At 44.4% G+C, this 51,124-nt stretch carries 45 protein-coding genes, 2 tRNA genes and 1 pseudogene (1 of these 48 running past the window's edge); 36 read left to right on the top strand and 12 right to left on the bottom strand.

Annotated features, from left to right (window positions below; genetic code table 11):
• Positions 1-20 precede the first annotated feature (20 nt).
• The 4 genes and pseudogenes from F0232_RS17720 (at position 21) to F0232_RS17705 (ending at position 1,903) form a co-directional block, all read left to right on the top strand.
• A tRNA-Asp gene (locus F0232_RS17720) sits at positions 21-97 on the top strand.
• A gap of 35 nt (positions 98-132) precedes the next feature.
• Positions 133-209, top strand: a tRNA-Trp gene (locus F0232_RS17715).
• A gap of 302 nt (positions 210-511) precedes the next feature.
• A pseudogene (mepA, locus tag F0232_RS17710) lies at positions 512-1,350 on the top strand (penicillin-insensitive murein endopeptidase).
• 244 nt (positions 1,351-1,594) lie between these two features.
• Positions 1,595-1,903 carry a hypothetical protein gene (locus F0232_RS17705; RefSeq protein ID WP_004740369.1) on the top strand — a complete coding sequence of 103 codons (309 nt, stop codon included), beginning with the start codon at positions 1,595-1,597 and terminating at the stop codon, positions 1,901-1,903.
• A 42-nt stretch (positions 1,904-1,945) separates the two neighbouring features.
• Here the strand turns inward: F0232_RS17705 and F0232_RS17700 are convergent, their stop codons facing one another.
• The 3 genes from F0232_RS17700 to rdgC all read right to left on the bottom strand — a co-directional run bounded on the left by F0232_RS17700 (position 1,946) and on the right by rdgC (position 4,751).
• Positions 1,946-2,200, bottom strand: coding sequence for a YfhL family 4Fe-4S dicluster ferredoxin (locus tag F0232_RS17700; protein ID WP_004740368.1), 255 nt, complete (start codon positions 2,198-2,200; stop codon positions 1,946-1,948).
• Between the two features lie 28 nt (positions 2,201-2,228).
• Entirely contained in the window at positions 2,229-3,632 is a 1,404-nt protein-coding gene (gene yegQ, locus F0232_RS17695; RefSeq protein WP_061033314.1) for a tRNA 5-hydroxyuridine modification protein YegQ, read from the bottom strand.
• Positions 3,633-3,836: 204 nt separating this feature from the next.
• Positions 3,837-4,751 (bottom strand): recombination-associated protein RdgC, encoded by a 915-nt coding sequence (rdgC, locus tag F0232_RS17690; protein ID WP_008223904.1) that lies wholly within the window; start codon positions 4,749-4,751, stop codon positions 3,837-3,839.
• Positions 4,752-4,945: 194 nt separating this feature from the next.
• Here rdgC and phoB point away from each other — a divergent pair, with 194 nt between their 5' ends.
• From phoB to F0232_RS17675, 3 genes are read left to right on the top strand one after another with little or no spacing between them, the layout of a single operon-like run.
• Positions 4,946-5,635 carry a phosphate regulon transcriptional regulator PhoB gene (gene phoB, locus F0232_RS17685; RefSeq protein WP_004735064.1) on the top strand — a complete coding sequence of 230 codons (690 nt, stop codon included), beginning with the start codon at positions 4,946-4,948 and terminating at the stop codon, positions 5,633-5,635.
• A gap of 33 nt (positions 5,636-5,668) precedes the next feature.
• The gene (gene phoR, locus F0232_RS17680; protein WP_004740365.1) at positions 5,669-6,967 is read left to right on the top strand and encodes a phosphate regulon sensor histidine kinase PhoR; all 1,299 of its coding nucleotides are present in this window, start codon (positions 5,669-5,671) and stop codon (positions 6,965-6,967) included.
• A 17-nt stretch (positions 6,968-6,984) separates the two neighbouring features.
• On the top strand, positions 6,985-7,941 hold the full coding sequence (locus F0232_RS17675; RefSeq protein ID WP_061033312.1) for a PstS family phosphate ABC transporter substrate-binding protein: 957 nt from the start codon (positions 6,985-6,987) through the stop codon (positions 7,939-7,941).
• 46 nt (positions 7,942-7,987) lie between these two features.
• On the opposite strand, the gene ppx is transcribed toward F0232_RS17675, so the two are convergent.
• Entirely contained in the window at positions 7,988-9,499 is a 1,512-nt protein-coding gene (gene ppx / locus F0232_RS17670) for an exopolyphosphatase (RefSeq protein ID WP_171731946.1), read from the bottom strand.
• Positions 9,490-11,586: a polyphosphate kinase 1 gene (gene ppk1 / locus F0232_RS17665; RefSeq protein WP_171750949.1), complete on the bottom strand. Its 2,097-nt coding sequence runs from the start codon at positions 11,584-11,586 to the stop codon at positions 9,490-9,492. Before ppk1 ends, ppx begins: the two co-directional genes overlap by 10 nt.
• Before the next feature lie 200 nt (positions 11,587-11,786).
• On the opposite strand from ppk1, the gene F0232_RS17660 reads away from it, so the two are divergent.
• The 4 genes from F0232_RS17660 to phoU all read left to right on the top strand — a co-directional run bounded on the left by F0232_RS17660 (position 11,787) and on the right by phoU (position 17,407).
• Positions 11,787-14,003: an ABC transporter permease subunit gene (locus tag F0232_RS17660; RefSeq protein WP_171750948.1), complete on the top strand. Its 2,217-nt coding sequence runs from the start codon at positions 11,787-11,789 to the stop codon at positions 14,001-14,003.
• Between the two features lie 101 nt (positions 14,004-14,104).
• Positions 14,105-15,814 (top strand): phosphate ABC transporter permease PstA, encoded by a 1,710-nt coding sequence (pstA, locus tag F0232_RS17655; RefSeq protein ID WP_171750950.1) that lies wholly within the window; start codon positions 14,105-14,107, stop codon positions 15,812-15,814.
• A 1-nt stretch (position 15,815) separates the two neighbouring features.
• The gene (pstB, locus tag F0232_RS17650) at positions 15,816-16,634 is read left to right on the top strand and encodes a phosphate ABC transporter ATP-binding protein PstB (RefSeq protein WP_004740359.1); all 819 of its coding nucleotides are present in this window, start codon (positions 15,816-15,818) and stop codon (positions 16,632-16,634) included.
• A gap of 74 nt (positions 16,635-16,708) precedes the next feature.
• Positions 16,709-17,407, top strand: a complete 699-nt coding sequence (gene phoU, locus F0232_RS17645) for a phosphate signaling complex protein PhoU (RefSeq protein WP_004740358.1) — start codon at positions 16,709-16,711, stop codon at positions 17,405-17,407.
• Positions 17,408-17,416: 9 nt separating this feature from the next.
• Here the strand turns inward: phoU and F0232_RS17640 are convergent, their stop codons facing one another.
• From F0232_RS17640 to F0232_RS17620, 5 genes are all read right to left on the bottom strand, one after another.
• Positions 17,417-17,908: a hypothetical protein gene (locus F0232_RS17640; protein WP_061033307.1), complete on the bottom strand. Its 492-nt coding sequence runs from the start codon at positions 17,906-17,908 to the stop codon at positions 17,417-17,419.
• Between the two features lie 148 nt (positions 17,909-18,056).
• Positions 18,057-18,608, bottom strand: a complete 552-nt coding sequence (locus tag F0232_RS17635; RefSeq protein ID WP_061033306.1) for a porin family protein — start codon at positions 18,606-18,608, stop codon at positions 18,057-18,059.
• A gap of 128 nt (positions 18,609-18,736) precedes the next feature.
• Positions 18,737-19,666: a LysR family transcriptional regulator gene (locus F0232_RS17630; protein WP_105059074.1), complete on the bottom strand. Its 930-nt coding sequence runs from the start codon at positions 19,664-19,666 to the stop codon at positions 18,737-18,739.
• A gap of 99 nt (positions 19,667-19,765) precedes the next feature.
• A complete protein-coding gene (locus F0232_RS17625) occupies positions 19,766-20,509 on the bottom strand; it encodes a copper homeostasis protein CutC (RefSeq protein WP_061033304.1) in 744 nt (247 codons plus the stop codon).
• A gap of 315 nt (positions 20,510-20,824) precedes the next feature.
• On the bottom strand, positions 20,825-21,433 hold the full coding sequence (locus F0232_RS17620) for a peroxiredoxin C (protein ID WP_004740353.1): 609 nt from the start codon (positions 21,431-21,433) through the stop codon (positions 20,825-20,827).
• Positions 21,434-21,643: 210 nt separating this feature from the next.
• On the opposite strand from F0232_RS17620, the gene F0232_RS17615 reads away from it, so the two are divergent.
• Positions 21,644-22,549 (top strand): hydrogen peroxide-inducible genes activator, encoded by a 906-nt coding sequence (locus tag F0232_RS17615; protein WP_017632986.1) that lies wholly within the window; start codon positions 21,644-21,646, stop codon positions 22,547-22,549.
• 346 nt (positions 22,550-22,895) lie between these two features.
• Positions 22,896-25,871, top strand: a complete 2,976-nt coding sequence (locus F0232_RS17610) for a hypothetical protein (protein WP_105059075.1) — start codon at positions 22,896-22,898, stop codon at positions 25,869-25,871.
• A gap of 67 nt (positions 25,872-25,938) precedes the next feature.
• Here F0232_RS17610 and F0232_RS17605 read toward each other — a convergent pair whose 3' ends face one another.
• The gene (locus F0232_RS17605) at positions 25,939-26,385 is read right to left on the bottom strand and encodes a CBS domain-containing protein (RefSeq protein WP_004740350.1); all 447 of its coding nucleotides are present in this window, start codon (positions 26,383-26,385) and stop codon (positions 25,939-25,941) included.
• A 258-nt stretch (positions 26,386-26,643) separates the two neighbouring features.
• On the opposite strand from F0232_RS17605, the gene queA reads away from it, so the two are divergent.
• From queA to secF, 5 genes are all read left to right on the top strand, one after another.
• Entirely contained in the window at positions 26,644-27,696 is a 1,053-nt protein-coding gene (queA, locus tag F0232_RS17600) for a tRNA preQ1(34) S-adenosylmethionine ribosyltransferase-isomerase QueA (protein ID WP_105059076.1), read from the top strand.
• A 181-nt stretch (positions 27,697-27,877) separates the two neighbouring features.
• Complete coding sequence (tgt, locus tag F0232_RS17595; RefSeq protein WP_004740348.1) at positions 27,878-29,014, top strand: tRNA guanosine(34) transglycosylase Tgt; 1,137 nt, start codon at positions 27,878-27,880, stop codon at positions 29,012-29,014.
• A gap of 111 nt (positions 29,015-29,125) precedes the next feature.
• Positions 29,126-29,455: a preprotein translocase subunit YajC gene (gene yajC / locus F0232_RS17590; RefSeq protein WP_008224112.1), complete on the top strand. Its 330-nt coding sequence runs from the start codon at positions 29,126-29,128 to the stop codon at positions 29,453-29,455.
• A 20-nt stretch (positions 29,456-29,475) separates the two neighbouring features.
• A complete protein-coding gene (gene secD / locus F0232_RS17585) occupies positions 29,476-31,332 on the top strand; it encodes a protein translocase subunit SecD (RefSeq protein WP_004740346.1) in 1,857 nt (618 codons plus the stop codon).
• Positions 31,333-31,346: 14 nt separating this feature from the next.
• On the top strand, positions 31,347-32,294 hold the full coding sequence (gene secF, locus F0232_RS17580) for a protein translocase subunit SecF (RefSeq protein WP_008222741.1): 948 nt from the start codon (positions 31,347-31,349) through the stop codon (positions 32,292-32,294).
• Positions 32,295-32,629: 335 nt separating this feature from the next.
• On the opposite strand, the gene suhB is transcribed toward secF, so the two are convergent.
• Positions 32,630-33,433, bottom strand: coding sequence for an inositol-1-monophosphatase (gene suhB / locus F0232_RS17575; RefSeq protein ID WP_008222742.1), 804 nt, complete (start codon positions 33,431-33,433; stop codon positions 32,630-32,632).
• A gap of 181 nt (positions 33,434-33,614) precedes the next feature.
• Between suhB and trmJ the strand changes: the two genes are divergently transcribed.
• The 18 genes from trmJ to der form a co-directional block, all read left to right on the top strand.
• Positions 33,615-34,343 (top strand): tRNA (cytosine(32)/uridine(32)-2'-O)-methyltransferase TrmJ, encoded by a 729-nt coding sequence (gene trmJ, locus F0232_RS17570; RefSeq protein WP_061033301.1) that lies wholly within the window; start codon positions 33,615-33,617, stop codon positions 34,341-34,343.
• A 117-nt stretch (positions 34,344-34,460) separates the two neighbouring features.
• Positions 34,461-34,982: a Fe-S cluster assembly transcriptional regulator IscR gene (iscR, locus tag F0232_RS17565; protein WP_032498688.1), complete on the top strand. Its 522-nt coding sequence runs from the start codon at positions 34,461-34,463 to the stop codon at positions 34,980-34,982.
• A gap of 27 nt (positions 34,983-35,009) precedes the next feature.
• Positions 35,010-36,224: an IscS subfamily cysteine desulfurase gene (locus tag F0232_RS17560; protein WP_008222744.1), complete on the top strand. Its 1,215-nt coding sequence runs from the start codon at positions 35,010-35,012 to the stop codon at positions 36,222-36,224.
• Between the two features lie 33 nt (positions 36,225-36,257).
• Positions 36,258-36,635, top strand: a complete 378-nt coding sequence (iscU, locus tag F0232_RS17555) for a Fe-S cluster assembly scaffold IscU (protein ID WP_004740340.1) — start codon at positions 36,258-36,260, stop codon at positions 36,633-36,635.
• 98 nt (positions 36,636-36,733) lie between these two features.
• Positions 36,734-37,057 carry an iron-sulfur cluster assembly protein IscA gene (gene iscA / locus F0232_RS17550; protein ID WP_105059077.1) on the top strand — a complete coding sequence of 108 codons (324 nt, stop codon included), beginning with the start codon at positions 36,734-36,736 and terminating at the stop codon, positions 37,055-37,057.
• Positions 37,058-37,140: 83 nt separating this feature from the next.
• Positions 37,141-37,656 (top strand): co-chaperone HscB, encoded by a 516-nt coding sequence (gene hscB / locus F0232_RS17545; RefSeq protein ID WP_008222752.1) that lies wholly within the window; start codon positions 37,141-37,143, stop codon positions 37,654-37,656.
• A 22-nt stretch (positions 37,657-37,678) separates the two neighbouring features.
• A complete protein-coding gene (hscA, locus tag F0232_RS17540) occupies positions 37,679-39,529 on the top strand; it encodes a Fe-S protein assembly chaperone HscA (RefSeq protein WP_105059078.1) in 1,851 nt (616 codons plus the stop codon).
• Positions 39,530-39,549: 20 nt separating this feature from the next.
• Positions 39,550-39,888, top strand: a complete 339-nt coding sequence (gene fdx / locus F0232_RS17535) for an ISC system 2Fe-2S type ferredoxin (RefSeq protein WP_004740336.1) — start codon at positions 39,550-39,552, stop codon at positions 39,886-39,888.
• 118 nt (positions 39,889-40,006) lie between these two features.
• The gene (iscX, locus tag F0232_RS17530; RefSeq protein ID WP_004740335.1) at positions 40,007-40,207 is read left to right on the top strand and encodes a Fe-S cluster assembly protein IscX; all 201 of its coding nucleotides are present in this window, start codon (positions 40,007-40,009) and stop codon (positions 40,205-40,207) included.
• 205 nt (positions 40,208-40,412) lie between these two features.
• Positions 40,413-41,708: an aminopeptidase PepB gene (gene pepB, locus F0232_RS17525; protein ID WP_061033298.1), complete on the top strand. Its 1,296-nt coding sequence runs from the start codon at positions 40,413-40,415 to the stop codon at positions 41,706-41,708.
• Positions 41,709-41,811: 103 nt separating this feature from the next.
• Positions 41,812-42,246 carry a nucleoside-diphosphate kinase gene (gene ndk, locus F0232_RS17520; RefSeq protein ID WP_008222758.1) on the top strand — a complete coding sequence of 145 codons (435 nt, stop codon included), beginning with the start codon at positions 41,812-41,814 and terminating at the stop codon, positions 42,244-42,246.
• Between the two features lie 440 nt (positions 42,247-42,686).
• Positions 42,687-43,829, top strand: coding sequence for a bifunctional tRNA (adenosine(37)-C2)-methyltransferase TrmG/ribosomal RNA large subunit methyltransferase RlmN (locus F0232_RS17515; protein WP_008222760.1), 1,143 nt, complete (start codon positions 42,687-42,689; stop codon positions 43,827-43,829).
• Positions 43,830-44,268: 439 nt separating this feature from the next.
• Positions 44,269-45,222: a cytoskeleton protein RodZ gene (gene rodZ / locus F0232_RS17510; protein ID WP_019822115.1), complete on the top strand. Its 954-nt coding sequence runs from the start codon at positions 44,269-44,271 to the stop codon at positions 45,220-45,222.
• Positions 45,223-45,229: 7 nt separating this feature from the next.
• Positions 45,230-46,351 carry a flavodoxin-dependent (E)-4-hydroxy-3-methylbut-2-enyl-diphosphate synthase gene (gene ispG / locus F0232_RS17505; RefSeq protein ID WP_004740329.1) on the top strand — a complete coding sequence of 374 codons (1,122 nt, stop codon included), beginning with the start codon at positions 45,230-45,232 and terminating at the stop codon, positions 46,349-46,351.
• A gap of 69 nt (positions 46,352-46,420) precedes the next feature.
• Entirely contained in the window at positions 46,421-47,689 is a 1,269-nt protein-coding gene (hisS, locus tag F0232_RS17500; protein WP_061033297.1) for a histidine--tRNA ligase, read from the top strand.
• A gap of 79 nt (positions 47,690-47,768) precedes the next feature.
• Positions 47,769-48,383, top strand: coding sequence for a YfgM family protein (locus tag F0232_RS17495; RefSeq protein WP_008222763.1), 615 nt, complete (start codon positions 47,769-47,771; stop codon positions 48,381-48,383).
• A 10-nt stretch (positions 48,384-48,393) separates the two neighbouring features.
• The gene (gene bamB / locus F0232_RS17490) at positions 48,394-49,554 is read left to right on the top strand and encodes an outer membrane protein assembly factor BamB (protein ID WP_061033296.1); all 1,161 of its coding nucleotides are present in this window, start codon (positions 48,394-48,396) and stop codon (positions 49,552-49,554) included.
• A 158-nt stretch (positions 49,555-49,712) separates the two neighbouring features.
• Positions 49,713-51,124, top strand: partial view of a ribosome biogenesis GTPase Der gene (der, locus tag F0232_RS17485; RefSeq protein ID WP_004740325.1) — the 5' portion only. 70 nt of this gene lie beyond the right edge of the window; the window shows 1,412 of its 1,482 coding nt (coding positions 1-1,412); it begins with the start codon at positions 49,713-49,715; its stop codon lies off the right edge, out of view.

The raw sequence follows: 51,124 nt of genomic DNA, 5'->3' as shown, positions 1-51,124 counted from the left end.
GACGACAAGTAGTCCACTGCGGAGTGGTAGTTCAGTTGGTTAGAATACCGGCCTGTCACGCCGGGGGTCGCGGGTTCGAGTCCCGTCCACTCCGCCACTTATTCAGAGTTTCAGCTCTTTAAAACTGAAAATAGGGGTGTAGCTCCAATTGGCAGAGCAGCGGATTCCAAATCCGCGTGTTGGGAGTTCGAATCTCTCCACCCCTGCCATATACGAAGCCTCAGCAGAAATGCTGGGGCTTTTTTACGTCTGTTGCTTCTGCAAAGCAATGTTGGGAGCTGGAGCGCCAGCCCGGTCGAATCTCCGGAGTGTCGGCCCACCCCTACTATATTTAAGGCTCTAGTCGAAAGACTAGAGCCTTTTTGCTTTCTTAAGTTGAAATACTTCATAATCCCCTTTCAGCTTCTTCTATCTCAAATTTCTCTCTGCTCCCAAAAAGTTGCCAATAATCGTAAACTGTTCTCAAATGCCGACTAGTATAAATAATATGCATCACTTACATGGAGCGGTTATGAGGTTATCTTTTGTTTTAGTTGTCCTATTTTATTCATTTTCTTCTTTAGCAACCCCTTGGGAGAAAGAGAAAAGCCCGACGACAAACTCGACCTCATCGATCGGCAGTTACGCTAACGGCTGCTTGGACGGTGCACAGGCTTTACCGATTAATGGTGTTGGCTATCAGATTATTCGTCCCCAAAGGGAGCGTTACTATGGTCACACAGAGGCTATTAAGTTTGTTGAAAGGCTCGGCGTAACAACAAGTGAGCAATTGAATACGAATCTATTGATTGGTGATATCTCACTTCCTCGTGGTGGACGCTTTTCATCTGGGCATTCAAGCCATCAAACTGGGTTGGATATAGACATATGGCTGAGGTTAACGGACAAAAAGCTTTCTGAGAATGAACTCGCGGTTCCTAAGCCAGTCAGTGTCGTCGATCTTACTAACTACAAGCTTCGCCAGTCTAATTGGACTAACGACCACTTCCAAGTTATTCGCCATGCCGCTAAAGATGAAAAAGTGGTGCGGATTTTTGTTCATCCAGTGATTAAGCAGACCCTTTGCGATCAGGAAGTTTCTGATGTTAAAGAAAGGGACTGGTTAGGCAAAATCAGGCCGTGGTGGGGACACTATTCTCACTTTCATGTTCGTTTGAAGTGCCCACAAGGCAGTGCCAATTGTATCCCTCAAGCCAAACCTCCTAAAGGTGATGGCTGTGGCGAAGAGCTCGCGAGTTGGGCGCCAAAGACAATCCCTGTTCCTCCCCCTAAAAAGGTAGCAACTAAAAAGAAAAAAAGAAAATTAAAGTCATGCCTAGTCAGTGTTTAGCCTTGATTTCAAATAAGTAATAGAATTATCAATGGCTTGTTAAGGTGGTAATGCCACTCGTTTTGTCGACTCTAAAAACTGGAGAAATGTCACACTTTTGTCTAGAGTTTATAAATGCGACATTAAGAATATCGTTTGATATTGAGAGCATTAATTTGACTGGGCTAGGTCAGGAGTAAGTGTTTGGGGTGAAAGATGCGGCTTATGTGTAGTATGTGAAATCAGAGTCTGATACCCGTAGATAGATAATTCAAGGATAAGACTATGACTATGATTTGTGCAAAGGAATTTTCAGAATGGTTAAGACATAGGTTCAGCACTGAGAATGCGGGTATTTCTATTTCAAGAGATGACATCAACCAACTAACAGGTAGGCAGCGATTAGATCCTAGCTTTGTCAACGATGTACATTATGAATTGATGCAGTATGGAATGGCATTTGTGACCGATACTGGGCGGGAAAACTTTTATCTAGTACCAGTATCACAGTCGATAAATTGGCGAGAGCGACTCGAATATCAGTTCGAAAAAGAGTTATTCTGCAACATTTATCCCATGGAAAAATCCGGATAAGAAAAAGGTTCAACTTATTGATTAAGTTGAACCTTTTCTCTTTTAGGTCAAGCCTTGAATGATAACAAACTTTTCTAGGAGCTCGTCTTCAGTTTCAATGTGGTTTGGATCAGTGATTATGCACTTGGTTATTGGGCATACCGACTGACACGTTGGCTTCTCATAGTGACCTTTACATTCAGTACATAAATCTGGGTCGATTTCGAAGATGCTGTCACCCATAGTGATTGCGCCATTTGGGCATTCAGGGTCACACATATCGCAGTTTATGCACTTGTCAGTGATTAACAGAGCCATTGCTTACTTCTCGGTTTTCTAAGTAAAGTTACTTACCAGATGCGTTGCGTGTGTCTTGGCCTTCGCTCAAGTTACGCATCAACAAGCCGTACTCTAAGTCTAGATCAGCTGGTACAGGGATGAATACAAAGTGACCGTTGCCTTTTGCGTCTTCAACTGCTTCCGACTTACGGTTTTCCATCATCTCTAGTGTGAAAACAACGTTACCTTTCGGTGTCATCATTTCTAAGCTATCGCCTACTAGGAACTTGTTCTTCACTTCTACTTCCGCTAGATCGCCACGGCGTTTACCTGTGAATTCACCAACAAATTGTTGAGTGTCAGAGATAGAGTAACCGTACTCGTAGTTTTGGTAAGTGTCGTGAGTATGACGACGTAGGAAGCCTTCAGTGTAACCACGGTGCGCTAGGCTCTCTAGTGTACCCATTAGGCTCTCATCGAATGGTTTACCCGCTACAGCGTCATCGATAGCTTTACGGTAAACCTGTGCTGTACGTGCACAGTAGTAGAAAGACTTAGTACGGCCTTCGATTTTCAGAGAGTGAACCCCCATCTTTGTTAGGCGTTCAACATGTTGGATTGCGCGAAGGTCTTTTGAGTTCATGATGTAAGTACCATGCTCATCTTCAAACGCAGCCATTTTCTCTTCAGGCTTGTGTGACTCTGAAAGTAGAACCACTTCATCTGTTGGTTTACCTAGACCTAGTGTGTTGTCTGGACGTTCGTCTTGAACTTCAACATCCTGAATCTCAACACCAGTAGGGTTTGCTTCAACGATCTGACCGTTTTCGTCTTCTTTAGCCGCTTCTGTTTTGTATTCCCAACGACAAGCGTTAGTGCAAGTACCTTGGTTAGGATCGCGCTTGTTCATGTAACCAGAAAGTAGGCAACGACCAGAGTACGCCATGCAAAGTGCACCGTGAACAAAGATCTCTAGTTCTGTTTCTGGGCAGTGTTCGCGGATCTCTTCGATCTCTTCAAGTGATAGCTCACGAGATAGGATGACACGCTCAACGCCTTGTGTAGCCCAGAATTTTACCGTTGCCCAGTTTACAGCGTTAGCCTGAACTGAAAGGTGGATAGGCATTTCAGGGAATGCTTCACGAACCATCATGATAAGACCAGGATCAGACATGATAAGAGCGTCTGGGCCCATATCAACAACTGGCTTAAGGTCGCGAATGAAAGTTTTTAGTTTAGAGTTGTGTGGCTGAATGTTACATACAACATATAACTTTTTGCCTTGAGCATGAGCTTCATCGATACCGATTTGTAGGTTTTCGTGGTTGAACTCATTGTTACGAACGCGAAGGCTGTAACGTGGCTGGCCCGCGTAAACTGCATCAGCGCCGTAGGCGAATGCGTAACGCATGTTTTTAAGGCTTCCTGCCGGTGATAATAGTTCAGGTACAAATGGTTTTTGTGTAGTCATTGCTTCGTTCTCTAATCTGATCTCAAGTCAGGTTGATACCACCAAGTGATATCAAAGGGGCGCAAATTTTACGCTAAAATGAGTCTGGTTGATAGCCCTAAAGATAGCAATGATATTAAGAAGAGAGTGAAGGGATAAATATACAGCGGGAAATGTAGGGAAAATAAGCTCAGGCACGGAGCACCTGAGCTTTGGAGATACCGATTAAGCGTTCGGTTGAGTTAATCCACCTAGTGATTCGAATAGATTCGGAAGGAACACGCTGAACTCACCACATAGCAATGAGAAATCTGCATCAAAGCGTGCTGCTTGGTCCTCACGAGGGATATCGTCGTTCTCATCTTTAAGTTCATCGCTGAACTTCAGGCGTTTGATACTGCCGTCTTCAGCCAGGATGAATTCAATGCGATCTTGCCAGTTGATAAGCAGCTTGGTTACCACTTTATTTGCTTCGATGTGGTTTTTAATCTCGTCTGCTTCTAGCTCTTGTTTCTTAACTCGAACAATACCACCGTCTTCTTGAATCGACTTAAGCTCAGCTTCATCAAGCATTGTAATGCCTTGAGGTGTATCACCTGATTTAACCCACTCGGTTAGAGTCGTTTCAATCGCTTGCTCAGGAATAGCTGGCACGACTGGTAGGCTACCCATTGTTTTACGCAGCAGAGCTAACACGTCTTCTGCTTTTTTGTAGCTGCTTGCATCAACCACAATGAAACCTTCTTTTGGCATGATCAGCGCGTATGTGAAGTTACTGCGGCTGAATGCGCGAGGAAGGAGATCAATGATGATGTCTTCTTTGAGGCTGTCTTTCTCTTTCTTTTTAAGAGGAGTGCCTGACTCAGCTTCAAGTGTTTCGATTTTTGCATTCAGTGACTCTTTAATCACAGATGCTGGTAGCATTTTCTCTTCTTTCTTTGCACAGATGAGAATGCGGTTCTCTGATACGTGCGTCATCATATCGCCATGTTTACCCATTGCGTGCACCCAACCAAATTTCTGTTTGTCTTGGCTACCACAAGGAGTAAAACGGAATTCTTCAAGTTGTTTCTCTAGCTGATCTGCGTTGAAATCAATATCACGGTTGAAGCGATAGACTAGGCAATTTTTAAACCACATATATTTTTCTCATACCTTTTTAGAAGTGCTTCATGATATGAGATCTAATTCGATTTGTCCTTAGCTCTGTATCAAAAGTTATAAAGTGAAACGTTTGAGACAGTTATATGAAAATTTGTTTTCAAAGGTCACAAAAGTGTCATAATTAACTCAGATAATGCAATGCGTTGATTAAATACAAAGGCTATTCAATTATGTCGAGAAGGATTCTGGTCGTTGAAGATGAAGCACCTATTCGTGAGATGCTGTGTTTTGTACTTGAACAAAAAGGCTACCAAGCAGTAGAGGCTGAAGATTACGATACAGCGGTAAACAAGCTATGTGAACCTTTCCCAGATCTAGTATTACTAGATTGGATGCTACCTGGTGGTAGCGGGATAAACTTTATCAAGCACATGAAGCGTGAAGAGTTAACTCGCAACATCCCAGTGGTGATGCTAACAGCTCGTGGTGAAGAAGAAGATAAGGTTCGCGGTTTAGAAGTTGGCGCTGACGACTACATTACCAAACCGTTTTCGCCAAAAGAGCTTGTTGCTCGCCTTAAAGCGGTGATTCGTCGTGTAACACCAACGGCATTGGAAGATGTGATTGATGTACAGGGCCTTAAATTAGACCCAGTATCACACCGCGTGACCGCAAGTGAAGGTCCAGTTGATATGGGACCAACAGAATTCAAAATGCTGCATTTCTTTATGACGCACCAAGAGCGTGTATACAGCCGAGAGCAGCTGCTTAACAACGTTTGGGGTACCAATGTTTACGTTGAAGACCGAACGGTTGATGTACATATTCGACGCCTGCGTAAAGCGCTTGAGTCTGCAGGTCACGATAAGCTAATCCAAACGGTTCGTGGCGCTGGCTACCGTTTTTCTACAAAGGCTTAATGTGGCTTCGCTGCCCAGTTTACGGAGTCCTGAATGGTTGAAAAGTTAACCTGGAAAAAGCTGGCTTGGGAGCTGGCTTTTTTTTACGCACCATGGGTTTTAGTCGGATGGATATTCGGTTACCTACCTTGGTTACTGCTGGCTGCTACGGTATTGCAGCTCGGCTGGCACCTACACAACCAAATGCGTTTGTCCGCATGGCTGTGGGATGAGAAGCGTCTAACTCCACCTTCAGGCTCTGGGAACTGGGAATCTCTGTTTAACGGTATTTATCGTATGCAGCAGAGACAGCGTCGCAAACGCAAAGAACTGACTAACCTTATCCGCCGTTTCCGTAACGGTGCAGAATCGCTTCCCGATGCCGTTGTGGTATTTCGTGGTGAAGGCAATATCGTTTGGTGTAACAAGCTAGCTCAGTATTTGTTGGGCTTCCGTTGGCCAGATGATTCAGGTCAACCGATCTCGAATTTGATTCGTACTCCAGATTTTATTAAGTACCTTAATAAGCAAGATTTCTCTGAGCCATTAGAGATGCCTTCTCCTCTGAATGTGGAGCGTATGCTTGAACTGCGTATTGTGCCGTATACCGAGGGTGAACACCTGATGGTGGTGCGTGATGTCACCCAGCTTAAGCAGCTAGAGGGCATGCGCCGTAACTTCTTCGCTAACGTCTCCCATGAGTTGCGTACACCAATGACCGTCCTTCAAGGTTATCTTGAAATGACCGAAGACCCAGACATGATCGTTGGCCCAATGTGGACCAAGGCGCATGGCGTAATGACTGAGCAATTGAATCGTATGAACAGTTTGGTTAATCAGCTGCTCACGCTTTCGAAAATTGAAGCAGCGCCAATGCATGAGTTGGATGAAGTGGTTAACGTTCCTGCGATGCTGGAAGTTCTTGAGAAAGAAGCAGCCAGCCTTAGCGGTGAGCGAGAACATAAACTTGAATTTGATATCGATAAGAGTCTGCGAGTTCTTGCCGACGAAGACCAATTGAGAAGTGCGATTTCGAATTTGGTTTATAACGCGGTTAAATACACACCCGCAGGTGCGACGGTCAAAGTGCGTTGGTATCAAACCAGCCAAGGTGCGTGTTTAGACGTGTCAGATACTGGTGATGGTATTGAGCCTCAACACTTACATCGTCTCACTGAGCGCTTCTATCGTGTAGATAAAGCCCGCTCTCGTGATACCGGTGGTAGTGGTCTTGGATTAGCGATTGTAAAACATGCGCTTAGCCACCACGATTCACACCTCGAAATTCAAAGTGAAGTGGGCGTCGGCAGTCGTTTCCATTTCACGTTGCCAAACCGGTTGACCGTGTCATGAGTGACTTAATACGCAGGATGCGTTTGCCGATTGGTTCACTGTTAGCGATGGTATTGGCGTGTCCAAGCTTTGCTGAGCAGAGTGTTGAGTCATTGCCTGATTATTCCAAGGTTCCAGGTATCTCTGGAAGCTTGTTGTCGGTCGGGTCTGATACCTTGGCTGGGATGACGACATTGTGGGTAGAGGAGTTTAAATCCTATTATCCGAATGTGAACGCTCAAGTCCAAGCATCGGGCTCTTCTACTGCACCTCCTGCACTGACGGAAGGGACAGCACACCTAGGTCCTATGAGCCGACCAATGCGCCTACGTGAAGTGGAAGCTTTTGAAAGAGAGCATGGCTATAAGCCAACAGCATTGCGAGTCGCTATTGATGCAATCGGGCTGTTTGTCCACCGAGATAATCCTATTGAAGGGCTTAACTTCCGTCAGATTGATGGCATCTTTTCTGAGACATTACGCTGCGGAGCAACGAAGCCCCTCAATAACTGGCAAGATCTCGGAATCGATCAGCCATGGGCGAAACATCGATTCCAATTGTTCGGTCGCAATTCTGTATCGGGGACTTATGGATACTTCAAACAGAATGCACTGTGCGGCGGTGACTTTAAAAATCGTGTGAATGAGCAACCTGGTTCGGCTTCAGTCGTTCAGTCGGTCGCTTCATCCATCAGTGGGATTGGCTACTCGGGCATTGGCTACCGCGTAGCAGGTGTTAAGCTGATTCCTATTGCAGAGCACGGCTCTAATTATGTTGAGCCTACGCGTGAGAATATCTTGAGTGGTGATTACCCTCTATCTCGTTTTCTCTATGTATATGTAAATAAGCACCCGGATAAACCACTTTCTCCGGTTGAGAGAGAGTTCCTTACCTTTGTATTCTCAAAGCAGGGACAAGAGCTTGTGGAAAAAGATGGCTATCTAGCGATACCGTCTGAATTTGCAGAGCAAGAACTCGCAAAAGTTGGGTTATAGCTCGAACTCAATATACAGATAGCCTACTTTCGGTAGGCTATTTCCCTCATTTCAAATCTAAACACCAACCGGCACTTTTCCAGCGCTGCTGTTCTTCTTTTAACTCGTAATCGAGTAGTTGGTTTGTATCTAACCAGTCATTGTTTTCGCCAATCAAACTCCAATGGTCATCCATTTTTATGGTTAGTTTTATATTGGGTACTGGCGCTTGGCTGCGTTGTCGATTGAGTAAAATTGCCAGCCTAAGTATTCGGATCGTCAGCGTCACTTGCTGCAACGAAAACAGTGAGAATGTTGGCAAGTCTTGCAGCTTGATCGCTTTTCTTTGATATCGAACGATAAGGGAAATCAGACGCTGTTGCTCGGTATTAAAACCGGGCATGGTGGTGTGTTTAATCAGATAGGCTGAATGGCGATGATACCCTTGAAATGCCACGCTTTGGCCTACTTCATGCAGCAGTGCAGACCAACCAAGTAGGTCAAACAACTCAGCGTCTATAGTGCCTTTGAGTTGTGGTTTAGCTTGCAGTAATAGGGTGTGAGCTGTCTCTTTGACTTTTTCGGCGTGCGTTAAGTCAACATGATAGCGAGAGAGCAATGTTTCTGCGGTACGAGACCTTATATCAAGGCTCTTGAACTTATCTTCCATGTCATACAGAACGCCTTCCCTCAATGCTCCGTCAGACACATACAACTCATCTATATTTAAGCTATCCATGACAGCGGAAAGAATCGTGACACCTGCAGCAAAAACGGGCTTTCGTTCATCGCTTAAACCCAACAGTTTGATGCTTTCTACAGATGAAAACTCCTTTAGATGGTTTTTTAGATAAGTAAGCCGTTGTGGAGTGATGTACTCATCGATAAAGCCCAACCCTTTGAGTACCTCTTTTATGGATTTTGCTGTGCCAGATGAGCCAAAAGCGATTTCCCAAGAGGTGGATTGGTAATTCTTAATGACTGGTGTTAATAGTTGAATCGCAGCGGTATAAGCAGTAGCAAAATGCTGTGAAGTTAACTGGTTATCACTAAAGAACCGCTGAGTAAAACTGACGCACCCCATCGGCAAGCTATGCATGACGTCGGGTGTGAAGCCCTGTCCGGTCACTATTTCAGTGCTTCCTCCACCAATATCGATAACGAGCTTTGATTTGGAAGCGGTTTGAGTGTGTTCAACCCCGTTGTAAATCAATCGTGCTTCCTCTTGCCCTGAAATGATCTCGATGGGAAAAGGAAAAATGAGTTTGGCTTGTTCGATAAAGGTGTTTGAGTTCTTTGCTTTTCGTAGGGTATGGGTAGCTACGACTCTGACATCGTCTATCTCAAAATCAGTGAGTCGTTCAGCGAATACTTTTAGACACTCTAGCCCGCGATGAATCGCTTGATCTGATAGTTGGTGGTGTTCACCCAACCCATCACCCAACCGTACTTTCTGTTTATGTCGGCTGACGAGTTGTAGGTGTTTGCCAAACACTTGAGCAACCACCATATGAAAGCTGTTCGAACCTAAATCGATAGCTGCAATGCATCTGGATTGTTTGTCGTCACTTAGCGGCATGATTTCTTCTCTTGCTTGTGCTTTTTACGAGCTTGCTTCTCTATATGTTTAATATAGTGGTAAGTAGCGAGTTGTGACGTGGAATGCGTAAGTTGAGTTGTGGTTGAAGGCTTGTACTGATTGGTCATCGTATGATCGATCATCCGCGCCTTATGTTTGTCATCAAAATGAAACTCGGTGATATCAATGATAGTTTGCTTGATCTTAGAATCCAAAATTGGCGTTGCTACTTCAATTCTATGGTCAAAGTTTCGAGTCATCCAATCGGCAGAAGAGATGTAAACCTTGGGCTTTCCGGCATTGTGAAAGATCATCACTCTTGGGTGCTCAAGAAAACGATCGACCACACTGATGATCTCAATATTGTCACTGACGTTTGGTATTCCCGGAACCAGTGAGCACATACCACGAATGATCATTCTTACTTTTACGTTGGCTTGGCTCGCTAGGTAGAGCTTTTTAATGATTTCGCGATCCACCAAGTTATTGATTTTTAAAGTTATGCTCGCAGGCTTACCCTCTGAGGCATTCTGGATCTCTTTATCGATCAGCTGATACAGACGCTTTCTGGTATTTTTAGGTGAGACTATCAGCTGTTTGAACTGCGTTTTTTGATACGGGTTTTCGATGTATTTGAAGACTTGGCGAACTTCATGCGTGAGCTCTGGGTTTGCGGTAAGTAACGATAAATCGGTATAGACACGAGCGGTGATTTCATGAAAATTACCTGTACCGATATGAACGTAACTCTCCATAGCCTTGCCGTTCTTGCGCTTGATGAGTAGCAATTTTGAATGGATTTTTAGACTAGGGATGCCATAAATCACCTTCACTCCTGCTTCTTGGAGTCTCTTTGCCCACTGAATGTTGGCTTGCTCGTCAAAGCGGGCTTGAAGCTCAACCACCACGGTGACTTTCTTGCCATTGTGGGCCGCATCAATGATCGAATTGAGTAACTTAGAACCTTCAGCAACACGGTAAACATTGATTTTGATGACCGTTACCTTGGGATCAAACGAAGCCTGCCTGACTAGTTCGGTAATGTGATCGAAAGTATGGTAGGGGTAGTGCAGCAAGATATCGCGAGCTTTGATCGCTTCAAAATAGTTACTGTAATGAGCAAACGACGCACACTTAATCGGTGAGAGAGGCGCGTTAACGAGATCATCTCGATTGAGGGTTGGGAAATCACAGAAGTGCTTAAAGTTTTGATAACGACCGCCAGAGAGCACGCTGTCATAATCTGATAGCTTGAGCTTGGTTCGTAAGAAATTCAGCATCTCTTGTGGCATCTCGGATTCATAGATCAAGCGTATCGGTAGCGCCGTTAAACGTTGCTCAATACCAATCGACATTGATTCCAGAAGGCTGCAGTTACTGTCTTCTTGCAGGTCATAGTCTGCATCACGTGTCATTTTGATGGCGAAGCAACGCAGCGAATCGTATTCGAAGAAGCCTTTAAGTAAGTCGCCTAGGCAGAAGCGAACTATATTATCTAATAAGATCAGGGTAGTACGTTGTGAGTCTGACGGACTCGGCAGTTTTACAAATCGAGGTAAAGCGTCTGATGGAATCTCTAACAGAGCGTATTGAGATGACCCATTGTGCTCAATATCGATAGCTAAATAACTTTGTTCGTCTTTGAGGATATTGAGCAGTTGGCTATCTTCGTTGAGTAGCAAAGGCGTGAGATGCGGGAGTATTTTCTTCCTAAAGTATTTTTTAAGCCAATCACTCTGCTCGGTATTAATTTGCTGTTCATTAACCAAAAAAATACGATTACGTGCTAATTCGAGCAACAACTCTTTGTAAAGTGAATGAAAACAAACATCTAGCTCATTCGCCTTCTGTTGCATCTGAGTTAGCAAGGTTTTTGAGGTGTCAGAGTTTGATTTAGGATCTCGCAATAAGATCTTGCGTTTTACGTCGGAAAATCGGACTTTGTAGAACTCATCGAGGTTTTTTGAGTAGATCCCTAGAAAACGAACTCTTTCAATCAAAGGGACAGACTTGTCAGCCGCCTCTTGAAGCACTCTTTCATTGAACGATAACCAGCTAAGTTCTTTTGCGACATAGTCTTTTTCCATCGTATTGTTGATCCTTGAATGCTGACTATTGGGGTGACTAGTTTAATTTATAACGTTAGCGCTCACAAAAGTAATGATCTTTGGATAATAAAAAGGGTGAACAAACTTGTTATTAGTTTCAGTTGTTTAACGTAGCTTGTAATATAATTGTCATCTAAGATACATATTATGTCAGCAGCTAAAAAAAGGTAGATAAACAGATGGCTTCAGCCCAATTTTCATTGAAAGAGCGCGACAAAAAAAGATGGTTGAAAGATCGTCTCGTCCGTTTTTCGGTGACATGTGGTGGTGTCAGTGTTTTAGCTGCCTTGGTTTTGATCTTTGTTTATCTAGCAATGGTCATTTTACCGGTATTTTCCGATACTGGTTTAGAGACTGATCAAGCGGTTAAAACTGTAGTGGTAGATAAGCCTATCGCACTATCGGTTGATGAGTACGGTCAACACGCCTTTACTGTCGAAAAGTCTGGTTTGGTTCAGTTTTGGGACTTAGACTCGCAAAATACACACTCTTATTTCGAGCGAAGTGTATTAGCAGATCCTATTGCCTTCTCTCGAAATACCCCAGCTGAAAATTGGTTTGCCTTTGCTGACAGCGCTAGCAACATCACTTTCTTCTCCCCTGAGTATAGTGCGCCTGTACTTCAAAAGGGCGCTGAAGCTCAACCAAAAATCGAGCAAGTTGCTCTGCCTAACCCCTTCTTAACCGATGAACCAGCGAACGGCACGTTGATCGATAAGTTCGTATTCTCTAAAAGTGGGCGCGATATTACTGTTGCCGCTCAGTTAACTGACCAACGAGTGCTAGTGAAGTGGTACCAAAGCGACTTGGCTGGTGGCTATGTATTAAAGAATAGTCAATGGTTATCGAATAAGCTTGGTGCTCAACAGCAGCTATTGATGACACCAGATGGGCAGACTTTATACCTTCGAGCAAAGTCTGACTTAGTGGTATTAAAACTCGCTGATAAAGGGTTTGATGTCCGTGAGGTGATCGACCTGAGTTTGAATGACGCCAAACACGGTGTGAAAAGTATCGATTTATTATCTGGTGCTTATTCGTTGTTGGTTACACATCAGGATGGACAAGTCTCTCAATGGTTTGATGTGCTGAAAGATGAAAAGCGTAGCCTAACCCATATTCGAGATTTCCAGCTCGCTGAAGAAGTTCAATTTATCTTGCCGGATACCTACCGAAAAGGCTTCTATAGTTTCTATAAAAACGGCACATTACAGAGCCATTATACGACCAGTGAAAAGCTGTCTCTGTTTGAGCGTGCGTTTGATAAGTCACCTCAGTTAGCTGCGATGTCGGCTAATGAGCTACATTTGGCGACATTGATTGATGATAAAATCAGTGTGGCGAAAGTCGACAATGAATACCCTCAGATCTCATTCTCTTCGCTATGGCAAAAAGTCTGGTACGAGAGCTATCCAGAGCCGCAGTATGTATGGCAGTCAACTTCCGCCAATGATGACTTTGAAGAGAAATTCAGTTTAGTACCAATCACCTTTGGTACCATCAAAGCGGCGCTGTTTGCCATGATGTTTGCGGTGCCAGTTGCGGTGTTAGGTGCAATTTATACCGCTTACTTTATGTCGCCACGCATGCGACGAGTGGTGAAGCCGTCGATTGAGTTAATGGAAGCTTTGCCTACCGTAATTATTGGCTTCCTCGCGGGTCTATGGTTTGCGCCAATTGTAGAAACCCATTTAACCGCTGTATTCTCTTTGATGGTGATGTTGCCTCTGAGCGCTTTGATTACAGGACTTGTTTGGTTCTGTTTGCCTAAGGTTGTGACAAGTCGCTTCTCCAATGGCTGGCATGCACTTATCTTGATTCCGGTACTGATAGCAACGGTCGTTACGGTATTTGCAGCGGGCAACAGTATTGAAGCCTTGTTGTTTGACGGTGATATACGCACTTTCCTAGCTGGCTATGGGATCGATTTTGATCAGCGTAATGCCCTGGTGGTCGGTTTTGCGATGGGTTTTGCTGTCATCCCGACAATTTTTACGATTGCTGAAGATGCGATTTTCTCGGTGCCGAAGCACCTGTCTGATGGTTCACTCGCTCTTGGTGCTACCGCGTGGCAGACCCTGATTTATGTCGTTTTACTGACAGCCAGCCCCGGTATTTTTTCTGCGGTGATGATGGGATTAGGGCGAGCCGTTGGGGAAACCATGATCGTCCTGATGGCGACAGGCAACACGCCAATCCTTGATTGGAATATTTTAGAAGGGATGAGGACACTATCCGCGACCATTGCTGTCGAACTTCCAGAATCGGAAGTGGGTGGGTCGCATTTCCGTTTGCTGTTCTTAGCTGCGCTATTGCTGTTTATTTTTACCTTCGCTGTGAACTCGCTAGCGGAGTGGGTTCGACAAAGATTGAGAGATAAATATCGTGCTTTATAGTGTTAATACGTCACCTCAATCTGAATCTAGGCCTGCAAAGCTTTGGGGCTTAGCAAACTGCATGTATCGTTGTTCTATGTATCACTGTCAGGTAACACATGATGAATAGGCTCAAGTCGTTATTGTCATGGGTTAAATCTGGCTCGCCATGGATCTGGCTAACCGGTGGAGCAGTTAGCATCAGTATGCTTTCGGTTCTTGGTTTGATGCTCCTGATCGGCTGGAAAGGGCTGACCTACTTTTGGCCTGCGCCCTTGTATCAGTGGCAAGTCGATTCTAAAGATATGTCTCTGGTTGTTGACCTTGATGAAACCGTCTCTCAACAAGATGTGTTGATCGGTCAGTTGTATGAACGCAAATACATTCCAATAGAGCAAGTTCCGCAGGCGCACGATCTACTATCACCTCAAAACATTGCTACAGGGTTGATACAACGTTTGAGCATCAAGGTGGCGAATAGAGAACTCTATCCTGCTGATTTTATCTCGATTCTGGATGTGAATTTACTCGAGCCTACCACTCCCCGAGATTGGGCGGTGATAGAGCGTAGCCGAGGTGGTTACTTTTTTGGTAAGCCGGTTGGCTTTAAAACAGCATCGGGAACTTTTTACACCGATATCGACCAAAAGCTCAAAGACGGTTTAGCGTTTGCTGACACTCTGCGTGCTGAAACTTCACGCGTGGTAAACCAAGAGATTCGTAATATCAGCTGGCAGTTGGAAAACTTACGTCTAGAAAAGCGCAAGTTAGAACTTAATGAGTCTGTGAGCGATGAGTACCTTAAAACTTATACCGCAACTAGGCTTGAGCTGAATAGGCAGTTAGACGAAGCTGAGATTAAGCTAGAGCATCTCAGAACACAGTTGAATGTTGAGAGCTTACTTGTTGAAGATATGACGGGTGAGCAGGTTGAAATCTCGCTCAGTCATATTCTGGATTACTGGTACCCAAATAATATGTCTTACCTTGAAAAGGTTGGACATTGGGGCCATCAAGTGTGGAAGTTCTTGTCAGAAAACCCACGAGAATCCAACTCAGAAGGCGGTGTGTTCCCAGCAATCTTTGGTACAGTATTACTGGTTATTCTGATGTCGATTGTGGTGATGCCTCTTGGGGTGGTGGCGGCGATCTACTTACATGAATACGCGAAAAACAACGCGCTTACCCGTTTGATTCGAATTGCGGTTATCAACCTAGCCGGTGTACCTTCAATCGTGTATGGCGTTTTTGGTTTAGGCTTTTTTGTTTATACCATTGGTGGCTCAATCGATACCCTGTTGTATGCAGAACGATTACCTGCTCCTACCTTTGGTACACCAGGCTTACTCTGGTCTGCACTGACTTTGGCTGTGTTAACGCTTCCTGTCGTGATTGTGACGACCGAAGAGGGTTTAACACGTATCCCAAGCTCGGTAAGGCATGGTTCTTTAGCGCTCGGCGCAACTCAATTTGAGACCTTGTGGCGTATTGTTTTGCCTATGGCAAGCCCTGCGATAATTACCGGATTGATACTGGCGATTGCGAGAGCGGCTGGTGAAGTAGCTCCATTAATGCTAGTGGGTGTTGTAAAACTCGCATCAAGCTTGCCTGTTGATAGTCAGTTTCCGTATATACACTTAGACAGAAAGTTCATGCATTTAGGCTTTCATATCTATGATGTTGGATTTCAAACATCGAATATAGAGGCTGCTCGCCCATTGGTGTACGCGACTTCGTTTTTATTGGTTACGGTAATCGTGGGACTGAATTTAACGGCGATTAATATCCGTAATAACTTACGTGAAAAGTACCGAACCTTAGGACAAGATTAAGATGTTCTCAATTAATGAAACCTTGGGTTACCAAGCGCCTTTAGACGTACACAATCTAAAGGAAGAACAAATTGCTATCTCGATCGAAGGGCTCAATCTTTACTACAAAGAAAGCCAAGCGCTCGATGATATCTCGATGAAGATACCCAAAGGGCAAGTGACGGCATTTATCGGTCCTTCGGGCTGTGGTAAATCAACCTTACTACGCTGCATCAACCGTATGAACGATCTTGTCGAAGGCTGCAAAGTTTCTGGAAAAGTGAAGCTTCATGGCAAGAATGTCTATCATCCTAAAGTTGATGTTGCGACTCTGCGTCGTCGTGTCGGCATGGTATTTCAGCGCCCAAACCCGTTTCCTAAATCGATCTATGAGAATGTGGTTTACGGACTGAGGCTGCAAGGCGTAAGTAACAGCCGAGATCTTGATGATGCCGTAGAACGATCACTGCGTGCAGCGGCGTTGTGGGATGAAGTAAAAGATCGTTTACATGAAAATGCTTTTGGTTTATCTGGTGGTCAGCAGCAGCGTTTGGTGATTGCTCGCGCTGTCGCGATTGAGCCTGAAGTCTTGTTGTTGGATGAGCCGACATCGGCATTGGATCCTATTTCAACATTGACGATTGAAGAGCTAATCAACGATCTCAAGACGCAATATACGGTCGTTATCGTCACGCATAACATGCAGCAGGCTGCGCGTGTGAGTGACCATACCGCCTTTATTCATATGGGAAAATTGATCGAGTACTCAGATACGGATTCAATATTTACGTCGCCATTGAAAAACCAAACGGAAGACTACATTACTGGTCGATACGGTTAACGTTACCGTTCTCATCACTGGAGCTAAGTCACTCCAATATAAATGACTTATCCAATTCTTTTTAAGGAGCTGACATGCAATTTGGTCGCCATATCTCAGGACAATTTAATGTCGAGTTAGAGTCTATCCGTACCCATGTACTGACTATGGGTGGATTAGTGGAGCAGCAGCTCTCTTTTGCGATGCAGGCACTCCACAAAGATGATTTGGAACTAGCGAAGAAAGTGATTCGTGATGATCATAAAGTGAATGCGATGGAAGTGTCGATTGATGAGGCATGTACCCGTATTATCGCTAAGCGTCAGCCAACGGCAAAAGATCTGCGCTTGATAATGGCGATCATTAAGACTATTACTGACCTTGAGCGCATTGGTGATGTTGCCTCGAAGATCGCGCAAGGTGCGATTGATATCCCTTCGACAAAAGAACAGAAATTCCATGTATCGCTAGAGCCTTTATGCCGACAAGCGATCACCATGCTGCACCAAGTTTTAGACGCATTTGCTCGAATGGATGTGGATGCGGCAGCAGAGGTACACAAACTTGATGACAAGTTGGATGCTGAATACGAAGCGGTGATACGTCAGTTGATGACTTACATGATGGAAGACCCTAAGAATATTCCTAACATCTTACAAGTGATGTGGTCTGCGAGAGCCATTGAGCGAGTAGGAGATCGTTGTCAGAATATCTGTGAGTACATTATCTACTTTGTGAAAGGCAAAGATGTACGCCACCTTGGCGATCAAAGCCTAGATGACGCACTAAAATAAAGAACCTAGCTAGAAGCTCAGAATCGCGCCTAAGTTTAAGTTGATAGTGGTGTTGTAAGGTACAAAAGTCTTATTGTGGTCAAACAGATTCAAATCAGCACCCGCTCTAAGCGCGAGTACAGGCGTTGCTTGATACACATAAGCACCACCCAAACTTAGGCCGGTCGCTGTCTTCCTTTCCGTAATACCTGAACGTGTCTTTTCACCGTCATAGTCAGCAACACCCACCTCAGCTTGAAAGCCGTGTAATTGCTGTGAACCAAACATGTTTTGAATACCAATTCGATACGAGTTTACTGTTTCATCATAACGATCACTCTCATACCAAATGTCTGAATAGCTTAAGTAAACAGCACCTAGATCTGCGATATCAGTCAAGCCAACCTGAACTCCAAATCCATGATACGCACCGATTTTTAGTTCGGGTGAAAGGTGAAGGCCGGTGGCTGAAACGGAAGTTGAAAGCAGGGTAAGTGCAAGTAAGGGAGACTTAATCTTCATAAAATTACCTAGAGTATGTCGCCATCCTTGGCTGCAATGAATTTTGATTCGAATCGTTTAAAAAGGTGAGTCAAGCTTGGGTGAAATGTTAAAACCCAGCAAATGACTGATGGTAAAAAGCCAGCTGAGACGCTGGCTTTTTTATTGATTAGAAGCGGTAGCCGACAGTCCATGAGAATGTGTCGTAATCTACGTCATCGTAAGTCGCGAATTCAAAGCGCATATCAGTGTATAGGTGTTGTCCGAATTCAGCTCGGCCACCTAGGCCAACAACTAAGCTGGTATCGTTATATGATTCAGTCCACTTTCTATCTAAATAGCTAATAGAGTTATCTTCGCTTTGACGAGCTAGGCCTAGAACACCATAAGGTTTTAAAGAAAAACCATCTAAATCAAACTTATAACCGATGTCAGCATCAACTTGGAACTTGTAACCATCGATTTCAGCTTTGAAACCTTCAACGCTTTCATCGTCACTGTTAGTTGCGTAAGAAACGTTGATACCTACGATACGGTTAAATTCATAACCATATTCAAGCTTGATACCGTTACCCCAATCAACAGTATCGTCTGTTAGCCAGTCGGAAACTTGAGTTTTGCTGTAACCGAGACCAACACGGTGTTGGCTGTCAAAGTTGTTTGCAAAAACTGGAACAGAAAGTAGTGAAGCTGAAATTAGGGTAGTAAGTGCAATTTTCATATTAGTCTCTATTTAGGGTTAACTTAACTGCACGATCCTTCGTAGTTCAGTATCCGTTTTAATAGGGCTAATATTAAACAGTGTTTTATTTTTAGGCTAAGTAGTATTTTGTATAATTGTAATAAGCATTACTTATTAATATGTTCATTTAGTGCTTGCTGAACAACATCGCAGAGCCACATATGAAGAGGGTTATTACGATTCTTTATATGGATATGACTATACACTCCCACCGTTTTTAGTTCGCTCGCGATGTCTACATCAATGGCTCTCAGGTTGGGATAGTTGTGGATAGGAAAGAGGGTGGAATGTGGCATGTACATATCAGAATTAAGCAGAACATCTATAAGAGCTAATACCATTTCAGAACGGAATCCAACGCGATGAGGAATCGAGTGGGTTTCTAATATTCGTGAAGCTTGACTAAAGTTATCGTTCCAACCTGGTGATATTAGTGATGCAATCTCATAGCCTGCCAAATCTTGTGGGGTGACAATTGATTTTCTTATTGGATGATCTTTTCTTACAAATAGCTGCCCATCAATATCAATGAGCTTTTGAATATGAATTTCTTTTGAAACATCAGAGAGTTGATAAGCAACGCCTAAAAAGATTTTTTCTTTTTGTATGTCTTCAGCTGAGGATGTCGTCCAGCTCGTTAGCTCTAGCTCGCAGTTAGGTGCCTGTTGCTTGATGATTTTGTAAAGAGCCCCCGACAAACATGAAAGTACGACAGGGGAAAGCGCGATTTTTATTGAGTAGTCGATTTCTTTGGGGTCAAAGGTATTTGAAGAGTTAATCGCCGTTTTCAAACCATCTAAATGAGGTGTGATTTCATTTGCTAGCTGTTCGCTAAATGCTGTGGCTTGCAAACCTCCGTGGACTTTAACAAATAAGTCATCCGAAAAGTGATGACGCAGCTTCTGCAAAGCTTGACTAACAGCAGGCTGTGAAACAAAGAGTCGCTCCGCAGCCTTTCTGGTGTTTTTTTCTTGATAAACAATCAGGAATGTTCGTAACAGGTTTAAATCAAGAGAGCTGAATAAGTCTTTGGCCATATCTATCCATGAAAAATCTCTGCACTATTAAATCTAATATACGTCAGTCAGTTAGATTAGTCAGCGAGCTTCTCTAGATTTGTGTTAGCGACTGTTACCCTAAGCGATGAGAGAGGCTCTTACATCGGATATCTTACTCGCATCTGTCACGGGGATCTGATAATCATCAATATCATCACTGCCCATTTGAGCACTTGAGTTGTTTTCCATTAGGCTTGCTCTTGTCGATTTTCCCGAAAGATGAAGTGCAGGCACTTGAGTGGTGCTTTGAATCGTTTTGGCATTCGTTGCGTTGACGCCAGCCCCTGCCATTATATCGATTCTGCCATTGGCTTGTTTTACCATTGCTGACAACACATTGATGCCTTGCTCGGCATTAACAGCAAGCCCTGATGTCAGGATTCTTTCGCATCCAAGAGTGATGACCTGCTCTAATGCTGCTTGGAAGTCAGCGCTTTGATCGATGGCTCTATGAAAGGTAATCCCAAGCTTTAACGAGTGCGCTTTTTCAGCCAGTTGCTGCATTTTTGGCATATCAATACTTCCGTTTGGTGCTAACACACCAAGTACGACCCCATCCAATCCTGCACTTGCACAAGCTTCAATATCTTCAAGCATACAGATCATATCGTCATCATCGAATATGAAGTCACCCTGCCTTGGGCGTATCATCGCGTAGACCGGAACGGACGAAATTCTTGCCGCTTGCTTCATCATTCCGAAGCTCGGGGTTAACCCACCAAGTGCCAGTGAAGAGCAGAGCTCAATACGATTAGCTCCGCCTGCTAGGGCATTGTGTAGAGATTCTAGGTTATCGATACAAACTTCAATTTCGATGTTCATGATATTTTACTCGTTCAAATTGAGACTGTGGAAATCATAGCAATCTTGAGACGATTCTGAATAGGTAGCGATAGAGGAAAATAGAGGTAAAGTTTCGCTTTGCGGTTACCCCTATTCATAGTGGAGATGAGCAAGCAATAAACCATTGTTGAAGCAATAGATGCAAAAAGCCCGAAGCGTTAACTTCGGGCTTTGAATAAGACTTTACTTCTTAACTGATTGGCGATGCGCTTTGCGCTGTAGCTTATGCTTTATTTCTCTTTATAGAGAGTCATCCAACCATTCACCCGTGTTGAGTCGGGCTTAAGAATGTAATTACTTGCTTAGGTCGTCAGCGTGCTCAGATAGGAATGCTGCAACACCTTTTGGAGATGCGTCCATACCTGATTTACCTTCTTCCCATTGTGCAGGACAAACTTCACCGTTCTTCTCGTGGAAGTTTAGTGCGTCTACCATGCGTAGCATTTCGTCGATGTTACGACCTAGTGGAAGATCGTTAACTACTTGGTGACGTACAAGACCGTCAGCGTCGATTAGGAAAGAACCACGGAAAGCAACGCCTGCTTCTGGGTGCTCAACATCGTATGCTTTACAGATTTCGTGCTTAACGTCAGCAACTAGTGGGTATTTAACTTGACCGATACCGCCGTCAGCGATAGCAGTGTTACGCCATGCGTTGTGAGAGAATTGAGAATCGATAGAAACACCGATTACTTCAACGCCTTTAGCTTGGAAATCTTCTAGACGGTTGTCGAAAGCGATTAGCTCTGAAGGACAAACGAAAGTGAAGTCTAGTGGGTAGAAGAAAACAACCGCTTTCTTACCTTTAGTGAATTCTGCGAAGTTGAAGTTATCAACGATCTCACCGTTACCTAGAACAGCTGCTGCAGTAAAGTCAGGGGCTTGACGACCTACTAGTACCATTTTGGAATCTCCTAAAAAATTAGTTGGCCCAACACATCTTTGTTTGGGCTCCGTTTCTACGCGACAAACTATAGTACAATCGGTACTATAGAAAAAAGCGAATTAAATAGATTAAGTTCATCGAAAAAAGCGATAAGCTTATTCTTTGTCCTTTTCTTAGGTCTTAGGACCTTCGTGTAACTTATCCTACTCATATTACAAAGTAATTTCATGAATAAATGGCCAAGTCTTAAGCAACTTCACTATCTTGTTACTCTTCACGAAACACGCCACTTTAGCGACGCCGCTGATCGCTGTTTCGTCAGCCAATCAACTCTTAGTAAAGGTATCCAAAACCTAGAAGAGCTGATCGGTTGCCCTCTGTATGAGAAAAAAGATAAGAAGAGCCCACTTGTTTTTACTCAAGCGGGAGAGCTGGTGGTGAAGCACGGTCGAGAGTTATTGGCGAAAGGGCAAGATTTGGTTGAACTCGGAAACCTATGTAACGGCGATGCGATGCAAGGTCAGCTGCGAGTAGGGTGCATTCCTACCATTGCGCCATTTCTTTTGTGCGATTTGGTACAAGAAGCCAACCAGCGCTTTCCTCAGCTAAACTTACTGCTACGTGAAGACACGACAACGAACTTACTCGCGGCACTGCGCCATGGTGAGTTAGATGTATTGATTCTGGCTCTGCCTGTTGATATCGACAACATGGAGAGCAAAGTGGTTGGGCAAGATCCTTTTAGAATGGTGATCAGTCGTAATCAAGCGGATGGAATCCGTGTCCCTATTAAATATGACGACCTGCCAGACGAATCGGTATTCTTGTTGGAAAATGAACACTGCTTAACCGAACACGCAGTGTCAGCGTGTAAGTTAACTGATAAAGAGAAGATCAACCCATTCACAGCAACGAGTCTTCACACCTTGGTGCAGATGGTCGCAAACGGTTTAGGTACTACCTTTATCCCGCAGATGGCTATCGATCACGGTTTATTGGAAAACCAGAATCTCGTTGTGATCGATCCTCCAGGTCAGCAAGCCTACCGCGACATAGGCCTTGTGTGGCGACCAAGCTCATCACGTCGTGAAACCTTCCATCAATTAGCCGATGTGGTATCTGAGTTACTGTAAGAGATATCATTGGTCAGCGTATTTAATTTATATCTTTGAGCGGCTATTAAAGCCGCTCTTTTATTTATGGATACTGTTAAATATATTTATTATTAGTTGAATCTAATGAAGCATTAAATAATAAATGGCTCTTTTCTTCTAATTGTTATGCTTTTTATCATTCCATTTGTTGATAACTGTGAGCGAAATTAAGTTAATGATAATTGGGTTTTATAAAAGTTGATGTTGTATTCTCAGTGTGGATAGTGAACCCGACTAATGATAAAAAATATTATTGTTAGCTAGGTAAAGTAAATGACCACTATGTTATTTACTAAATAGTCAAAATAAAATTAAAAGAATAATCATGATTGATACTAAACAGCGTTTGGTAGGGGTTTTTACGCCCTTATTACTATTATCAGGAGTTGCTAATGCTTCAGATGATAAAAATGAAAACTATTTATTTGATGAGAATAATCTAAAGCAGAGTTGTTATCAGGAGTTTATTGACGGTGAACGCTGTTGGTCGGGCTTACCTCAATTTTCTACAACACATACGACTATCGAACAAACGTTATCTAAATTATACCCTCAGTATGCAAAAGATACTGAAGCTAAAGATTTAACAGCTTTTCGTTATTTGGAGCGTATGTTTACTCTCGACCCAAAAACAGGAGATATTATCGTTGCAATATCAGAAGGCGGAGAAGGAGTGCCCTTCGACTCTTTATGGGGTAGTGCAGAAAAACGTCAAGCTGCTGGTGCCATTAAAACGATTGAAAACCTCGTTATCGAAACTTCTGATTTGGTGGGCTTAAGAGCGGTACTTTTTGATATTTATTATGATCGTGCTACAGCAGATTTTATTTTGGCGAATCGTGCAGCTGATCAATCTAGAACATTATGGGTTGATCGAGAAAGCACTGCGGCAGTGGAAAAGTACCGTCAACAATCTTTAGATATTCTATTAAGTGTTTTTGATGACTATTGGAGATTGATCGAAAAGCACCCTCAATCATTTGTTAGTGCGCAGCCATTTCGTGATGTCAAAAGTGCTCGATACCTAAATGACAAAGGGCAGTCATTACCTGTATATCAAGAAGACCGTTTAATTACAGGTTATAAAGATGCTTTATTAGCTTATCAATTAATGAATGAGTTATTGGCTCAGCAATTACAGCTCAGTAAATTAAAGGCAGTGTCGACGAGTTCTGCAGAGCAAAAATCTAAGCTTGCATATGAGGCTAGTTCACTGCTTGAGCGAGTTATTTCAAAAGAGAAGCAGTTACGTCGTTTGTTAGGCGATGATTCCTATACCCATATAATGTTGTCGTCTGAGCTAGATAAATTTAAAGGTAACGTTGTTGAATTGAAATCTGTAGCCAACTGGCTCGAAGGTGGAGCTAACTATTTAGGGCTGCCTGATGATTTCGTTTTGTTGATGCCAGATTATGACTCTGAAGAGAGTATTGGGAGCAGTTCAACTGAGGCTATAGGGAACGTATTAGATGAAATGACGCTTTCTCTTGAGAATTCACTGAATTTGGCTCAAAAAAAACGCCTAGATTACCATTATCAATTGGACGTATTTACACGAAATTTTGAACAAGAAAATCAACGCTCAAAAGAGAGATTATCAACTCTTCTAGGTTGTCCTTCCTCATTGATTGTTAATTCCTGTAAAGAGCAGACTAAGAGTCAACGTAGAGGCAGCTTAATCGGCTATCAGTTGAAAAGCATCCAAGCTGCAAAGAGCGAAGTTGAACGAGCTTATAGAGTTCATAGTGAGGTATTAAACAATATATCGCTAGAAGTGGCACGTCTTGAGCAGGTGCAACAAACTAGCAATTTGATCGATAAGATTACGATTAAATTAGGTCTTAATGAATTTAAGCTAAAAAGCGTAATTGATGAAAGTCGAGCTTCGACTTTCGACATGAACACATTGTTGTTGTCTGAAGAAGTACAACACTCTCTTGATATACTAGATCGTTTTTTGAATGATACCGGCTCTACCGATTTATCAGCGACATTTACTGCTATTGAAGACTTACAAGGTGCATTGAAGGAAAGTTCTCTTGATGCTGACTTATATACACAGAAGTTGGCTTTGCTTGAGCGTGCAAGAATAGAAGGTTTACAGGTAGAGACATCAGATGTTTTTGCTAAGGGGCGAATTCAACAACTAACGTTAGAGTTGGCAACGGCTAGAGCTGATATGGCTAAGTCACTTTCTAATCTAAGTGATGATGCTAGTAGGTTGCTTGTTCTAAATGCTGAAGCTTTGCGTTTGGTCGCGGAAACAGACCAAAATGAGTATCTGGAATCAGAGCGCTCTTACGCTAATCCACTATCTTTCAGTACCTTAACTGTTGAAACGCATCAAGCAGAGTTAGAGCTTTCTAAACTTCAAGAGTGGCTGTTTTATGCTGTACAAGCTTTCGAGCATAGTAGACAAATGTCGTTCAATGACCGTAATGCAGAGCTAGATAAAGACGATGTATTCAAAGTCTCAAACATCCAGCAATCTATCGAATACCTCAATGCTTTGGAAAGTTTTTATGGCGGATGGTATACACCGAATGGTCATCAAATCGTGGATATTATCTCTCTCAAGAGGGATATTTTTGGTTACATTGATAACTATAACGGGAGAACCATCCTTTACCCAGCCCCAAATGGTAGTGGTGAAATGTTGAATGCTGATGAAGCCTTTAATGCCAAGCTTAAGTTATTATCTCGCGATTTAGTTTCTGGTGAATGGCTAACAGTAGAGTTCAGTACTGTGAAAAACTTTCCGTCCTCACTCCTTTTTCAAGGTCCGATTGTGGGTAGTGACGATGACGTTATGTGCTTAAGTGCTGCCGGTACATATTCTGATAAAATTGATAGTGTTGCTATTGATCTCGCGCTGAGTTACGACATATCTGGTGAGGCGACAACTAACGCATATCTTACTTACGGCGGGAATAGTTACATGCGTAGTAGCACTCCAGGAGTATTAGTAGGTGATGGCGAGGGCCTTCAAGGAGGTTTGAACTCTTATTCTACTCGTTTTGCTGATATTTCCCGTGACAGTGTTGTATCTGAAGGTAGTTTTAGACAACGTATGACCGCTAACTTAACGGCAGGTTATCATGACAATAGAGAGTTACTTAACCCAACTTATTCATTTAAAGAGAGAAGTGTAGCTGCTTCTGGTTGGAGGTTGTCTCTGCAGTTGGGTGATGAATATGGCGATATCGTTGAGACGGAAGCGATTGATGATATTCAGTTAGTTATTAAGCATCAATTCAGAACTCGACAAACTAACCTTTGTAGTGATGCTATCCCTCTGTAACAACAGAAACAGTAAATCTGATTCTAATAGAGCCTCATGATGTCATGAGGCTCTTTTTATTGCTGTCTCAATCCACTTCAGCTTCTTCTGGCTCTACTTCTTCTTGTAGTTCAAGCAAGTTGATCGCGATGGTGACGAAGTCACTGTCGGTGATGATGCCAACCAATTCGCCATGGCTGACCACTGGCAAGCAGCCCACTTTGTGTTTTTGCATGTAAATAGCAGACTCTTTTAACCCAGCTCGAGGCTCTACTGACATAACGTTTTTGTGCATGATGTCGTTGAGAGGAGTAGATAGGGTAAAAGATTGAGCTGGCGGAATGTTTTGTAGGCTAGATTCTTGGGCAGCGAGAACGTCTCGTTGTGTGACTACGCCCAGTAATTTTCTGTCGGCATCAACGACTGGGATATGGCGGATATCAAGCGCTTCCATGGTGTGCTTAGCATCGGCCAGTGAGTGTGAGCGCAATAAAGTATGAGGGTTGCGAGTCATCATATCTTCAACCTTGATCATACGAACCTCCTTATTATTTATTTGTTGTTATCACTATAGTTTTTTATCCAATAAATAACTGAGAGCTGGCGCATTTTTGGGTGAGTTTTACACAACTATTTCATTTCACTGGAGAGCGGATTAAGTCGCATAATTTTACGCCTCTTTACAATAATCCATTGCTGTAAACCTTGCTATTGCGGCTCGTGTGCCTATACTAGCCCACTGCGAAATTTTTAGTCGCGTCTACTCATTCATCAACCAAACAAGACCAGAAAAATGCAAGTTTCAGATTTTCACTTTGACCTACCAGATGAACTCATTGCTCGCTACCCTCAAGAAGAGCGTACAGCAAGCCGTCTGCTTAAATTAGATGGCAATAACGGCAACCTAACTGATGGTTCGTTCAAGGACGTTTTAGACTTGGTTGAACCAGGCGATCTGGTTGTTTTCAATAACACGCGCGTTATCCCTGCTCGTGTATTTGGTCGCAAAGCTTCAGGCGGTAAGCTTGAGGTGTTGGTTGAGCGTATGCTGGATGAGAAAAGCATTCTGGCTCATGTTCGTTGTTCTAAATCACCAAAGCCAGGCACTAAGCTGTTCCTTGGTGAGAATGATGAGTACGAAGCAGAAATGGTCGCACGTCATGATGCGTTATTTGAAATCCATTTCACATCTGATCAAAGCGTTCTAGAGATTCTGAACAGTGTTGGTCACATGCCACTGCCTCCTTATATTGATCGTCCAGATGAAGACGCAGATAAAGAGCGTTACCAGACGGTCTATAATGAAAAGCCAGGTGCAGTAGCTGCACCCACAGCTGGTCTTCACTTTGACGACAAGCTAATGGCAGATATGAAAGCGAAAGGCGTTGAGTTTGCTTATGTAACACTGCACGTTGGTGCGGGCACATTCCAGCCAGTAAAAGTAGACAACATCAATGATCACCACATGCATGCAGAGTACGTTGAAGTACCGCAAGAAGTAGTGGATGCGGTTGCTGCGACCAAAGCACGCGGCGGGCGCATCATCGCAGTGGGTACAACATCGGTTCGTTCTCTAGAGAGCGCAGCACAAGATGCTCTGAAAAACGGTACTGAATTAGTGCCGTTCTTTGGTGATACAGAAATCTTTATCTTCCCTGGTTACAAATACCAGTTGGTGGATTGTCTTATCACTAACTTCCACCTACCTGAATCGACTCTGATCATGTTGGTGAGTGCGTTTGCAGGTTACGACAACGTGATGGCTGCATACGATCATGCAGTGAAGAGCGAATACCGCTTCTTCAGCTATGGTGATGCTATGTTCATCAACAAGAAAACCAGCTAATTTAAGCTGGTTATAAGCGATATAAATAAGAATTTACGGGTGCTAGCAGTAAGCTAGGAGTCGGGCAGGGTCTCTGTCTAATCTCTCGCAAGGAATACGCGACCGCTCCTCATAGAGTATTAAGGCTAACTTAAGCTCTGAATTAACAGTCAGATTGTTTCTCTGGCATATTGGAGGCTTCGTGAAATTAAAATACGAACTTAAAAAAACTAACGCTGGTGCACGTCGTGGTCAACTTCAGTTTGAACGCGGTACCGTTGAAACACCAGCATTCATGCCTGTAGGTACTTACGGTACTGTAAAAGGTATGACTCCTGAAGAAGTAAAAGACACAGGTGCTGAAATCCTACTAGGTAACACGTTCCACCTATGGCTACGTCCTGGTCAAGAAATCATGAAAATGCACGGTGACTTGCACGATTTCATGAACTGGCAAGGTCCTATCCTGACCGATTCAGGCGGCTTCCAAGTATTCAGCTTAGGTGCGATGCGTAAAATCACTGAAGAGGGTGTTCACTTCCGTAACCCTGTAAACGGTGACAAGATCTTCATGGACGCTGAAAAGTCGATGGAAATCCAAAAAGACCTAGGTTCAGACATCGTAATGATCTTCGATGAGTGTACGCCTTACCCTGCGACACACAAAGAAGCGAAAGACTCAATGGAGATGTCTCTTCGTTGGGCTGAGCGTTCTCGTAACCACTTCGACAAACTTGAAAACCCGAACTCACTATTCGGTATCGTTCAAGGTGGTGTGTACGAAGACCTACGTGATGTATCGGTTAAAGGCCTAACTGAAATTGGTTTCGACGGTTACGCAGTTGGCGGCCTAGCAGTAGGCGAACCAAAAGAAGACATGCACCGCATTCTTGAGCACACATGTCCTCAACTGCCTGAAGATAAGCCACGTTACCTAATGGGCGTAGGCAAACCTGAAGACCTAGTTGAAGGTGTTCGTCGTGGTATCGACATGTTTGACTGTGTAATGCCAACGCGAAATGCACGTAACGGCCACCTGTTTGTGACTGAAGGTGTGATCAAGATCCGTAATGCGAAGCATAAAACCGATACAACACCACTAGATTCAGAGTGTGACTGTTACACTTGTAAGAACTACAGCAAGTCGTACTTACACCACTTAGATCGTTGTAACGAAATCCTAGGTGCTCGACTGAACACGATTCATAACCTGCGTTTCTACCAACGAGTAATGTCTGACATTCGTCAGTCTATCGATGAAGACCGCTTTGAAGAGTTTGTTGCAGAGTTCTACGCAAGAATGGGGCGTGAAGTGCCACCACTAGGTAAAGAATCTTAGTATTTCTTTTTTGCGAGCCCTGTCTCTCTTCGGAGGGATGGGGCTTGAAAATAAAGGGATACGACCCAATTAGACAAACAATTACGAAAATATAAATAGAGGATGTTTTAAATGTTTATTTCTCAAGCTCACGCAGCAGCAGAAGGTGCACCAGCAGGCGGCGGTTTCGAAATGCTTATCATGCTAGGTATGTTCGCTGTGATCTTCTACTTCATGATCTACCGTCCACAAGCTAAGCGCGTTAAAGAGCACAAGAACCTAATGGCTTCTATGGGCAAAGGCGACGAAGTTCTAACTAGCGGTGGTCTGATCGGTAAAATCACTAAGATTGCAGAAGACAGCGACTATGTTGCTATCGAACTGAACGCAAACAACGAAGTAGTTATCAAGAAAGACTTCGTTACAGCAGTGCTACCAAAAGGTACTCTGAAATCTCTATAAACAGCTAGAGGATCCTCGCTGTGCTAAACCGTTATCCGTTATGGAAGTACCTGATGGTGGTGTTTACCATTGCCATCGCTGCGTTGTACGCACTTCCGAATATATACGGTGAAGATCCGGCAGTTCAAGTTACAGGGGCGCGTGGCGCCTCTGTAGATATGTCTACGCTGGATGCTGTCACCAATGCTCTTGAAGCAGAAAACCTTTCAACTAAATCCGTTGCTCTAGAAAACGGTTCCATTCTTGTTCGCTTTAACGACACAGACTCTCAAATTAGTGCCCGTGATGTTATCACTGAAGCATTAGACGAAGACGTTATCGTTGCATTAAACCTAGCGGCTTCAACACCGGATTGGCTTGAATCTATTGGTGCTGCACCAATGAAGCTTGGTCTTGACCTACGTGGTGGTGTTCACTTCTTAATGGAAGTGGATATGGACGCTGCAATGGAAAAGCTAGTTGGCCAACAAGAAGAAGCATTCCGTAGTGAACTTCGTGAAGAGAAGATCCGTTACCGTGCTATTCGTCCATCGGGTAAAGATGCGGTAGAAGTGATCTTACGTAATGAAGAGCAGCTTGCTGAAGCGAAATCGCTACTGCAATCTAAGCACCAAGATATGACATTCGTAGACTCTGACTCGAATGGTCGTTTTTCTTTGATTGCTAACTTCACTGAAGCTCGTCTTCAAGAAATCCGTAACTACGCGGTAGAGCAAAACATTACCATTCTACGTAATCGTGTGAACGAACTTGGTGTTGCTGAGCCTTTGGTTCAACGTCAAGGTGCTAGCCGTATCGTAGTAGAATTGCCAGGTGTTCAAGACACGGCTCGTGCTAAAGAAATCCTTGGTGCGACAGCAACGCTTGAATTCCGTGAAGTTGATAGCAGTGCTGACTTAGCCGCTGCAGCTTCTGGTCGTGCCCCAGCTGGTAGCGAAATTAAGCAAGACCGTGATGGTCGCCCTGTGGTACTTAAGAAGCGCGTTATCCTAGGTGGTTCTAGCATTACAGATGCAAGCTCAAGTGTTGATGAATATGGTCGTCCTCAAGTTAACATCTCGCTAGACAGCGAAGGTGGTAGCAAGATGTCTGCGTTCTCTCGTCAAAATATCGGTAAGCTAATGGCGACGGTATTTGCAGAGTACAAAGACAGCGGTCGTAAGACACCTGAAGGCAAAGTGATTCTTACTAAGCATGAAGAAGTGATCAACCAAGCGACGATTCAATCAGCGCTTGGCCGTAACTTCCGTATTACTGGTATCGACTCTACAGCTGAAGCTCATAACTTGGCACTTCTACTTCGTGCAGGTGCTCTGATTGCGCCTATCTCGATTGTTGAAGAACGTACGATTGGTCCATCTATGGGACAACAAAACATCGATATGGGTATCATGGCGATGGTTTGGGGTATGGCTGCAGTAATGCTATTTACGCTGCTTTACTACCGTAGCTTTGGTCTTATCGCGAACGTTGCGCTAATGGCGAACTTGGTACTGATTATTGGTGTGATGTCGATGATCCCAGGTGCAACCATGACGCTACCAGGTATTGCCGGTATCGTATTAACGGTCGGTATGGCGGTCGATGCGAACGTACTGATCTTTGAGCGTATACGTGAAGAACTTCGAGAGGGACGCAGTCCACAGCAAGCAATTCACCAAGGTTACGCGAACGCATTCAGCACAATCGCCGATGCGAACATCACAACTCTATTAACTGCAATCATTCTATTTGCGGTTGGTACTGGTGCGATTAAAGGCTTCGCGGTAACGCTGTCTATCGGTATCCTGACTTCTATGTTTACAGCTATTGTCGGCACACGTTGTATCGTGAACCTGATGTATGGCGGCAAACGCGTTAAGAAACTGTCGATCTAAGGCTAGGAATTAATATGTTTCAGATTCTAAAAGCAGACAAAATGATCGACTTTATGCGTTGGTCAAAGGTTGCCTTTGTTCTTTCTATCTTGATGATTGGTACGGCTATCTTCACCCTAACAACGAAATCGTTGAACTGGGGTCTAGACTTTACAGGCGGTACTCTGATTGAAGTTGGCTTTGAACAACCAGCACACCTTCCTGATATCCGTAGTGCACTTGAAGCTGAAGGCTTTGGTGATGCAACGGTACAGAACTTCGGTTCAGCTCGTGATGTAATGGTTCGTCTACGTCCTCGTGACGGCGTTGCAGGCGAGACGCTTGGTAACCAAATCCTTTCAGCTATCGAGAAAGGCACAGGTGAACAAGTTGAAATGCGTCGTATCGAGTTCGTTGGTCCTAACGTAGGTGATGAGCTAACAGAAGCGGGTGGCCTTGCTATCTTGGTTTCTCTTATCTGTATTTTGATCTACGTATCAGTGCGATTCGAGTGGCGTTTGGCGGCAGGTGCGGTACTTGCACTGGCGCACGACGTTATCATCACGCTGGGTGTATTCTCTCTGATGCAAATTGAGGTTGACCTTACCATCGTAGCAGCCTTGCTAACGGTAGTCGGTTACTCCCTCAACGATACCATTGTTGTATTCGACCGTATTCGTGAGAACTTCCGTAAGATGCGTAAAGGCGAAGCACCTGAAGTGCTGAACAGCTCAATCACACAAACGTTGAGCCGTACATTGATCACTTCTGGTACAACCTTGTTCGTAGTTATCGCACTGTTTGTTCAGGGCGGCGCAATGATTCACGGTTTCGCAACCGCACTTCTACTGGGTATTACGGTTGGTACTTACTCTTCTATCTACGTTGCATCTGCACTAGCGATGAAGTTGGGTATTACGCGTGAACACCTAATGCCACCACAAGTGGAAAAAGAAGGTGAAGAGTTTGACGAAATGCCATAAGCCTTGGCTTAATACGTTTCGCTAAACCAGAAAAACCGCTAGGCAACTAGCGGTTTTTTTATGTCTGTATTTTGTAGTGAAACTCAAGCAAAATTACGGTCGAGGTGAGTTGCACTTAATGTCATAAGCGCTATTCTTCTCGCATCTCGCATCTCGCATCTCGCATCTCGCATCTCGCATCTCGCATCTCGCATCTCGCATCTCGCATCTCGCATCTCGCATCTCGCATCTCGCATCTCGCATCCCTGAATCACAGATACAAAAAAGCCCCGCGTGTGCGAGGCTTTGAATTTTTAGCTCTCTATTGAATAGAGACTATCAACGTAAGGCTTGAATTACTTCAGCATACCTTCGTTTGCGTTCTCACGAACGTGCTTAAGAATAGACTTAACACCACGTGCGCTTGAAGCTACAACGTTACCAGACTTCATGTAGTCAGTACCGCCAGCGAAGTCAGTTAGGATTGCACCAGCTTCACGTGCGATTAGATCGCCAGCTGCTAGGTCCCAAGGTTTTAGGTCTAGTTCTAGGTAACCGTCAACACGACCAGCTGCTAGGTAACATAGGTCAAGTGCTGGAGAACCAGTACGACGGAAATCAGAACAGTCGATGAATAGACCTGAGATGATCTTCATGAAAGACTCAGAGTGTTGCTTAGCTTTGAATGGGAAACCAGTTGCTAGAACAGTACCTTGAAGGTCTTTAAGCTGAGTAACACGCATGCGAGCGTTGTTTAGTTGAGCACCAGCGCCACGTTGAGCTGTGAATAGCTCGTTTAGCATTGGGTCGTAAACACAAGCAACTTCTGTACGACCGTTCATGCGAACAGCGATAGATACAGAGAAGTGAGGGAAACCTTTTACAAAGTTGTTGGTGCCATCTAGTGGGTCAACGATCCATTGTACGTCAGAGTCTTTACCTTCGATTAGGCCTTTCTCTTCAGAAATAATGCTGTGCTCTGGGTAAGATGCTTTGATTGTCTCAATGATCATGTACTCAGCTTCTTGAGCAATGTTAGTTACGTAATCGTTGTTACCTTTTAGAGACGTTTCGATCTTATCAGTTGTTTCTAGAGATTTAGCAATATGGTTGCCAGCTTTACGCGCAGCGCGTATCGCAATGTTTAGCATTGGATGCATATGGTTTTTCCCACAAGATGTTAAAGAACAATTTAAAGCGGCGGCGAGTATACCAAAGTTTTACCAAAAGGGAAGTGGTTATTTTTTGAACTCTTAGATTCACATTACGCGAAGGGTCTGACCATTTTACTTTGCTATGTGTTAATATCTCGCGATTATTTTTAAAGTGGTGTCATATAGCATGTTAGACAATGTAAAAGTCGTTCTGGTTGGTACGTCTCATTCGGGAAATATCGGATCAGCAGCTCGCGCAATGAAAGTGATGGGTTTAAGTCAGTTAGTTCTTGTAGACCCTCAGTGTGAAGTTGACGAGCAGACCTTAGCACTGGCTGCTGGTGCTGGTGACATCGCTGAAAATGCGGTTATTGTTTCTACATTAGACGAAGCCGTAAAAGACTGCGGTTTGGTTGTCGGTTCAAGTGCTCGTTCACGTACCCTTGAATGGCCAATGCTTGAGCCTCGTGAGTGTGGTGAAAAGTTTGCAGTTGAAGGTCAAAAGCACCCTGTAGCATTAGTCTTCGGTCGCGAGCGCACAGGCCTAACGAATGAAGAGCTACAAAAGTGTCATTACCACGTATGTATTCCTGCAAACCCTGAATACAGCTCGCTAAACCTAGCGATGGCTGTACAGACGCTGAGCTACGAAGTTCGTGTTGCTCATCTTGATATGGTGGCTAGCCAATACAAGCCTCAGCCACAAGATGAGTACCCTCGTCACGAAGAACTAGAAATGTTCTACGAACACCTTGAAAAAGTCATCATCGATACCCAATTTATCTCTAAGGATAAGCCTGGTCAGGTGATGAATAAGTTACGTCGCCTGTTTAGTCGTGCGCGTCCAGAACTTCAAGAAATCAACACGCTTCGTGGTATTTTGACCTCTATCGAGAAGAGCAAAAATAGCCAGTAAAAGCCATGCTCACTGTAGGGATGAATACCTGACTAAAATAGTCAGGTAAAATACTTGACCAATTTAGTCAGGTATGGGAAGATTCCAACCACATAAACAATGTGGATACGGTGTGATATGAAACTTACATCTAAAGGAAGATATGCGGTAACGGCTATGCTAGATGTAGCACTGCATTCGCAAAAAAGCCCAGTTCCTCTGGCTGACATCTCAGAGCGACAAGGCATCTCGTTATCTTACTTAGAGCAACTTTTTTCTAAGTTACGTAAAGCTGGCTTAGTTGCTAGTGTTCGTGGCCCAGGTGGTGGTTACCGTCTTGGCGCTGAAGCGGGCGACATCGCTGTCGGAACTGTGATTGCAGCAGTTGATGAATCAGTAGATGCAACTAAGTGTCACGGTCGAGCAGATTGCCAAGGTGGCAGTCGTTGTTTAACTCACACCCTTTGGCGTGATTTAAGCTCCCGAATCAGCAGCTTCTTAAACGACATTACGCTCGGTGAGCTGATGAAAGATAACGAAGTTTTAGAGATTTCTGATCGCCAAGATATTGATCTTGCGGTTAACAATAGTTTTGCACATAAAAATACGAGCACTACAACGATTAGTGCAGCACCTCACGGTGTTAATGCCCGCTCATAGCGGTCAGTTTTTACATTGGAGTAGAAAATGAAACTGCCTATTTACTTTGACTATTCAGCTACATGCCCAGTCGATCCACGAGTTGCTGAGAAAATGGTTCAGTGCATGACGATGGACGGTAACTTCGGTAACCCTGCATCTCGTTCACACCGTTACGGCTGGCAGGCAGAAGAAGCAGTAGATAATGCTCGTGAGCAAATTGCTGACCTACTAAATGCAGACCCACGTGAAATTGTTTTCACTTCTGGTGCTACAGAGTCAGATAACCTTGCTATTAAAGGTGCAGCGCACTTTTACGAGAAGAAAGGTAAGCACGTAATCACGTGCAAAACAGAACACAAAGCGGTTCTTGATCCATGTCGTCAACTAGAGCGTGAAGGCTTCGAGGTAACTTACCTAGAGCCAGAAGCAAACGGCATCATCGATCTAGACAAGCTACAAGCTGCAATGCGTGAAGACACAGTTCTTGTTTCTATCATGCACGTAAACAACGAAATCGGCGTTATCCAAGATATCAATGCAATCGGCGAACTATGTCGTTCTCGCAAGATCATCTTCCACGTTGATGCAGCCCAGTCTGCGGGTAAAATCCCACTAGACGTAAAAGAGACTAAAGTTGACCTAATCTCACTTTCAGCTCACAAGATGTATGGTCCTAAAGGTATCGGTGCACTTTACGTTCGTCGTAAGCCTCGTATTCGTCTTGAAGCGCAAATGCACGGTGGCGGTCATGAGCGTGGTTTCCGCTCTGGTACGCTTGCTACTCACCAAATCGTGGGTATGGGCGAAGCGTGTGCTGTTGCTAAGCAAGACATGCAGAAAGATTACGATCACGCACTAGCACTTCGTGAGCGCCTACTGAAAGGTGTTCAGGATCTAGAAGCGGTAACAGTAAACGGTGACTTAGACCAACGTGTACCACATAACCTAAACGTGAGCTTTGCTTTCGTTGAAGGTGAGTCTCTGCTTATGTCTCTAAAAGACCTAGCAGTATCATCGGGTTCTGCATGTACATCAGCAAGCCTAGAGCCATCGTACGTTCTGCGTGCTCTTGGTCTAAACGATGAACTGGCACACAGCTCAGTACGTTTCTCATTCGGCCGTTTCACAACGGAAGAAGAAATCGACTACGCGATTGCACAAATCCGTGTAGCGGTAAACAAATTACGCGACATGTCTCCTCTATGGGATATGTATAAAGAAGGGATTGATTTGAACACTGTTGAGTGGGCACATCACTAATCTCACGGAAATAGAGGATTCGAGGTAACTATCATGGCATATAGCGAAAAAGTAATTGATCACTACGAAAACCCACGTAACGTAGGTTCGTTTGATAAAGAAGACCCAAGTGTAGGTAGCGGCATGGTTGGCGCACCAGCTTGTGGTGACGTAATGAAACTGCAAATCAAGGTAACACCAGAAGGTATTATCGAAGACGCGAAATTCAAGACTTACGGTTGCGGTAGCGCAATCGCTTCTAGCTCACTAGTCACTGAGTGGGTTAAAGGTAAAAGCATTGATGAAGCGGCTGCTATCAAAAACTCTGAAATCGCAGAAGAGCTTGAGTTGCCACCTGTGAAAGTTCACTGTTCAATTCTTGCTGAAGATGCAATCAAAGCAGCAGTTGCGGATTACAAAAAGAAGCGTTAATCGTTTCTATAAGTAATCACCAATAATAAGCAATATTTGGGAGCATCCTTTGTGCTCCCCCTGAGTTCTCAATTTTATATAAAACACAAGGTTGTAGTATGGCCATCACCATGACAGATACGGCGGCAAGCCGAGTTCAAGCTTTCCTAGATAACCGAGGTAAAGGTATCGGGTTGCGCTTAGCGGTTAAAACCACTGGCTGTTCGGGTATGGCGTATGTACTAGAATTCGTTGACGAGCTTAACGAAGAAGACCAAGTGTTCGAGCATTCAGGTGTGAAGGTCATCATTGATCCAAAGAGCTTAGTTTACCTAGACGGTACGGAGCTTGATTACGTAAAAGAAGGCCTAAACGAAGGTTTTGAATTCAACAACCCTAACGCGAAAGGCGAATGTGGTTGTGGTGAGAGCTTCAACGTATAAACGCTTCAATCGTAGAACGTTTATAGTGAGCGAAGAATAAAATTAGGCTCTGACTCAGAGCCTAAACTTAGGACCACCGTTACATGAATCATTTCGAATTATTTGGGCTACCACTTCAGTTCCAGCTGGATGGTAGCCTTCTTTCTTCTCAGTTTAGAGATCTGCAACGCCAATTCCATCCTGATAAATTTGCTACAGCTTCTGAGCGAGATCGCTTGCTAGCCGTGCAAAAAGCAGCGCAAATTAACGATGCGTATCAGGTGTTGAAGAATCCAATCAGCCGCGCTGAATACCTGTTAGTACAACATGGTGAGGATATTCGCGGCGAGCAGCAAACCATGCAAGACCCAATGTTCCTTATGGAGCAAATGGAACTGCGTGAAGAGCTTGAAGACATCGCCGACAGTTCTGACCCGGAAGATGCATTGTTTGCATTTGAAGGAAAGGTTAGCAAAATGTATAAACAACAATTAAGCGCTATCCAACAAGAACTCGACAGCCAGGCTTGGTTAGAAGCAGCAGACCGAGTAAGAAAGCTTAAGTTTATTGCAAAATTAAAGAATGAAATCGAGCTAGTTGAAGATCGTTTGATCGGCTAGTTGGTACAACAAGGACACATCCATGGCACTACTTCAGATTGCAGAACCAGGGCAAAGCGCCGCTCCTCACCAGCATAAGCTTGCTGTGGGTATTGATTTAGGTACAACAAATTCATTGGTTGCGTCAGTGCGCAGTGGTGAGGCGAGCACGCTCGTTGATCAAGATGGTCGTAGCATTCTGCCTTCCGTTGTTCACTATCAGTCAGACTCACATACGACTGGTGATGAAGCACGTGCAAATGCACAGACTGATCCTAAAAATACCATTATCTCAGTTAAGCGATTGATTGGTCGCTCACTGGCTGATATTCAGCAACGATACCCATCTCTGCCATATCAGTTTGAAGAAAGTGATAATGGTCTGCCTGTGATCCGTACAGAACAAGGCAACAAGAACCCGATTCAAGTATCTGCAGATATTCTGAAAGCACTCGGTCAACGTGCTGAATCTACATTAGGCGGTGAGCTATCTGGTGCGGTGATTACTGTTCCTGCGTATTTCGATGATGCACAACGTGCTGGTACTAAAGACGCGGCGCAGCTGGCTGGTCTTCATGTATTACGTCTTCTTAATGAACCAACGGCGGCAGCGATTGCTTACGGTCTGGATTCAGGCAAAGAAGGGGTGATCGCGGTTTACGACTTAGGCGGCGGTACGTTTGATATCTCCATTTTACGCTTGTCTAAAGGTGTCTTTGAAGTTCTAGCTACTGGCGGTGACTCTGCACTAGGCGGTGATGATTTTGACCACCTTGTCGCTGATCATTTCAAAGAGCAAATGGGATTATCAGAGCTAACTGCTGAGCAAAACCGTGCGCTTCTCGATGCAGCAACGGAAGCTAAAATTGGCTTGTCTGAATCAGAAAGTGTTGATGTTGAAGTATTAGGTTGGTCTGGTTCATTAACTCGTGAAGAGTTTGAAGAGATCATCAAGCCTCTAGTTAAGAAAACGCTACTTTCATGTCGTCGTGCTCTAAAAGATGCAGAAGTTGATGCGGATGAAGTGCTAGAAGTAGTCATGGTTGGTGGTTCAACTCGTACATTACTAGTACGTGAAATGGTGGGAGACTTCTTTGGTCGTACGCCATTAACCAGCATTAACCCTGATGAAGTGGTTGCGATTGGTGCGTCAATTCAAGCGGATATTCTAGTAGGTAACAAACCTGATTCAGAAATGTTGCTACTGGACGTAATCCCACTTTCACTAGGTATCGAAACCATGGGTGGCCTAGTAGAAAAGATCATTCCGCGTAACACCACGATCCCAGTAGCTCGCGCACAAGAATTTACTACGTTCAAAGACGGTCAAACTGCAATGACAGTACACACCGTTCAAGGCGAACGTGAAATGGTTGACGATTGTCGCTCACTGGCTCGTTTTGCTCTGAAGGGCATTCCACCTATGGCTGCTGGTGCAGCGCATATTCGTGTGACTTACCAAGTGGATGCTGATGGCCTGTTGTCTGTAACAGCTATGGAAAAGAGCACAGGTGTTCAAGCTGAAATCCAAGTGAAGCCTTCTTACGGCCTGAGCGATGATGAAGTTGCTAACATGCTGAAAGACTCTATGACGTTTGCGAAAGAAGACATGCAAGCGCGTGCTCTTGCGGAACAACGCGTAGAAGCGGATCGCGTTATTGAAGGCCTGATCGCTGCAATGCAAGCTGACGGTGACGAGCTGCTTAACGAGCAAGAGAAACAACAGCTGCTACAAGCCGTTGAAACGCTGATTGAAGTGCGCAACGGCGACAGTGCTGATGCCATTGAACAAGAAATTAAGAATACCGACAAAGCGAGCCAAGACTTTGCTTCACGTCGTATGGATAAATCAATTCGTGCTGCACTGTCAGGTCAGTCAGTCGATAATATTTAATAGTTAGAGAATAGATAAACATGCCAAAGATTATTGTTTTACCTCACGAAGATCTATGTCCAGAAGGCGCTGTTTTAGAAGCAAAAACTGGTGAAACGGTTCTTGATGTAGCGTTGAAGGCCGGTATTGGTATTGAGCACGCATGTGAAAAATCGTGTGCATGTACAACATGTCACGTTGTGATCCGTGAAGGTTTCGATTCTTTAGAAGAGAGTGATGACCTAGAAGACGATATGCTTGATAAAGCATGGGGCTTAGAAATGGAATCTCGCCTAGGTTGCCAAGCGAAAGTCGCTGATGAAGACCTTGTTGTTGAGATTCCAAAGTACACCTTGAACCTAGCATCTGAAGATCACTAAGAATTACTCTACAGTCATGGTTGTTTTCGCCATGACTGAGATAACGATTTAGCAAAACTGGCCTAGAATATAGATCATAAAAGTGACTAAGTGTCTCTGATAAATATAAGGAAGTGTTATGAGCTTGAAGTGGATTGATTCTCGCGATATCGCAATTGAGCTATGTGATTTGTACCCTGATACTGATCCTAAAACGGTACGTTTTACCGACCTACATCAGTGGGTATTAGACCTTGAAGAGTTTGATGACGAGCCTAATCACTCGAACGAAAAGATCTTAGAGGCTATTATTTTGTGCTGGATGGATGAGATGGATTAATCATCACATTGATGATTTGGCTATGGAGTGAAATCAACCCCATATAAAACGCAGCCAAGTTAACAATTCTTACTAAAAAAAGCGGACCTTATGGTCCGTTTTTTTATCAAAATGACATTTTACTTCTACATAATGCTAACATCAGTGCGCTAATAAAAAATAATCAGGATCACTCAGCAAGGTGGTTCTCAGACAAGGAGAAATCATGTCTACACAGATGTCAGTATTTTTAAGTCAAGAAGCTGCCCAGCCTCAGTGGGGAGCAAAAGCTATTTTATCGTTCTCGGAAGTAGGAGCGACAATTCACATTGGTGAAGGCCACGATCTTGGTGCTATTCAACGCGCAGGTCGCACACTTGACGGACAAGGTATTTCATTCGTTTCGCTAAGTGGTGAAGGCTGGGACCTAGAAAGCGTATGGGCTTTCAATCAAGGTTACCGTGGACCAAAGAAAAAGAATGCATTGGAGTGGGATGCACTGCCAGAAGCTGACCAAGCAGAGCTAGAAGCGCGTATCCGTGCGACAGATTGGACGCGTGACATTATCAATAAAACGGCTGAAGAAGTTGCACCTCGCCAATTGGCGACAATGGCAGCTGAATACATTAAGTCAGTCGCACCTGAAGGCACAGTTAAAGCGAAAATCGTTAAAGACAAAGACCTACTAACAGAAGGTTGGGAAGGCATCTACGCGGTAGGCCGCGGCTCTGAGCGTACTTCAGCAATGCTGCAACTGGACTTCAACCCAACAGGAGACGAAAACGCGCCTGTATTTGCCTGTCTAGTTGGTAAAGGTATTACTTTCGACTCAGGCGGTTACAGCATTAAACCAGGTCAGTTCATGACTGCAATGAAAGCGGACATGGGTGGCGCAGCGACTATCACTGGTGGTTTAGGTCTTGCGATTGAGCGTGGCCTGAACAAGCGCATCAAGCTTATCCTATGTTGTGCAGAGAACATGATCTCTGGCCGTGCATTGAAGCTTGGCGATATCATCACGTACAAGAACGGTAAGACGGTTGAGATCATGAATACCGACGCAGAAGGTCGTTTAGTTCTAGCTGATGGCCTGATGTACGCAAGTGAGCAAAATCCTGAGCTTATCATCGACTGTGCAACGCTAACGGGCGCTGCTAAAAACGCACTGGGTAACGACTACCACGCACTAATGAGCTTCGATGACGAGCTGGCTCACCAAGCACTAACGGCGGCTAACCAAGAGAAAGAAGGCCTATGGCCACTGCCTCTAGCTGATTTCCACCGTGGTATGCTGCCTTCAAACTTTGCTGACCTTTCGAACATCAGCACTGGCGATTACACTCCAGGTGCAAGCACGGCTGCTGCGTTCCTGTCTTACTTCGTAGATGACTACAAAAAAGGCTGGATGCACATGGATTGCGCGGGTACTTACCGTAAATCTCCAAGTGATAAGTGGGCGGCAGGTGCAACAGGCATGGGTGTTCGCACACTGGCTCGCATTCTTATCGACCAAGCAAAATAATAATAACGATGAGCGGTTCGATGCCGCTCATTGATTAACTTAGATCGAATGATCTTAGTAATTTCAGTATTTAATAACAAAAAAATGAAGTGAAGGAATCCCTATGGCTCTAGAAAGAACGTTCTCAATTGTTAAGCCGGATGCAGTTAAGCGTAACCTTGTTGGTGAAATCTACCACCGCATCGAAAAAGCAGGCCTAGAAATCATTGCTGCTAAGATGGTTCGTCTGACTGAAGAGCAAGCGAGCGGCTTCTACGCGGAACACGAAGGCAAAGAATTCTTTGGTCCACTAAAAGAGTTCATGACTTCTGGTCCTATCATGGTTCAAGTACTTGAAGGCGAAAACGCAATTGCTCGTTACCGTGAACTTATGGGCAAAACAAACCCAGAAGAAGCGGCATGCGGCACGATCCGCGCTGATTACGCAATCAGCATGCGTTACAACTCAGTACACGGCAGCGACAGCCCAGAGTCTGCAGCTCGTGAAATCGAGTTCTTCTTCCCTGAATCTGAGATTTGCCCACGTCCAGCTCAATAAGCGACACAGCAAATGATTCTAAAGGCTTCACTTCGGTGAGGCCTTTTTTGTATGTGGATTTTACGTTAGAGATAGTTTACCTAGTCGTCATTCCCGATAGCGACGCAGGAGCATAGTCGGGAATCTCAGTTGTGGTTGGAGATTCCAGATACCTCGTCCCTCAGTTCTGGAATGACGAGGTTAAAGGAACTGGTGACCAGACGACTATGAATGGAAAGTTACTGAGCAAGTTTTACGTCATTCCCGATAGCGACGAAGGAGTGTAGTCGGGAATCTGGTTCTTATTTCCAGAATTGTAAGTAATGAAAGGTGGTTGTGTAAATTTTAATCACTTAAGTTTGAATGTCTTAGTAAACTCAGGGTTTTACAGCCCTTGTTGAACATGCGTAAAGGCTGTACAATTCGCGCCCTTAATTATTGTTCCGTCATTGAGAGGCATCATGACCACAGCTAAAGTCAATCTACTCGATTTTGATCGTAAAGGTCTTCGTAAATTTTTCACAGAAGAATTGAATGAGAAAGCTTTTCGCGCAGATCAAGTGATGAAGTGGATGTATCACTTCGGTGTCGATGACTTCGAAAACATGAACAACATCAACAAAAAGTTGCGTGAAAAACTTCAACGCCGCTGTGAAATTGTTGCACCTGTTGTTTCTGAAGCTCAACACTCTTCAGACGGCACAATTAAATGGGCGATGAGCGTTGGCGACCAAGACGTTGAGACGGTATACATCCCAGACGGTGACCGTGCAACGCTGTGTGTATCTTCACAGGTTGGTTGTGCACTAGAGTGTAAATTCTGCTCGACAGCTCAACAAGGCTTTAACCGCAACCTAAAAGTTTCTGAGATCGTGGGTCAAATCTGGCGTGCTGCTCGTGAAATCGGTCTAGAGAAAGAGACAGGTCGTCGTCCAATTACTAACGTTGTGATGATGGGTATGGGTGAGCCGCTACTAAACATGAAAAACCTAATGCCATCATTAGAGATCATGCTTGATGACCTAGGTTTTGCACTGTCTAAGCGTCGCGTAACAGTATCTACTTCAGGTGTTGTATCTGGCCTTGACCAAATGACAGATAACATCGACGTAGCACTAGCTATTTCTTTACATGCGCCAAACGATGAACTTCGTAGCCAAATCATGCCGATCAACGACCGTTGGGATATCCAAGATTTCCTAGCATCTGTTCGTCGCTACATTGCTTCTTCAAACGCTAACCGCGGTAAAGTAACGGTAGAGTACGTTCTATTGGATCATGTGAATGATGATATGGACCACGCACGTGAACTTGCTGAGCTGATGAAAGACACGCCATGTAAGATTAACCTGATTCCATTTAACCCTTACCCAGGTTCACCATACAAGAAGCCAAGCAACTCTCGTATTGACCGCTTCCAAAAAACGCTAATGGAATACGACTACACAGTAACGGTTCGTAAAACGCGTGGTGATGATATTGATGCAGCATGTGGCCAGTTGGTTGGTGATGTTATCGATAGAACTAAGCGTACTAAAATGCTTAAAGCGGCATCAGAAGCTAACTTGGTTGCCGGTGGCGTGATTGAAGTAAAAGCGGTATAAAACGCGATTTGAATCTAAACAAGCCAGAAGTATTACTTCTGGCTTGTTGCGTTTTTGGGACTTCGTTTTTTATTTTTTGGACTTCTTGCCCACGCTTTCTTACATTTTTCGTCAATTTTTGGACAAAACCATGAGCTGACGGTAAATTTTGTTGAAAGTATTTTTGCCTTGTAATGGCATTAGCTTATGATTAACTAATCTTAAATTAATTTAAGTGCTCGCTTGTTACTGATCATCAATATGTCTATTTAGGTTGGCTACTTGATAAACTAGCTTCCTGAGAACGTCACTAATAATAAAATGTATGTCGTTCGTCTTTAAGGGTTGATGAGTTGGGTAACAGGACAAATTCCACATAAGTGGGTTGCTAGAATGAGCTTAAACGACAATAAAAAACGCTCTCGTCGACCTGCGATAATATTTTAGAAGTTCACTCTCTATGAACACAGAACACGACACACAAACGCAAGAACCAATCGCTCCAGCTCTAGAAGCGGGGACGCTACTGAAAAATCAACGAGAAGCTCTTGGTTTAACACAAAAGCAGATCTCGGATCGCCTAAAACTACGCATCTCTTTAATTCAACAGATTGAAGAAAACCAATTTGAGTCAGACCAAGTCGCAACCTTTATGCGTGGTTACATCCGTTCATACGCGAAATACGTCAATCTTGATGAAAAAGTGGTACTGAACGCGCTTCGCCACTCTGGTGATGCTCAACATGAAGATCAAGAAATGCTGAGCTTTTCTCGTAAGACAAAAACAGAAAAGCACAACAGCCGTATTATGCTGCTGACTTGGGGTATCTTTGCCGTTATCGTCGGTATTTCTTCACTGTGGTGGTGGCAGAATCAACAACAAGACACCTTATCTCAATCTTTGGCTAACACTGAAAGTTCAGAAGAGCTCGCGGTGGAAGAGTCACTGGACCCTGAGTTCGCCTCTTTAGATGTGATTGAAGCTGAGCAAAACGACGCTGCTGCTTCTGTGATAGAAGATACTGAAGGCCTTGCTGCAATCAGTGATGCGGCAAATACTTCAGCTGCACTTGACGTGACTGATGAACAACCAGCAGTCGACGCAGAATCAGCTGTTGAATTAGAAACCGTTGAAGCAACAACTGCTCCTGAAACAACGCCAACACCTGAAGTGGCAACCAAAGCGCTAACGATGCAGTTTACTGCAGACTGTTGGATTCAAGTTAAAGATGCGACCGGCAAAACCTTGTCAACGGGCATCAAAAAAGCGGGTCAGTCACTAAATCTATCAGGAACTGCGCCATATAAAGTGATTCTAGGTGCGCCAGAAGGCGTATCAATGACATTTGCAAGTGAACCTGTCGACCTTTCTGGGTATACTTCAGGCAAAGTAGCCAGAATAACCTTACCTTAGAGTTAATATGCAACACGAATCTCCTATTATTCGTCGCAAATCAACCCGTATTTATGTGGGTGATGTGCCGATCGGTGATGGTGCACCTATTGCTGTGCAATCCATGACCAACACAAGAACAACAGACGTAGCTGCAACCGTTGCTCAGATCCGAGCTTTGGAAAATGTAGGCGCTGATATCGTTCGCGTATCTGTACCGACTATGGATGCCGCTGAAGCATTTAAGCAAATCAAGCAGCAGGTTTCTGTTCCTTTGGTCGCTGACATTCACTTTGACTACCGTATCGCGCTGAAAGTGGCTGAGTACGGTGTAGACTGTTTGCGTATCAACCCAGGTAACATCGGTAACGAGAGCCGTATCCGCTCAGTTGTTGATTGTGCACGTGATATGAATATTCCGATTCGTATTGGTGTTAACGGCGGTTCTCTTGAAAAAGAGATCCAAGAGAAATACACAGAGCCAACAGCAGAAGCGCTTGTTGAATCAGCAATGCGTCACGTAGATATCTTAGACCGTCTCAACTTTGATCAATTTAAAGTGAGCGTTAAAGCATCTGACGTATTCCTAGCTGTAGGTTCATACCGTTTGCTGGCGAAACAGATTGATCAACCGCTTCACCTTGGTATTACTGAAGCTGGTGGTGCACGAGCTGGTGCGGTTAAGTCTTCTGTAGGCTTAGGTATGCTTCTTTCTGAAGGTATTGGCGATACGCTACGTATCTCGCTAGCGGCAGACCCTGTTGAAGAGATCAAAGTTGGCTTCGATATTCTTAAATCTTTGCGTATTCGCTCGCGTGGTATCAACTTCATCGCGTGTCCAAGCTGTTCTCGTCAAGAGTTCGATGTTATTAACACCGTAAACGCGCTTGAAGAGCGTCTAGAAGACGTGATTACCCCAATGGATGTTTCTATCATCGGTTGTGTGGTGAACGGCCCAGGTGAAGCAGAAGTCTCTCATTTAGGTCTAGCGGGTAGTGCACGTAAGAGTGCCTTCTACGAAGATGGTAAGCGTCAGAAAGAGCGCTTTGACAACAACGACCTTGTTGATCAGCTTGAAGCTAAGATTCGAGCAAAAGCATCAGTGCTTGATAAAGCAAATCGCATTGATGTAGAAAACCTAGAAGATTAATAAACGCGATGAGGTGTGGTTGTCTATTCGCATCAACACCTGGTCGTGAAAAATTACGGAATAAATATTGTGGCTAAAAATATCCAAGCAATCCGAGGCATGAACGACTGCCTACCGACTCAATCACCACTGTGGCAGAAAGTAGAAAACGCAGTGAAGAACGTGGTGAGTGCACACGGTTACAACGAAGTGCGTATGCCTATCGTTGAAGAAACAAACCTATTTAGCCGCGCAGTGGGTGAAGAGACAGACGTTGTTTCAAAAGAGATGTACACCTTTGATGACCGTAACGGCGATAGCCTAACGCTACGTCCAGAAGGCACAGCGGGTTGTGTACGTTCATGCATCCAAAACAGCCTTATCAACCGTGATGAACAGCGCCTATGGTACATGGGTCCAATGTTCCGTCACGAGCGTCCTCAAAAAGGTCGCTACCGTCAATTCCACCAATGTGGTGTGGAAGTGTTTGGTCTAGACGGTCCAGACGTTGACGCAGAACTTATCATGATGACTGCGCGTCTATGGCGTGAGCTAGGCATCGACAAGCACGTTCGTCTAGAGCTGAACTCAATCGGTTCTACTGAAGATCGCGCAAACTACCGTACAGCACTTGTTGCTTTCCTTGAGCAGCACATCGATGTGCTAGACGAAGATTGCAAACGTCGCATGCACACCAACCCACTTCGTGTACTAGATACTAAGAACCCAGACGTTCAAGCTATCTTAGGTGACGCACCTCGACTTTCTGAGTACTTAGGTGAAGAGTCGAAGCAACATTTTGCTGGTTTGTGTGAACTTCTTGATGCAGTTGGTATCGAATACCAAGTTAACGAGCGTCTAGTACGTGGTTTGGACTACTACAACCGCACAGTATTTGAGTGGATCACCGAAAGCCTAGGTGCTCAAGGTACCGTATGTGGCGGTGGTCGTTACGACGGTCTTGTTGAACAACTTGGCGGTAAAGCAACACCAGCTGTTGGTTTCGCAATGGGCCTAGAGCGTCTAGTCCTAATGATGGAAACGCTAGAGCTAACAGAAGTTCGTCGCAGTGTTGATGTTTACATGGTTGCGGCTGGCGAAGGCACAATGATCGCGGGCATGCAATTAGCGAATCAATTACGTGATACCGTTGAAGGTGTGCGTGTAATGAGCCACTTCGGTGGTGGTAGCTTCAAGAAGCAATTCAAACGTGCAGACAAAGTAGGTGCGGTTGTTGCACTGGTACTTGGCGAAAACGAAGTTGCTGATAATACAGTTGTGCTAAAAGATTTGGTTGGCGGCGAGCAAGAAACCGTGTCTCAAACGGAAGTTGCAGCAAAAGTAGCTGCGCTAATCTAATTAGCCTTAGAGCAAACGCTCATCACGAATACTAACGTCAGCACTATGCTGGCGTTTAAAGAATTAAAGAGGACAGGAAGTGGAACTTTACGATAGCGAAGAGCAGCAGGTTGAAGCCATTAAAGATTGGTGGAAAGAGAACGGTAAAGCCGTAATCTTCGGTGCGGTTATTGGTTTAGGTGGTCTATTCGGTTGGCGCTACTACCAAGACTCAGTAGTTGAGGCGCGTGAAGCTGCTTCAGAAAGCTACACGACAGTGATCTCTGCTTTAGATGCAAAAGGCGTTGATGCTCAATCTGATATTCAAGCTTTTATCGACGCAAACAAAGATGCTGAATACTCAGTACTTGCAGCGATGCAGCTAGCGAAAGTACAAGTACAAGCGGGTGAATTATCTGCAGCACTTGAACAGCTGGAGTGGGCAAAAGCGGCAACTAAGGATGCGGCACTTTCGCCACTACTGACTTACCGTGTTGCTCGTATTAAAGCTGAGCAAGGTGAATTCGATGCTGCTTTGTCAGATCTTGCTGCAGTAACGGACGAATCTTGGAAAGGCCGCGTGGCTGAACTACGTGGTGATATCTCACTTCGTAAAGGCGACACAGACGCAGCATACAGTGCTTACACAGAAGCACAGCAAGCTGTTGATGCGAGCCAAACGCTTCAAATCAAACTTGACGACCTAGCTAAATAAGGCGCTTTGAATGAAGAAGATGTTTCCAAAAGCGGCGTTGTGTGCGATTGCTCTTGGCCTATTAGCTGGCTGTGCGGGTGAAGAAGACACCGTAATCATGGCGCCAGTACCAACGGTAAACAGCGAGTTCACTCCTAAACAGGAATGGTCGACTTCGGTTGGTGATGGTGTTGGTCACTACTTTTCAAAACTGACGCCTGAGCTGGCTTACGACAAAGTGTTTGTTGCAAGCCGTGAAGGTCTGGTTAAAGCGCTGGATCCTGAAACGGGTAAAGAGCTGTGGAAAACAGACCTTGAGAAAGATGTACTGGCTCGTCTGTCTGGTGGCTTAACGGCAGCTTACGGCAAAGTGTTTGTTGGTTCTGAAAATGGCGAAGTAATCGCATTGGATGAATCGACTGGTGAAGAGCTGTGGCGTGTATCAGTAAACGGTGAGGTGCTTGCATCTCCTGCTACTGACAGCAATATGGTATTGGTTCACACTAGCCGTGGCATGATGCTCGCGTTAGACCAAGAGACTGGCGAACAGAAGTGGACAATCAGCACTGAAGTTCCAAGCCTAACACTACGCGGTGACAGTGCACCTGTTGCGGTTTCTGGTGGTGTATTCTGGGGTACGGCAAATGGTCGTCTAGCCGCTGCTATCGTTGACCGTGGTCAGCTGATTTGGCAACAGCCAGTTGGTACACCAAAGGGGGCAACGGAAATCGATCGCTTGGTTGACGTTGATGCCTCTCCAATCGTTCTTGGTGGTACTTTGTACACTGTTGGTATCAATGGTCAGTTGATTGCCATCGACCTGCGCTCTGGTAAGCCTGTTTGGAAGCGTAACTACTCGTCAGCGATTGATTTAGCAAGCGACGGTAGCCGTTTGTTCCTAGTAACCGATAAGGATCACGTGGCTGCAGTTGATGCACGTAGTGGTACAGAGCTGTGGAGCACACCATTGCTAGAAAACCGCTTACTGACAGCACCTGCTATCATTAACGGATACGTTGTGGTGGGTGATACAGAAGGTTATCTACACTGGTTAGATCGCTCAACAGGTGAGTTTGTTGCTCAGCAGTTGGTTGATGACAGCGGCTTTGCTGTAGCGCCAATTGAACTGCCTGAAGGCTACTTAGTGACGACTCGCAACGGCGATGTAAAGAAACTGACGATTAGCCAATAAAAGCGTGATATAATTCACAGTCGGCTCCTGGTTGGTAACAGCCAGGAGCCGTTTTGTTGTTAAAAATTAATAAACCATGTGGTTATAGGTAAGAGTTTAAACTTGCGAACAAGTGCTTACCTATAACTACATTAAGAGAAGAAATTGTAGAGGTTGTTATGGTACCTGTTGTTGCTCTAGTAGGGCGTCCGAACGTAGGTAAATCTACGTTGTTTAACCGATTGACTCGAACTCGTGATGCATTGGTTGCGGATTTCCCTGGCTTAACGCGTGACCGTAAATATGGCCATGCTCAACTTGGTGAGCATGAGTTTATTGTTATCGACACTGGTGGTATCGACGGTACCGAAGAAGGTGTTGAAACTAAAATGGCAGAGCAGTCATTAGCAGCGATCGACGAAGCTGATGTTGTGCTGTTCATGGTAGATGGCCGTGCTGGTCTAACACCATCTGACGTTGCTATCGCGAAGCACCTTCGTCAACTAGAAAAGCCTTCAATGCTTGTAGTAAACAAGGTTGATGGTATTGACCCTGATGCAGCAAGTGCTGACTTCTGGCAGCTAGGTGTAGAAGACATGTACCAAATCGCTGCAGCGCACGGTCGTGGCGTTACTGCACTGATTGATCTTGCTCTAAACCCATTTGCTGAAGCACTGAAAGCTGAGCAGGGTGAAATTAGCGATCTAACAGAATTTGAAGACGAAGAAGCAGAGCAGGTTGATTTCACTGAAGAAGAAGCGGAACAAGAGTTCAAGCGTCTGCAAGATCAGCCAATCAAGCTTGCTATTATTGGTCGTCCAAACGTAGGTAAGTCAACGCTAACTAACCGTATCCTAGGTGAAGAGCGTGTGGTTGTTTACGATATGCCTGGTACTACTCGTGACTCTATCTACATCCCAATGAGCCGTGACGAGCGTGAATACGTTCTGATCGATACTGCGGGTGTACGTCGTCGTAAAAACATCAACGAAACCGTAGAGAAGTTCTCGGTTGTTAAAACGTTGAAAGCGGTTGAAGATGCGAACGTAGTTTTACTTGTGATTGATGCTCGTGAGAACATCTCAGATCAAGACTTGAGCTTACTAGGTTTTGCATTGAACGCTGGTCGTTCAATCGTGATCGCAGTAAACAAGTGGGATGGCCTAGATAACGACGTGAAAGAGCGCGTTAAGAAAGAGCTAGACCGTCGTTTAGGTTTCGTTGATTTCGCACGTATTCACTTCATCTCGGCACTTCACGGTACTGGTGTTGGTCACTTGTTTGAATCGGTTCAAGAGGCTTACAAGTCAGCGACAACCCGTGTTGGTACGTCTGTCCTAACTCGTATCATGAAGATGGCGACTGATGATCACCAACCACCTATGGTTCGTGGCCGTCGTGTGAAACTGAAATACGCGCACGCGGGTGGTTATAACCCACCAATTATCGTTATCCACGGTAACCAAGTTCGTGACTTGCCAGATTCATACAAGCGATTCCTGATGAATTACTACCGTCGTTCACTAGAAATCATGGGTACGCCAATTCGTATTCAATTCCAGAACAGCGAAAACCCATTTGAAGCTAAGAC

The sequence above is a fragment of the Vibrio sp. T3Y01 genome, assembly GCF_013114525.1.
Taxonomy (GTDB): domain Bacteria; phylum Pseudomonadota; class Gammaproteobacteria; order Enterobacterales; family Vibrionaceae; genus Vibrio; species Vibrio chagasii_B.
Note: the sequence above shows the minus strand (reverse complement) of the source record. Positions and strands in the feature narration are given on the sequence as shown.

Excerpts from the sequence above, each read along its gene's own strand:
- iscR (WP_032498688.1), top strand. The coding sequence starts at position 34,461 with ATGAAACTTACATCTAAAGGAAGATATGCGGTAACGGCTATGCTAGAT.
- ndk (WP_008222758.1), top strand. The coding sequence starts at position 41,812 with ATGGCTCTAGAAAGAACGTTCTCAATTGTTAAGCCGGATGCAGTTAAG.
- yajC (WP_008224112.1), top strand. The coding sequence starts at position 29,126 with ATGTTTATTTCTCAAGCTCACGCAGCAGCAGAAGGTGCACCAGCAGGC.
- F0232_RS17640 (WP_061033307.1), bottom strand. The coding sequence starts at position 17,908 with ATGAAGATTAAGTCTCCCTTACTTGCACTTACCCTGCTTTCAACTTCC.
- fdx (WP_004740336.1), top strand. The coding sequence starts at position 39,550 with ATGCCAAAGATTATTGTTTTACCTCACGAAGATCTATGTCCAGAAGGC.
- hscB (WP_008222752.1), top strand. The coding sequence starts at position 37,141 with ATGAATCATTTCGAATTATTTGGGCTACCACTTCAGTTCCAGCTGGAT.
- F0232_RS17625 (WP_061033304.1), bottom strand. The coding sequence starts at position 20,509 with ATGAACATCGAAATTGAAGTTTGTATCGATAACCTAGAATCTCTACAC.
- trmJ (WP_061033301.1), top strand. The coding sequence starts at position 33,615 with ATGTTAGACAATGTAAAAGTCGTTCTGGTTGGTACGTCTCATTCGGGA.
- F0232_RS17675 (WP_061033312.1), top strand. The coding sequence starts at position 6,985 with ATGCGTTTGCCGATTGGTTCACTGTTAGCGATGGTATTGGCGTGTCCA.
- phoB (WP_004735064.1), top strand. The coding sequence starts at position 4,946 with ATGTCGAGAAGGATTCTGGTCGTTGAAGATGAAGCACCTATTCGTGAG.
- hscA (WP_105059078.1), top strand. The coding sequence starts at position 37,679 with ATGGCACTACTTCAGATTGCAGAACCAGGGCAAAGCGCCGCTCCTCAC.
- queA (WP_105059076.1), top strand. The coding sequence starts at position 26,644 with ATGCAAGTTTCAGATTTTCACTTTGACCTACCAGATGAACTCATTGCT.
- F0232_RS17635 (WP_061033306.1), bottom strand. The coding sequence starts at position 18,608 with ATGAAAATTGCACTTACTACCCTAATTTCAGCTTCACTACTTTCTGTT.
- ppk1 (WP_171750949.1), bottom strand. The coding sequence starts at position 11,586 with ATGGAAAAAGACTATGTCGCAAAAGAACTTAGCTGGTTATCGTTCAAT.
- iscU (WP_004740340.1), top strand. The coding sequence starts at position 36,258 with ATGGCATATAGCGAAAAAGTAATTGATCACTACGAAAACCCACGTAAC.
- suhB (WP_008222742.1), bottom strand. The coding sequence starts at position 33,433 with ATGCATCCAATGCTAAACATTGCGATACGCGCTGCGCGTAAAGCTGGC.
- pstA (WP_171750950.1), top strand. The coding sequence starts at position 14,105 with ATGAATAGGCTCAAGTCGTTATTGTCATGGGTTAAATCTGGCTCGCCA.
- F0232_RS17700 (WP_004740368.1), bottom strand. The coding sequence starts at position 2,200 with ATGGCTCTGTTAATCACTGACAAGTGCATAAACTGCGATATGTGTGAC.
- pepB (WP_061033298.1), top strand. The coding sequence starts at position 40,413 with ATGTCTACACAGATGTCAGTATTTTTAAGTCAAGAAGCTGCCCAGCCT.
- bamB (WP_061033296.1), top strand. The coding sequence starts at position 48,394 with ATGAAGAAGATGTTTCCAAAAGCGGCGTTGTGTGCGATTGCTCTTGGC.
- iscA (WP_105059077.1), top strand. The coding sequence starts at position 36,734 with ATGGCCATCACCATGACAGATACGGCGGCAAGCCGAGTTCAAGCTTTC.
- F0232_RS17630 (WP_105059074.1), bottom strand. The coding sequence starts at position 19,666 with ATGGCCAAAGACTTATTCAGCTCTCTTGATTTAAACCTGTTACGAACA.
- F0232_RS17660 (WP_171750948.1), top strand. The coding sequence starts at position 11,787 with ATGGCTTCAGCCCAATTTTCATTGAAAGAGCGCGACAAAAAAAGATGG.
- secF (WP_008222741.1), top strand. The coding sequence starts at position 31,347 with ATGTTTCAGATTCTAAAAGCAGACAAAATGATCGACTTTATGCGTTGG.
- yegQ (WP_061033314.1), bottom strand. The coding sequence starts at position 3,632 with ATGACTACACAAAAACCATTTGTACCTGAACTATTATCACCGGCAGGA.
- F0232_RS17605 (WP_004740350.1), bottom strand. The coding sequence starts at position 26,385 with ATGATCAAGGTTGAAGATATGATGACTCGCAACCCTCATACTTTATTG.
- pstB (WP_004740359.1), top strand. The coding sequence starts at position 15,816 with ATGTTCTCAATTAATGAAACCTTGGGTTACCAAGCGCCTTTAGACGTA.
- phoR (WP_004740365.1), top strand. The coding sequence starts at position 5,669 with ATGGTTGAAAAGTTAACCTGGAAAAAGCTGGCTTGGGAGCTGGCTTTT.
- F0232_RS17560 (WP_008222744.1), top strand. The coding sequence starts at position 35,010 with ATGAAACTGCCTATTTACTTTGACTATTCAGCTACATGCCCAGTCGAT.
- F0232_RS17610 (WP_105059075.1), top strand. The coding sequence starts at position 22,896 with ATGATTGATACTAAACAGCGTTTGGTAGGGGTTTTTACGCCCTTATTA.
- phoU (WP_004740358.1), top strand. The coding sequence starts at position 16,709 with ATGCAATTTGGTCGCCATATCTCAGGACAATTTAATGTCGAGTTAGAG.
- rodZ (WP_019822115.1), top strand. The coding sequence starts at position 44,269 with ATGAACACAGAACACGACACACAAACGCAAGAACCAATCGCTCCAGCT.
- rdgC (WP_008223904.1), bottom strand. The coding sequence starts at position 4,751 with ATGTGGTTTAAAAATTGCCTAGTCTATCGCTTCAACCGTGATATTGAT.
- F0232_RS17705 (WP_004740369.1), top strand. The coding sequence starts at position 1,595 with ATGACTATGATTTGTGCAAAGGAATTTTCAGAATGGTTAAGACATAGG.
- ppx (WP_171731946.1), bottom strand. The coding sequence starts at position 9,499 with ATGCCGCTAAGTGACGACAAACAATCCAGATGCATTGCAGCTATCGAT.
- F0232_RS17615 (WP_017632986.1), top strand. The coding sequence starts at position 21,644 with ATGAATAAATGGCCAAGTCTTAAGCAACTTCACTATCTTGTTACTCTT.
- F0232_RS17620 (WP_004740353.1), bottom strand. The coding sequence starts at position 21,433 with ATGGTACTAGTAGGTCGTCAAGCCCCTGACTTTACTGCAGCAGCTGTT.
- iscX (WP_004740335.1), top strand. The coding sequence starts at position 40,007 with ATGAGCTTGAAGTGGATTGATTCTCGCGATATCGCAATTGAGCTATGT.
- ispG (WP_004740329.1), top strand. The coding sequence starts at position 45,230 with ATGCAACACGAATCTCCTATTATTCGTCGCAAATCAACCCGTATTTAT.
- F0232_RS17515 (WP_008222760.1), top strand. The coding sequence starts at position 42,687 with ATGACCACAGCTAAAGTCAATCTACTCGATTTTGATCGTAAAGGTCTT.